Origin of the sequence: Bacillus sp. H1a (assembly GCF_000633475.1) — a bacterium.
Taxonomy (GTDB): Bacteria; Bacillota; Bacilli; order Bacillales; family Bacillaceae_G; genus Bacillus_A; species Bacillus_A paramycoides.
On record NZ_AYMH01000019.1, the window covers coordinates 1 to 57671 of the forward strand.

Consider the following 57671-nt stretch of genomic DNA (forward strand, 5'->3'; position numbering starts at 1 on the left):
GATGCTTTATGAGACTAAGCTAATACTTTATGAGAATGAACTGATACTTCGCTAAACTGAGCTGATTTTCGTTAAACTGTGGACAAAAATTAAAACCTTATGATAAAACAAAACTATAACTACATTGAATTGAACAAAAAACTAAACTTATGGTACAATAATTCCGTCAAAAAAATCAAAAACTCCTCTCGGTGTTGGTCGCACCAAAAGGATTGAATAAATCTAATCTACATACAATTTAGATACTTAAATCACAAGTTATTATTTAAAGTCAAGTTCTTGGGAGGAACTTGTCTTTTTTATTTTTATCAAATTTATACTCAGACACAACACTCACACCGAAAAACAAGGAGGTGAATTACATGAACGATAGCAAAGAATTTTGTCCTCATTGCAACGCTAATTTGCAAGGTGATCCGATTCCTAAAGAATCACAAAAATGGTATGGCTGCACTCATTTTACTCGAAAAATCGGGATTTCAAGTATCACACGCGATACAATCTTGAACTGGCAATGTCCTGATTGTAAAAAAGAGTGGGGAAATTAAGCTTCTCCACTCTCTTTTTTATCGAAATATGGCTTTACTACTTTCTCTATATAAGTTTCTATAGTTTCCAAACTAGCACTTATTTGTCGTTCTTCTTTTAGTTTTTCATATATTTTTTCTGGTGTTTGTCCACAAGAATAACGAGTCCATATTGCTCTTATGATAACTGGCGGTAAGGCTTCTTTGTTTTTAACTTTTCGTAGCATATTTGACCATTTATCTCGACTTCTACCCATTTTCCAATCATTTGTCACCTTTCAATTTTTCTTGAAACAACTTTTGAACAGCTAGCGATGCCGGGTCTATTTTCTGAACACCTTTTTGTTCTCTAATTTTAACTGATAATCTCTCTTTCAATTGCTCAACTCCCCCATAGTAACCATGATTTATTTTCAAGTATTCGTTTATTTTCATAGTATTGGGATATTTACGCTTTCCATCTTCAGCTATTCTTAAATTTTTCATACGATATTTATAAGCGATTTCTAACATTTCATCAGTTAATAGTGGTTTAGACCGTTTGTTTTGCCCTGTATTAATTTGTGAAGGCTTATCCAGTATTTCTGGGTATTTTTCTCTTAAACTATTCATCAGCGTTACGTGAGAGCCTTCATATGCATAATTTTCTTGCATGTAACGAAAAGTCCTCGAATAGTTATAGCGACCTGACTTTTCTTTGTAAGATTTAAGATGTTTATAGGCAATAGCTAATTCTTCACCGCTTAATACTTTTGGCCTTCCTTTTCCTTGTTGGTTTTCAAATTTTTCATAAGCTTTTAATCTTGTTTTTAGCATTTCAATTTCCGCTTGTTTGTTTAGTAATTTAGTATTTAATAATTGCGTTTGTCTTTTTTCTTTCTCATATGAATCCCAGTTCTTTTTTATTTTGTCATTTAAAGAGTCGAGCAAGGATCTAAAGGAATTAGCTTTCATTTCAACAAAGCCTTCCTTGCTATATTGTCGTACTGGAACAATTACTTTCTGTCCATCTACGTTATGCTCTAAAGGTTTTACACTACCTACATCATCAATAAAATTAAAATTAGGGCTTACTTTTAATTTTTCATCCGAACCGTTATAACTCATAAGTCGCACCTCTTTTGATTTTTAATTTAAAACAATTATATCATTTTTAAAAAATATAAAAGAAGGGAAACTTATAACTCATAGAGAATTTTATTTAAAAAACATAAAGGAGTTGGAGTTTATGGCGATAAAAGAACTTGTAAAACAGACTACTTTAACAGAGCGGATATCACGAATACTTAACGATTCAACAGAATTACAAAAGGAAATCCAACGTTTATCAAAACGGTTCGACAACAAAAATAGGGAGTGCGAGGTATTAAAGGAAAAGTGCGAGGAATTAAGCAAAAAATTGGCATTTTACGACAGAATACATTCACTCAAAACTAATAAATAGCAATTAAATCCGTGAACAATAAAAAATCCTTTTAGTGCGCTAACAACAAAAGAATTAAAATATAACAATGTGCTATTGTTTGAAGTCAAGTTCTAATTCTTGGGGACTTGGCTTTTTATTTTTGTCAAACTTATAGTTAGACACGATATTCACTGCTTTCTTGAAATCATATTTCTCGCATAAATCCAAGAAGTAGGAACGATTTTCGTATTTTAAAATCTTTTTCCAAATATCGTAATCTAATAAACCTAACAAATCAGCGTCTTCTAGCTTCTCTTTAGCAACTTGTTCATCTGTCTTATCTTCTAATATGAATCTCTTTTTCAAACCTTGTGACCATTGCAATTGCGCTTACCTTTGAAACACTCAGCACATTCTCGGAATAATTTTAAATACTTTTCATCATCTTCCTCAAGATATCTCCGTAAAAAATCAAAAGGCGTCATCGAATCATTTTTAGCTTTTTTAATATGCGCTTTACTCAGTTCCTGATCCAAACCCCAAGTACCATGTTTACTTAAATAATTTTGAGCTTCATCTCCATCTTGCAAATCCAAACCATATTTATAACTCGTACTTAATCCGAATTTTTCACAAGCCTTTTTCCACAAAAAAGTATTTTTTCTCTATAATTTTCAATTCAACATCATTTATATAGAACAACGCAATATGTACATGTGGGTGGAATCCATTCTTACTATATGTAACCTCAAAAACTTGAATTCTACCAATCAAATCTAACTCATCTCTAATATTGTTATAAGCTCGTCCACTCATAAATTTACGAGTGGCATTTCCTGATTTTTCCAACATTTCTTTTGATCTATCAGCTTTATTATGACCAAACGTAAGGGTTAATAAAGCGATATAACCACCTTCACTTAAAAGCATGCTGTAAATCCTTACGTCGTCTCTCACTAATTTTCGCTGCGCAAACCGGACAATTTCAAACACTTCCAAAAACCAATAGGCCATTATGAAATGCCCTTTTAGTTTTTTTATGTTCCCAAACCTGAACGTTGGTTTTATTATTCACTAATCTAAGACACTTAGAAACCCGTTCATTTGGTAATGCTTTTCTTGCAACAGAAGCGTTTTTTCTATGAGGCGTGCACCTTTTTTACGGGTGTGATGGGATTATCGATAGAAAAAAACTGTTTTTCCATCTTCTTTCACGAAAATTAACTCAAGCGCTTGCATACTTTATTCACTCCTTTTGATTTATAGATTAGAAAGATCTGACGTGCTTACAAGTTGTACAGCATGAAGTGGTGATCCTTGTAATGAAGCAAAAGCACGTGCTACAGCATGTACTTCCCTAAATCTGCATTTGTTTTAATATGTTTGAATTGCTTGTTCTTAGAAACTGTTTTTCCATTTTTGTCTAATCCGCCGTTTAATACGAGACGTAAAGTTAAATCCATTACGATTGTTTCAACTGCCATGTTGATCACGCCCTTTCACTCTATAAATAGGGAGTAAATGTCATGTTTTGGCGTGAAATTTTTTCTTTTTTTTGGTACTCTTAAAAGAGCAAGAGAGGAGCTTTCGGGAGAATGAATCGTAAATGGTTATTTTGGATTCCTGTATTATTATGGATGGGGCTTATTTTCCATTCCTCAGCACAGCCATATAAAAAACAGGATATGCGCTCAAATATTGAGCAATATGTAAATGTTGAGTTTGTAAAAGAGAATTTTTCATGGGTATCTATCGATTATGGCGGAGGTACACCTGTTAGTATCGCAAATAAGGGTGTAGGTGGTTTTATTGAGTTCTTCCTTCGTAAAGGTGCTCATTTTACGGTGTTCTTTATGCTTGGTTCATTGGCGTACTTTGCTTTTCATAGGTCGGGTTATTCGAGGAAACGGTGCTTTATATATGCCCTTCTTTTCGTTGCGGGCTATGCAACATTTGATGAAATTCATCAAGGGTTTACGGGGGGGCGTACACCAATGTGGCAAGATTCATCGCTTGATACGTGCGGCGGATTAACAGGAATTATAATAAGTAATTGGTTTTGGCATAGAAAAAGGAGCTAATCTTATTTCGAGATCTGCTCCTTTTTTATTTATCCAACAATTTTCGGACAGTAAGACTCCCGCCCAAAAATTCGGCGGGAGTCTTACTGTCTATAAAAGCTCGATTGGTGAGGGCTAATAATCAGCGGGGGATGGCCCCCTACTGATTAAAGTTTCACTTTATACACCAAGTAATTCTTTTAGTTCGTCTGTTGATAGTTCGGTCATCCAACTATCGCTTGTAATGACGGCGTTGTTTAATGATTGTTTTCGTTCCAACATTTCATCAATTTTCTCCTCAAGCGTTCCTGTTGTAATGAGTTTATGAACGTGAACGAAGCGTTTTTGACCAATGCGATATGCACGGTCTGTTGCTTGGTTTTCTACAGCTGGATTCCACCAACGGTCATAGTGAATGACATGGTTGGCAGCAGTTAAGTTCAATCCTGTTCCGCCGGCCTTTAACGATAAGATGAAGATGTCATACGTTCCGTTTTGGAACTGCTCGATCATCTTGTCACGTTCTTTCTTCGGTACACTCCCGTTTAAGAAGAGGACACGCTGACCGAAATTTTCTTCTAGCACACGTTTTAGCATGTTCCCCATGCCAATGTATTGAGTGAAGATTAGGCAACTTTCATTTTGGTCTTTTATATTTTCGATGAGCTCCATTAACGTTTTTGTTTTCATAGAGCGTTCGATGATATCTTGTGGTTCTTCTTCTTTCAAATAAAGGGCTGGGTGGTTACAAATTTGTTTTAGCTTGTTCAGCATAAGTAGTATAAATCCGCGTCTTTCAATTCCGCTTAATCCTTCTACATTTTGTAATGTATCTTGAACAAGTTGTTCATATAAGGAAGCCTGTTCACCAGTTAGTGGACAATAAGCTTTCTGTTCTTGTTTATCTGGCAAGTTTAATGCGACTGTTTGATCTTTCTTCGTACGACGCAGTAAAAATGGCGAGATAAATCGTTGTACTTGCTGGATTTTTCCTTCATCACGGTCCTTTTCAATCGGCGTGACGAAGCGGCGCTGGAATTGTCCTAAGCTTCCGAGATACCCATGATTGATAAAGTCGAAAATAGACCAAAGCTCAGCAAGTCGGTTTTCCATTGGTGTACCGGTTAAAGCAATTTTGTGATTTGCTTGTAGGTTTCTTACTGCTTTCGACTGTTTCGTATGCGGGTTTTTTATATTTTGAGCTTCATCTAAAATAACAGCATCCCAGCATAAGGTACTAAGTTCTTCTTCATCAAGCTGAGCTAATGCATAAGAAGTTAATACAACATCTGCTGATTGAAGGAAGTCTTTAAATGCTTCGCCTTTAGCTCGGTTACTTCCATAATGTAATTGAACACGTAAATTTGGTGCGAAACGCTCAAATTCTTTTTGCCAATTTCCAAGGACCGATGTTGGTGCCACAATTAATGCGGGCCCTGTTTGGAGATTGTTTTCTTTAGCGTATAGTAAGTAAGTTATCGTTTGAATACTTTTTCCAAGTCCCATATCATCAGCTAATAATGCTCCAAAGCCAAGTTCACGTAAGTATAGCAACCATTCAATACCGTGTTGTTGATATGGACGGAGTGTTGCTTGTAGCGAAGATGGTACGTCTACTTTTGGAATATCTCCAATGTGCAATAGTTTTTGGAACAGCTCTTCATAATATCCATCTAGCTCAATTTCAATATCGGTAAACGGACTATCGTCTTCTACAATTTCCGTTTCTGCGGTGCTAGATAAATGTTGTTGCAACACGTCTTTCATTTCTAGTCCATATTTATCTGCACGGTTCATTAGTTTTTTTACTTCTTCAATAAAGGCAGGATCTAGTCTCATCCATTGACCATTCAAATTGAAAAGACGTTTGTTCTGCTCAACAAGTTCAAAGAATTCACTTTCTGATAAATCAATTCCGTCCGTTGAAATGCGCCAGTCGAAATTAACGAGCGTATTCATGCCGAAGAAGGACTGTGTTTGCGCTGTACTTTGCTTCAGCTGTACACGTAACTTCGGTTTTGTTGCTTTTAAATTTTGCCACCATGATGGTAGTAAAATTGTAATACCTGCTGCAAGTAATTCATTACTTGCCTCTGTTAAGAAATTCCAGGCTTCAGTTTCAAAGAGTTCTTCTCGGAACTTGTCGTCCTCTTTTAACCACGGTACGAGTTTACTGAATCCTTCTTGCGTTTCAATAATCCGCTCTTCGTAATCGTGCCACCTTTTTGGCAAGGAATCGATACTTTCATATACATATATGCGATGCGCACCACGTTTTGGCGTAACGACTGTTTCGAGCTTCCACATTTCAAATTCTTCTTGTGGTTCTTGCAGTCGTAAGCCAATTGTAAATGGAAGGTCATCTTCAATGTAACCAATTTTTCGAAGCCAATCTTCTTCATGTAGTGCTGTTTCCAGTTGCCTTTTCGTAAAGTCATAATGTTCATATAGTCTCTTAGCATCTTCCCAGCCGTCATTTGAGCGAGTGTCTTGCAAGATACTTTCGTTCACCGCTGAAGTGAAAAGAGATGCTAATGTTTCGTCTTCGATTGGTATATTATGAACTTTCCAAGATGGCTGCTGAGACCAACGCTCCATGTCGGGTACGAAGCTTCCGCTTACGAAAGCGTCCCATAATTCATTTGCATCTTTCGTAAGTGCTGTAATAGGACCGTTCATTTGAATATTTGCAAATGAGTTCATCGGCTTATTTGCAATGTATTCAAATGCTTGCACATTCATTAGCATAATACCTTGTTTTCCGTCATACGTTGCTTCTTTTAGAAACGTGCCGTAAAAGGAAGTAGAGTGCCATGTGAATGCATTTTGTTTCCAAGTTGCTACGGATAAGGGAGTGCCGCTATCATCTTCTCCCCAAAGGAACCAACCTTGGCTAACGTGCTGGAGCCTGATTGTTACTTCAGTTTGTATGATCATCGATTAATTTTCCTTTCCGTAATTCTTCTTGTAGTGCACGCAGACGTGAATGTAAGTTGGCAATATGAATAATGAAAGTATCCCATTCATCAGTTCGTTTCAGTCGTTTATAAAGCATACGTAATTTCTTTAAGTAACGAACGGCGCGTTTATATGATTTACGATTTCGCTCTTCAATTGCTTCCGTTGCGGCAAGGTGATAAAGAGGAAGTGCTACTTCAGGCGCTTCTTTTTCAATATCTTTCAATGGTTCTTTCAAAAGTTCGATTGCTTCAAATCCATATAAGAGATGAAGCTCCGCCCATGCGCGGTACTGCTTCTTCGCAAGTACGTATTGTTCATAGTTCGTGAAGCTATATGGTAACAGTTCTTGTAAGATCATTTCAAATCCCGCTTGTTCATTCGTATGCGTTGCATATGTTTCATACATCATTACAAATAAACGAACGATATCTTTTATGAAAACGCTATCCGCTTGTTCTTGTATCGTTTGTTTTACTTGCTTATACGTAAAGGAAAGCCAGTTTTTAGCACGATCCCACTGCATCGCATTTAATAACTCTTCTAACCAATAAAAGTAAAGGCTCACAACAGAAGCAGGCTGTTTTTCAAGCAATTCCATGGCATCTTTGTCTTCGTTATTTAAAAAGAGCAGGTGAGAAGATGTTAATGCTTTGGAAAGTGGATTGATTTTCGTTTCGATTCGCTTTTCCTCTTCTTGTAGTTGCTCTTCTTCTCTTAAAAGTTCACCCCATATGTGACGATAAATGAAGAATCGTTCTTGTGTATAGGAATCCGTAGAGAAGAATACTTCATGTACGAGACGAGCTGTTTCTTGTAAAATCGGTTCGGATTTTGCGGGAATCGCTTCTGTTTTTAAGTCCCGTACGATGGCTTCAACTTTATCGACGAATAGACGAACAACGTTCACGGGTTGGTGATAAGAATATAGTTTGTTTACTTCAAATTCTTGAATTTCTTCTAATAATTTTTGAAAGCAATAAAGTGCCGCGTGTAGCTTAAATAATTCATGGATAGCAATGATACGCGGGGCTTTCCGTTCCAATTTTGTATAGAAGTCTGTAAAAAGACTCATAAGAAAATACATTTGTTTATAAGTGAGCCGAGCCTGTTCTTTTTTAAATGATTCATATTCATTTTCAAAGTACGATTGCCAACTTTTATAATCCTTTTCTTCAAAGGCAGATGATTGCAATACTTGCCTTGCAGTTCGAATAGGAGGAAGGGAAGGTTTCGTATTATTTTTGAATAAAGTTAATACATCTCCTACCTGCCCGAAACTTGAAGCCGCAGATAGCAATACAGCGAGCATATGCTCACATTGCGTTGGTGCGAAGCAATCGCAATAGCTTTCGGCAACATTACGAATCGGGATGTGAACGCTATATACACTGCCTTCAGCATCTACAGTTCCTGATAGCGTATAGCCATCAAAGTCAACGTTATAGACAACACCACTACGATACAGGTGCCGAGCTGTAGCGACATGTTCTTGATCAGCTACTTGCTCCGGATCAAGCCCTTGAACGAACTCATTCGCAATCATCATAATTTCATCTTTCGTAATTGAGTGTTGCAGCATAATTTTCCTCCGTACACAGATTTCTTTCCTTTACCATTATAAACAAAAAATGCTCAAAACAGAAAAAATGAAATTTGAATTATAAAGATGTGCTAACAATGTACATATGAAGGGCAATATCTGTAATAATGAAAGTATTGTTAATGTTAATGGAAATGTATTATAGCACTCTCTTGAAGCAAATATTAGGCTGAAATAAGAGGAAGTATATGTGGTTGGGTTCGTTCATATAAGAAAGACTATCTCATTTACTTGAGATAGTCTTTTCTACGATTAGGAGCGTGTTTGATTTAATATTGCTTGTACATATGGATCATTTAATATTTGTTCTATGAGCGGTAGCATTTCTCGCTCGAATGGAATGTCGATAGGAAATGGCTTTTGAGAGCCAGGTGTTATTCCATATTGTACGATTTTGTAATGTGCATTTTCTTCATGGTTGAGCACAATTAATTTATAGCGATTGTCATCGTTTGCGAGTGAAAAGTCAATTGCGATAGCATCATATGTTACATCATCTTTATATATGTATGGTTTCGGTGTACCGACCCAGTCTACTGCCGATTGTAAATTCATGGATATAACCTCCTTATATATATATTATAAAAAAATAAAAGCCAGCTCTCAATAAAGAGAACCGGCTGTAATTTAGCGGTCATTGGTTATTTTAAAATTTTCACTTTAACAGTTTTGCGTCCCCATTTTTGAGCAGCGCTATCTGATCCAAGTAGAATGTCGATACGGTTACCTTTAATTGCACCGCCAGTATCACCAGCGATAGCTTCTCCATATCCTTCTACCCATACTTTAGATCCTAATGGGATTACTTTCGGGTCAACAGCGATCATTTTCATGTTTGGGTTCGCTGTTAGGTCATGACCCATTGCAGTTAATACACGGCCGCCGTATGTGCCACCGTTTTCGCTCGGATGAGCTGTATATGCTGTAGCTACAACTGTTAACTCACGACCATCAGAAGGTTCGTGAGTTTCAGCAGCTTTCACAGCAGGCTTAGCAGCTGTTTTTACTGGTGCAGGCGCTTGAGCCTTAGCAGGTGCTTCAGCTTTAGCAGGAGCAGGCGTTTCTTGTTTCTCGATAACAGGTGCTGTACCTGTTAAGAAAGGAACATGAACATAAGCCGTTTTCCCGTTATATTCAAATTGTAACCACTCATTTTGTACTTGGTTCGTTGTTTCGATCATATCGTCTTTCTTAAGCGTTCCAAGAATTTCTGAGTTTGTGTTCGCTTCAGCACGTACGTTTAATACGTTAGCTGTTACGTAGTATGAGCTTTTTGTAAACTCTGTACTTACGAATGCGTCTTTACCATCTAATTTGATTTGTGACCATCCGTTTTCTGTATTTAGAACATCTAATTTATGACCATTTAGTAATTTACCGACAACTTTTGATTCAGTAGTAGGGTTTTCTCGTACGTTTAGTACGTCTGTTGTAACAACAGTTTCTGCGCTAGCAGATGATGTGAAAATCCCAAGACCAAAAACTGCTGCTGTTGCTATACCAATTAATTTTTTCATGATAGCCTCCATTGCGTTTGTTTTCGTGTCCTCATTATAGCAACAGATTTTTTCGGATTTGGGGAAAACACACAATTACAAACCATTCGTAATCAGTCGTTAACACTCTGTAATATGGCCAAAAATATAGGAAATCGTTTTTCATTCCATGCAATTAGTAGGTTTCTAATTATAGTCAAAATATTTAATACAACATGTTCTTTTCGATGTAGATAAAAACATTACAGAAGTGTTACGTAATGTTTACTAAACGATTACATTCCTTGAGTATTTTACCGTTTTATGGGTAATATAGTTATATAAACATAAACATTTCGTTTGTGAAGTTATAAACACGCGCTATATACTAGCAAAAAAACCACATAATTGTTACAAGAAAAAAGGGTTTTTAGGTAAGAATGTGTCCTTTTTTACAACTGTAACACATCCTTTTAGGGGAAATCTTTTCCCATCCGCATTTTTCTCACGCAATTTGACAGCAGTATTCCTATCCTTTAGCTCTTGCAGAGTGAAAAGGTTAGACGGAAGGTAAGGCTGTCCATAAGAATTCTAATTGGTGAAGGCGAAACAGAGAGAGCCGAAAGAAAATCACCGCAAAAATTATAGTTTTCTATCCGATTTAACGCATTGGAATTAACTGTTTTAGTAAAACATCTGAAGGGGGATTTGATGAGGAAACTGACAAAAACATTTATCGTATCATTAACACTCTGTATTGCATTTGCGATTTGGGGGATTATTCCCGCATCTATTATTGGAAAAGGTAGCTTAGGAAATGTAACAACTACAATTCAAACTGCATTAGTTAGTAAGTTTGGATGGTTTTATATTATTTCTGTTTCTGTATTTTTAGGAATTGCGATCTTTTTAATAGTTTCTAAGTACGGTTCGATTCGTTTAGGTAAAGATGATGATGAACCTGATTATAGTTATATGACATGGTTTGCTATGTTATTTAGTGCCGGAATGGGAATTGGTTTGGTTTTCTGGGGCGTTGCGGAACCGTTAAATCATTTATACACACCTCCTTTCGGAGAAGGTGCAACTGAAGAGAGTGCACGTCTTGCTCTCCGTTTCTCATTTTTCCATTGGGGACTACATCCGTGGGGATTATATGCACTTGTAGCATTATGTATTGCGTATTTTACATTTAGAAAAGGAAAGGCAAGTACAATTAGCGCGACAGTTGGTCCACTATTTAAGAGCGGTGAACATGGTCGTCTTGCTCATATGTTTGATGTTTTAGCTGTATTTGCGACAGTGTTTGGTGTGGCGACATCATTAGGACTTGGTGCAAAGCAAATTGCCGGTGGTGTTAGTTATTTAACATCTATTCCGAACTCATTAACGACACAGTTAGTTATTATTGCAATTGTAACAGTTCTTTTCATGTTATCTGCACAGACAGGACTTGATAAAGGTATTAAATATTTAAGTAATACGAACATTATTTTTGCGTTTGCACTTATGATAATTGTATTATTTTCAGGACCAACAAACTTTATTATGAATTACTTCACTTCAACAATTGGTTCATACATTCAAGAATTGCCAAGTATGAGTTTCCGCTTAAGTCCATTAAATGAAGGTGGAAACAAGTGGATTCAATCATGGACTATTTTCTACTGGGCATGGTGGATTGCTTGGTCACCATTCGTAGGTACTTTTATTGCCCGTGTATCACGTGGACGTACAATTCGTGAGTTCGTTATCGGTGTATTACTCGTACCGACATTAATTGGTGCGCTTTGGTTCTCTGTTTTCGGAGGAACAGGTATTCACATGGAGCTATTTGAGGGTACGAATATATATGGGCAAGTTAAAGAGATGGGGACAGAAGTAGGATTGTTTGCCATGTTTGACCATATGGGTAGCATGGGACCGGCTTTATCTGTTTTAGGTATTCTACTTATTGCAACATTCTTTATTACATCTGCAGACTCTGCGACGTTTGTTTTAGGAATGTTAACAACACACGGCAGCTTAAACCCACCAAATCGTATAAAAACGATTTGGGGTATTGTTCTAGCAGCGTTAGCTTCAATACTATTATACGTTGGTGGATTAGAAGCGCTGCAAACAGCTTCAATTATTGCAGCATTCCCGTTTGTGTTTGTTATATTCTTCATGATTGCAGCGTTGTTTAAAGAGTTGCAAAAAGAAGGACGTATGAAGCAGCTATAGATAATAGAAGGAAAAGGGCTGATTTTATATCAGCTCTTTTTTGTATGGAAGAGGTTTTGTATATAGTTAAGGGAAATAAAATGCGTTATTTTTTAAGTAGTATGCCTTTTATATAAAAGAAAAACGATTAATTTCGACAATTTTCGATATTTGGCAAATTCTATTCGTATTTTTGACAAAAAATTGTCGGAAATGTGTTGTCACTTTTATTTATATGTGCTATATTATTTCCTGTAAGCGATTTCAAATAGTTTTAAAGCGCATTCAAGGGGGACATCTAGAATAATGAAACGTTACGAAAGAAAGTGGAAGCATATTTGTTTGAAACGTGTGGCACATCGCAATGTCCAAGAAAGCACGGAACCTAAGACTGAAACGCGCAAAGAGCAGCAAGTGAAGCAATTGGTTCTACAAAAATAGCAATCACTTTTTCGTATATAAATGAAGGTCGATCGTTCGTTGGGGGATGGACGTGAAATAACTTTCAGCTAAGGGGTACTGTCTGATATATAGTATTACGGTAAGAAATAAGCACAGAGCATACGGCGCTCTGTGCTTATTTCTTATCCCGCTATTTGCAGGTAGTAAGAATCCTACCTCAAACTGTGGCTAATAATCAGTGAGAGCTGACCAAAACCCCCACTGATTAAAGTTTCACTTTATTTTTCTTTTTTGAATCGTACTGTTTTGTCCCAACCGATTACTTGTTTCTTGCTCTTTGCACGTAAATAAAGAATGAGGCTGCGAATAAATAAATACGTAAAGAGCTGTGCATACGTAAAGTACATAATGACGCTAATGAAAATGTTGGTCGGTGTAAAGGTTCGTTCGACGCTCTGGGCACTAAATAATTGCGAAATATATGTAATATATGCGACGTACCACATAAATAGTAATGGAATGCTATATTGAATTTGGAATATCCCAAGCAATCCAATTACAAACCAAACGTTTGAAATGATTAGAAATAGCCAAAATACGACATACACTAAAACTTGCTGTAAGGAATGGACGAGAAGTTTCCCTTTAAAGAAACTTAATGAAGAAAACATTTTTTCTAAAATGTATAAATTTCCTTGGAGCCAACGTGTACGCTGTTTAATAAGAATCTTTAAATGCTCAGGTTCTTGTTCCCATGTAATCGATTCCGGGACGATTGGTAAGAGATAGCCTTTTTGTGTAATTCGTAATGTTAACTCAGCGTCTTCGGCAATTGCATAAGGATCATAGCCGCCAAGTTCTTCTAATGCAGAACGACGAAGGAGCATGTTTGTTCCTGTCAATGAACCTGTTTGGAATAGTAACCAGCGCCCGGATTGCATAAGGAGCTGGAAAATCTGAAATTCTAATGAAATCATGCGTGTTAGCCAGTTTCTTTTCTCATTTACTGTACGAACATGTCCAACTGCTCCAACAGCATCTTCAAATGTTTCAGCATGTTCTACGAGCATTCGCAAAGCATATGGTTCAGGCTGATTATCCGCATCGTAAACGCAGAAATATTCACCATCCGAAATGCTAAGACCATAGTTTAATACACGCGACTTTCCTTTCGGTTCACCAGGCGGTACACGAATGTGACGAATATGGGCATAAGCTTTGTCGAAATCATCGCTAATTTCAGGTGTTTCATCTTGAGAGTTATCGTTTAATAAATAGACAGTTAGTTTGCCTGGATATTCAATCTTTGCCATCGCTTCTAAAGTATCTTTAATAACGACCCCTTCGTTATGGGCAGGTATTAAAATATCTACACTTGGATAATGTTCTAGCGTGCGATCTTTTCGTTTACTATTTCGATGAACTAAGCCTGCGAGTGTTAAGAGAGAGTAGTAAACGAGTAAGCTAGAGAATAGAAAGGCAGTAAAAATAAGTACATATTTAATTGAAAATATGATACTAATCCAAAATACGAGTAAGCAGAACACAAGGAATAAAAGGAGTATAACGAGTGTCATCATAATAATGTCGGTCCTTTTTGTCCAATTTGCTCTCGTGAAATTTGTATATCTTGGATTGCTTCAACTGCAAGCCATTGCCCCATTTTTGGTTGTAGGCGGTTCATTACAATATTAGCGCCTGCATCATTTGTGTTTTGCAGTAGAATAACCAGTGTATTGCTATCGTATTCAGCAACAAGGTCAAAGTTAGTTCTTACAGTATTAACTAATAATGAAGCCACACGATCCATGACACTTTCCTTTGTGTATTTACTAAAGGAAGTGAAATCAAAATAAATGAGAATACCTGTTTCATTACGACGATTCATTGCAGTTATTAATAATGCTTGGCGTCTTTCGAATTCTTGTCTTGTTAATAATTTTGATTCTCCAATGTATTGTTCTAAGATTCTCACTTGTTCCGTTAATTTTCTATTTTCTAGAATAATCTTTTTTAATAGGTGGGTTAAGATATAAGCGATGAAGAAGTTGGCAGCCACCAGGAAGTGGGTAATAATATATTCCCATTGATCCGATGTGCTCCATAAGTGAAGCCAAGCTTCATAAAATAAATAGAATACGGAAATGATGGTTCCGAGTATGAAGAAAACAAATGCTGTTTTATCAGGTAAGAATAGGAATAGTACATTTATGATGACATATATAATTGTAAAAATGAGCGCATGCTCATATTTTGTCACATGTACAGTAGTGAAATAAAATAAAATTTGTAAAATCCATATAGACAGGACTTTATAGGACGTATCTTTCACGAAGCTTTCCTCCTTAAAGATAATTCGTACAGGGTATTTGTAGTATGCGCAATTCTTAAGAAATGGGCCATGTAACTGAAATTCTTTTTGGAGTGAGTAATATTTATGTTGTGTATGTCACCATGTTTTTATTTTTAAATATAAAAACATGGAAAGTGTTCGATTTATATGAAAAAAGTCTCCTCTTTTTAAAGAGGAGACTTTACATAAATTTATAGGAACATCATACCTGCAACTGCTGCGTTTAAGAAGTTCGCCAGTGTACCAGCGATAACAGCCTTAATCCCTAATTGTGCAATTTGTTTACGGCGAGTAGGAGCTAAAGTTCCTGTTACACCCAATTGAATTGCGATAGAAGAGAAGTTTGCAAAACCACAGATTGCAAATGTTAAAATCATATTTGTTTTTGCAGAGAGCTCTGCCATGTGTGGTCCTAAGTTTGCATATGCAACGAATTCGTTGATTGCAAGCTTTTGACCGATAAAGCTTGCTGCTTGTACAGCTTCACCCGGAGAAACCCCGATTAAGATTGCGAATGGTGATAATAAGTAACCGAAGATTAAATCAAGGCTAAGTTTAATATCGAACCAAGAACCAATCCATCCTAATAAGCCATTTAATAAAGCGATTAGTGCGATGAAAGCCATTAACATTGCTGCTACGTTAATAACAAGTTGCATACCTTCAGATGCACCGCGTGCAGCTGCGTCAATAACGTTCGCATCTTCACGTTCTGTAGAAAGTTCAACGTTATTATCTACTTTTTCCGTCTCTGGCATAATTAGTTTTGCAATTAATAAACTTGATGGAGCTGCCATAATTGCTGCTGCTAATAAATGCTCTAACGGAATGCCCATCGCTGCATAGCCGACTAAAACTGATCCGGCAACAGCTGTCATACCGCTTACCATAATAGTGAAGAATTCACTGTTAGTTAAACGTGCTAAGTATGGTTTAATTAAAATTGGTGCTTCTGTTTGTCCTAAAAATACAGTTGTTACTGCATTTAAGCTCTCTGCTTTAGAAGTTCCAAGAAGTTTGCTTAATGCACCACCAATGATACTAACAAATTTTTGCATAATACCTAAGTAATATAAGATTGCTACTAGTGAACTAATAAATACAATTGGAAGTAGTGCTTGAATAACGAAGATAAATCCCCAAGGTCCTTTTGCGTTGACTAAATCCCCAGCAACGAACTTAATTCCCTCGTAAGAAAAATTGATTAATCCTTGAACGCCGTCAGCAGCGACTTTTAAGCCTGCTTTTCCAGCATCCCATCGTAATACAATAAATGAAAATGTCATTTGTAATGCTAGCGCGATTAAAATTGTGCGCCAATTAATAGCTTTGCGGTTGGAAGATAGTAAGAAAGCGATTGCTAAAACTCCAATCACGCCGCCAATTCCCCATAAAAGATTCATGCAGTGTATGCTCCTTCCTCATAGTAAAAAAGTGTATAAAACAGTTGTCTATACTTCTGCAAATATAACATCTTAAGTAACTTATCATAATGGACATCAGAGGTCAAACGTCTAACGAAAAGTTTAAATAAAGAGAAAATTCAACAAAAAAACACATATAAAATGAATAGACATGAAATAGGTTATGTTTTTTGTGGGGATTTATTCATTATGATAACGTTATGGACAATTTTTATAGAATGTAGTGTATGAAATGGGAGAATGAACGCATAATCTTTTCGTAGAGAAAATAAAGTAGAGGGGTTATTTCCACTGATTATTAGCCTTTCCCAATAGGGCTAACCACAAATAGCGGGATTCATATATCGAAAACTATAAAAAAGAGCCTTCTAGTAATCTAGAAGGCTTTGAAACTATTAATTAAGGTGCTTTCGTGTATCCTAAGAAATGGCTCTTCCAATAAGAGTTATCTAATGAAACGATTGCTACACCTTTATCTCCAGCTTGGATAAATGATCCGCCACCAAGGTAGATACCCATGTGAGAAGGACCTGCTTTATAAGTATTTTGGAAATAAATTAAGTCACCTGGTTGTGGATTTGAAGTTTTCGGTAAGCTACTCCAATATCCTGCAACGCTTTGACGGCTAATGTTATGACCAAATTTCTTAAATACGTGGTAGATGTAACCACTGCAGTCAACACCATTAGCAGAAGTGCCGCCCCAAACGTAGGGTACGCCTTGCATAGACTTCGCGTATGCAAGTATAGAAGAAGTATCCCCACTATTATTACTTGTATTGTTGTTATTTTGATTATTATTGTTGTTTTGGTTATCGTTAGGCTTATTCTCTACTGCGCCACCAACTGGTGTTTTCGATAAGAAACGAGTTCCGATGTAACCAGTTTGACCATTGTAGTTAATTTTACTCCAGCCATAGTTTTCAGAGATTATTTGAACCTTCTGTCCTTGTGGAAGTGCACCTATGATTCTATAATTCGTACCTTCGCCACTACGTACATTTAGTGCAGAAGCATTAACGTAGTAGTCACCAATTGCACCTTGTCCAGGTTGATCTGGTTGTTTCGGCTGTTCAGGAGTAACAGTGCCACCCTTAACGAATTTTACAAATTCGCTACTAACATAGCCTGTTTTTCCTTGATAGTTTACTTTAAACCAACCGTTTTCAGCTCCAATTACGTTTAATGTTGTACCGTTTAAAACGCCACCAATTACACTATGATATGTAGCAGGGCCTGTACGAACACGTAGAGACGTTGCGTTAACAACGTAAGTACCACCAGTTTGAACAGTTACATTATTATTTTGGTCTTGTTTGTTATCTTGTACGACGTTTTCGTTAGAGCCGCCTTTTGTTACGTAGTCTTTGCTTAAGTAAGCTGTTTGTCCTGCGTAATTGATTTTGAACCAATCTTGAACTTCGCCAACAACTTGTACTACTTGTCCTTTCTTAACAGAACCTACAGTTGGATGAGAAGTGCTAGGACCTGTACGAACGCGAAGAGAAGATACATTTACTGTATAGTTTCCACTTGCTGGTTGTACAGTTGTTTGATTGTTATTATTGTTGTTTGAAGAAACACCAGATACGAATTGGCCACTAACATAACCAATTTGTCCGTTATGTTTGATTTTCACCCAACCATTTTCTTCTCCGATAACGTTTAAAGTTTGTCCTTCATATACACGTCCTGAAACAGAACTAGAAGTGCTAGGACCTGTACGAACACGTAATACATCGGCAGTAACTTTATTGTTTCCACCTGTGCTTACATTGTTATTTGTTGCTCCGTTTTTTGATACAAATTCGCTACTAACATAACCCGTTTTTCCATTATGGTTAATTTTAAACCAACCATTTTCCTCTCCGATAACGTTTAACGACTGACCGTTATAAACGCGAGAGATGATGTCATGAGAAGTGCTTGATCCTGCACGAACGTGTAATATGTCAGCAGTTACCGTATAAGATGAACTTTTTTGTACGGAAGCTTGGACAGTTTGTGTAGCAGCTTTTTGTGTATTTTGTTCAGGGGCAGCTTGAACACTATCAAGTGTAGGTGCTGCGCCTCCTGCTACAGACACTGCCGCAAGACCGGCAAGGTATTTTTTCATAATTTGTCGATTCCTTTCTGTCTGTAATGTAGTGAAGAAATATTTACCAACTGTTAAAAATTCTAAAAGGCATGTCGATTACTGTCAAGACTTATGCGGGAATCTGAATATGACAAAAAGATTACAAGAAAAAATCAAGGCATAAATCTACACCTTGATTTCCATTTAAATGCATATATTTATTATGGAAAATGAGAAGATTATTCGTGTTTAAAAAGATGCACTATTAGATTTTAAAAGACTTTGAGAAAAGGACCTTTGCAGTAATTTTGTGATAGGGCCAACTTGACCGTCTTGAATCGCAGTTCCATCGAGATGAGTCATCGGTAAGATTTCAATAGTTGTTCCTGTAAAGAAGCATTCATCTGCTTGATAAACATCACGAATGCTGAAAAGTTCTTCTTGTACAGGTAGTTGAAGAGTGTTAGCTAAAGAAAGGACGTATTGACGAATAATACCGTTTAAAATAAGGTGGTTAGCCGGATGTGTATAGAGTGTCCCGTTTTTTATGAGAAAGAAGTTAGAGTGGCTACCTTCAGTTACAATACCATTTCTTACGAGAAGAGCTTCTTTACAACCTTTGCGTTCAGCCTTCGTATAAGCTAATACATTAGGTAATAAATTTAACGATTTAATATCACAGCGAAGCCAGCGAGTATCAGATTCAGATATAGCACGTACACCATATTCGATCCATAGGGCTGGTCTTTCTTTTTTTGAAATATAGGCATAGATTGTTGGAGAAGTGTCATATGAGAATGCATGGGCACGAGCTTGTACGCCACGAGATACTTGTAAATAAATCGTTCCATCATCGTGGAAATTATTACTTTCGATTAGCTTGTAGAGTAATATGATTAGCTCTGCTTTTGAGAAAGGGAGTGATAATTCTATTTCTTCCATGGAACGATATAACCTTGTTAAATGAGGGTCTAATAAGTGAAAGTTGCCATTATAAAGGCGAATAACTTCATAAACGCCATCGCCAAATTGTAATCCTCTTTCTTCAAGTTCTATGTACGATTTCTGTTTCGTTGTATCAATAACTGTATCATTCCATAGTACAAATTTTTCGTATGCCAATTTTCGTCCCATCCTTTCGTGAGTACATAAATAAAGTGAAACTTTAATGAGTGGGAGAGTTGTTCATCCCCCGCTGATTTTTAGCCAGCAAATAGCGGGATAAAAATCACTATAGTTACTTTTATGTTAGCGATTTTCTATGTATGGCGTATATGTACTTGTAAATATTAGGGAAGTAGAGGTGATTTATAGCATTTTGTATATACAAATTCGAAAATGAGAAATAAGAATCCTGCTTTTTGAAATAAAAAAAGCAACATTCGATGGAATGCTGCACAAGGAGGGTAGCTATCTTGCATAGGGACATCGTCTTTAAAGGTTTAGTTTATGTAAACAAAACACTTTGAAAGACAATAATAAGAAAGTTGAAAACAAATGATGCGCATATTTCTCTAAGGGATCTTGTTGAAGATGAGAGATAAGAAATATGTGGAACCTTGTTTACACATTTTATTATAAAGATGCTTCATTAATGTAGTGTAAATATTCGGTGAAGGTTATGTAATTTTAAAGTTAATGTATAGAAGAAGTTACAGAGAGAAATATAAAAAAGAGGCTGAGATTACTCAGCGCTCTTCTTTTCTTCTTTAATAGTCGTTTTTACTTCACCAGTTTTGATCTTATTGCTTTCAGAGAAGCGAAGTAAGTCGCCTTCAATGATTTTGTCTGACATGTTCAGCTCATTTTGTGCACGATCAATAAGTGGTTGAGCTTCTTCTTTTGGTAATTGTACAACTTCACCAGTTTGGCGATCGTAGAATGTACTGTTTGTGTACATATACTTATCTGTAATGAAACTACCGTCACGAAGAACAACAAATCCTTTATTATCTGGTGAGAATACGTCATGACCGAATCGAACGTCATTAGTAGAATCTACACCAAGTAAATTTAGAATAGTTGGTTTAATATCAATTTCACCAGTTGGTTTTGAAATTGTTTTACCTTCTTTTTGACCTGGAACGTGAATAAACATCGGTGTTTTTTGTAAGTTCATATGGTCAAATGTAGTAATTTCTTCTTTTCCTAAGAACTGTGCCATTGCACGGTTATGGTTTTCAGAAATACCATAGTGGTCACCGTAGAATACAATTACAGAGTTGTCATAAAGACCTTCTGCTTTTAGACGTTCAATAAAGTGTTTCATCGCTTCGTCTAAGTAGCGAGCTGTTACCATGTAACGGTCAAATACTCCATCACCAGAATTGTATTCGTCGATTAATTTCGTACTGTCATCATAAGTGAATGGGTAATGGTTTGTTAAGGTAAGGAAGCGAGTATAGAATGGTTGCTTCACTTTTTTTAACATATCGATAGACTGATCGAAGTATTCGATATCTTTTAGTCCCCAGTTTAATTTTGTTTCTGGCGTAATTTTGTAGTCAAGTTCGTTGTAGTAACGATCATAACCAAGTGCCGGATACATAATATTACGGTTCCAGAATGTTGCGTTGTTTGCGTGGAATACTGATGTGTAATACCCTTGCTGACGCAAAATTTCTGGAGTTGCTGTATATTCGTTATTACCGTGTGTGAAGAATACAGCACCGCGGTCTAGTGGATATAGTGAGGTATCTACTAAGAATTCAGCATCAGATGTTTTACCTTGTCCAGTTTGATGGAAGAAGTTATCGAAGTAATAACTTTCTTTCGCAAATTGGTTTAGGAATGGTGTAACTTCTTGTCCGTTAACTGTCGCACCAATTAAGAATGTTTGTAATGATTCAAGAGAGACAACAATTACGTTTTTCCCTTTTGCAACACCATACATATTTGGATCTGGTTTACTTTGTGTTGTTTTCACGTAGTTTTCTGTTTCTTGTAATTTACTACCATCAGCAAATGCTTTTTGTGAACTTGATTTTGCTTGTAAGCCAAGGTCATATACTTGGTGTACGTATAATCCTAAGTTTTTAACAAGCATAACGCGGTCGAATGAACGAGTTAATAGTTCTGGACGTTCAGTTTCTGCAAGTCCTAGGTTTGCGAAGAAAATAGCAACTGTTGACACGAAGTATAGGGAACGCATCGGACGTGCTACACGCTCTGTCGGTGCAAAATTTTTCTTCTTCTTTAACAGAATGAAGAATACGATAATATCCGCAAATGCAAGGATAATTTTGAAGTTAAATAGTTCTTTCACACTAGAACCTAAGCTTCCGAAATTAGATGTTTGTCCTAGTACCGGTAAAGTAACGAAATCATTGTAGAATCCGTAGAACATTACGTTACCAACAAGAATGATTGTTAAGACAAAATTAATTCCCAGTGCTATATAGTTACGTTTTTTCCCCTTTGCAAATAATGCAAGACCCACAAACAGTAATGATGCTGCTAGTGGACTAAGGAATAAAATGAATTCTTGCATGAAAGATTCAAGTTTTAAATCGAAGCTTGTGCGTGTAATGATGTAGGTTTTTAGCCATATGGCCAAAGCTACGAATAAAGTGAAACGCACATTTTGAAATTGTGATTTCATGGTTTCTTTCATTCATTTCCACCCTTTCTCTATCAGGCTTGGTCGATTTTGGAGCGAAAGATGTTAAAATAAAAAATACATAGTTTTCTTGGCCATAATTAGAGTTTCTATATTCACCCATATACGACTTTAACTATGCATACCCTTTTGGTTTCTTGTGTTGCTCATAAGCATAACGTCATTTCTGTATTATACAACAAAATTCATTTCTGAGAAACACTATAACATTTTACATTTTTTGTATGTAGTTTGTCACTGCCAGAGAAAACTTTAACATTCGCTTATATGCTCGTCAACTAGAAAATATAACAGAAATTGAAAGTTTTTTGTTGAGAAATATGGAATGAAGAGTTTTAGGTGGCTGACTAGAAAACTATTATATGAAGGAAAATACGGGAAAATTAACGAACACTTGTTCTTTCTGTGTTTGTTTGTTACAATAAAATTTCATTGATAGATTATGTGTAATTTTGATGAACTTTTACTGATAACAATAACATATTGTAGCTTATTTCTTTTGAAGAATAGGGAGGCTTTTGAATGAAACAAAAATTTTCAGCTGAAGCGTTTTGGAAGAAAATAAAACATGTTGCAAAGCAGGCAGGGCAGTCGGTAATTTATGCGAGTTTATTATTGTTTTACGTTTTGCAAAGACCTGATGTTCCAAAACGAGTGAAAATTATTGTAATTGGAGCACTTGCTTATTTCATTGCACCGATTGATGCAATCCCGGATTTCATTGCTGGAATTGGTTATACGGATGATTTGGGTGCGTTAACGGCCGCACTATTACAAGCATCGATATACGTAAATGAAGATGTGAAAGATAAGGCACGAGTGAAGTTGGCAGAATGGTTTAGTTCGGATATAGACACATCATTTATCGATCAAAAATTAGATCAATAGGTGAGAACTGTCATAGGATGACAGGGCGAACGTAAGCGAGGAAGTGCATTATGCCATCAGGAAGAACGCATACGAAAATAAACTTAATATCTCTTCCAGTTGTTTTGTTTATGCTCGTTTCGTATGGATTAACAAATTTTGATTTTTTATTAACTTTTGCAATTGGATTTTTAGTAGGCACTTTCTTTTTAACACCGGATTTAGATACGTATAGTAATGCGTATAATAAATGGGGATTACTCCGCATTTTTTGGTATCCATATAGGAGCGTAATGCCCCATCGTTCCTTTTTCACACATACGATTATACTTGGTGATATTATTCGTATTGCATACATGTTAATCGTGTTTTATCCGTTTTTATTCCTATTAAATATGATAGCATTGGACGGGAATTTAATAGAAATTGCGAAGGAACATGAGGTTGAAATTGTAACGTTTGTAATGGGAATTGTAGTGGCGAGTACGCTCCACATTATAGCGGATAAAGTGAATACGCGCCGAAAGAAAATGATGAGAAAAAAGAAGAAACGCAGAAGATAAAGGACACTTGCAAATTGCAAGTGTCCTTTTTTAATTAAACGTTTGTTTAAAATTAAGCTTTCAGCACTTTAATACCTTTTACGATGTTCCAAATGAAGTAGTATAAGCTAATGATTCCGCAAATACATAAGACAATGATTGCTCCGATTCCAAGTGTTACATCAGGTTGTTCAGATCCAATACCCATAATTCCTAGAATAATTAAACCGATAAATGTAGCGATACTTGGAATTATGTGTGTCCATAGAGCTCGTTTCGCATGTGGCTTTGTTTCAGAATCGCCTACAATCCAAACGATAATAGGGAATAAGATAGGCGCAAATAGTACACTAAAGTATGATAAAGCTGCTAGTATTTTGTTTCCGTTCATATATATCACCTCATAAATAATGTCCGTTGTTATATTTTTATTATGCAGGAAATTTGTCTAGCTTCCTATCGATGAACCTTACAAGAACGTGACGTTTTTGTAAGATTTTCACGCGAGATAATAAAATTTTCAAAAAAATCTTTTTTAATGGAAAATGATATGTTAAAGTAGAAATGAAACTTAGTGAAAACGTTTTCTTAAACGTTTTTTATTTTTAGGTTAAAAGGTATGATGACCTGATAGTCTATTGATAAGGTTATATTTTATTTAAAAGGGGATTATTGAGGGGGAGAGAACAATGAACACATGGACACAAGTTTATGACCCATTCGGTAACATTTGGATTTCCGCAGCGGTCGCACTTATTCCAATTATCTTTTTTTTCTTAGCTTTAGCAGTTTTACGCATGAAGGGGTATGTGGCAGGATTTATTACAGTTGTATTAACAATTTTGGTGGCGTTATTTGCGTATAAAATGCCGTTCACAAAGGCAATGACAGCAACCGGGTATGGTTTCTTATACGGATTATGGCCAATTGCTTGGATTATCATTATGTCGGTATTTTTATATAAAATTTCTGTGAAAACAGGTCAATTTGATATCATTCGTGCATCTGTATTATCAATTACAAATGACCATCGATTACTCGTTATTTTAATCGGATTTTCATTTGGAGCATTTTTAGAAGGGGCAGCAGGATTTGGTGCACCAGTAGCGATCACGGCAGCGCTTCTTGCAGGTCTTGGATTAAATCCTTTATATGCAGCAGGTCTTTGTTTAATCGCAAATACTGCACCAGTAGCGTTCGGAGCAATGGGGATTCCGATTACAGTTGCTGGACAAGTAACAGGCATTGATCCGCATAAAATCGGACAAATGGCTGGACATCAATTACCGTTCTTATCTTTATTTGTTCCATTCTTTATCGTATTTTTAATGGACGGTTTTAAAGGAGTAAGACAAACGTGGCCTGCTTTATTTGTAGCGGGTAGTTCATTTGCAATTACACAGTTTATTACAGCGACGTTTTTAGGGCCAGAACTTCCTGATATTACGTCAGCACTTGTAAGTTTAGTAAGTTTATCGCTATTCTTAAAAGTTTGGCAGCCGAAAGAAATTTATCAGTCTAAAGAAGCGAATAGCGAAGTAGCAGCAACGACGGTGACATCTATGCCGAAACTAACAGTAGGAAAAGTAGTAAAAGCATGGTCTCCGTTCATTATTTTAACTGTGATGGTAGTCATTTGGAGCCAAAGTTTCTTTAAAGCATTATTCGCTCCAGGCGGCGCTTTAGAAAGTCTTGTATTTAAGTTTGAAATTCCAGGCTTGCACAATTTAGTAATGAAAGCAGAGCCTATTGTAAATAAACCAACACCTTATGAAGCAATCTTGAAATTAGATATTTTATCAGCGACTGGAACAGCGATTTTAATTGCGTGTATCATTTCTATCTTTATTTTGAAAATGAGTGCAAAAGATGCAGTAGCAACATTTAAAGAAACATTAAACGAACTGAAAATGCCAATTCTATCTATTGGATTCGTATTAGGATTCGCATTTATCGCAAACTATTCTGGTTTATCTTCTACATTAGCGTTAGCGCTAGCAGGAACTGGCGGACTATTCCCGTTCTTCTCACCATTCCTAGGCTGGATTGGCGTATTCTTAACAGGATCAGATACGTCAGCGAACGCACTGTTCTCGAATTTACAAGCAATTACAGCGCAGCAAGTTGGCGTATCTGAAGTGCTTCTCGTTGCAGCAAATACAACAGGTGGTGTAACAGGTAAAATGATTTCTCCGCAATCGATTGCGATTGCTTGTGCGGCAGTTGGTCTTGCTGGAAAAGAATCAGATCTGTTCCGTTTCACGGTGAAACATAGTTTATTCTTCGTTATTATTGTTGGGATTATGACGTATGTGCAGGCTTATTATTTGACTTGGATGATTCCGTAAACAATAAAAGAATTAACCTTTGCATTTTTCAGATTATCGTGTATGATGGGAAAGTATTGAAAATTAAATCAGTGATAAACTAGGGGTGCCTAACGTATGCGTAGGCTGAGAGAGAAGCGTGTGAACTTCTTAACCCTTTGGACCTGATCTGGCTCGTACCAGCGTAGGGAAGTTAACGGCTTTACATAATTATGTCTTTATGAGCCAGGTCCTTATTTTTTTATGGACCTGGCTCTTTTTATTTTGGCATACGCTGGCCATATCTCGTCCTTGTCACGAACAGGGGGGCAATAAAGGTTATGAAACAGTCTGTTTCAGCTGAGCAAATTGAATTGAAATCGAGTTTACCAGGGAGTAAAAAAGTATATGTGGATGGACCACGTGAAGGTATGAAAGTACCGATGCGCGAGATTGAACAAAGCGACACGAACGGCATCCCAAATCCGCCAATCCGTGTGTATGATACGAGTGGCCCTTATACGGATCCTGAGTATAAAGTGGAGTTGGAAAAGGGGATTCCAACGCCGCGCCACTCTTGGATCATCACGCGTGGTGATGTGGAAGCTTATGAAGGGCGCGAAATTAAACCCGAGGATGACGGTGTAAAGGTGGCTTCAAAACATACACCTGTTTTCCCGCAAATGAATCGCAGGCCGCTTAAAGCGAAGCAAGGTGCAAATGTTACGCAAATGCATTATGCACGTAATGGCATTATTACATCTGAGATGGAATATGTTGCGATTCGTGAAGGGGTAGAGCCAGAGTTTGTTCGTAAGGAAATTGCGGAAGGACGCGCAATTTTGCCAGCTAACATTAACCATCCAGAAGCAGAACCGATGATAATTGGACGTAATTTCCACGTGAAGGTAAATGCAAATATCGGAAACTCAGCTGTCTCGTCTTCCATTGCAGAAGAAGTAGAGAAGATGACATGGGCAACGCGCTGGGGTGCGGATACGATTATGGATTTATCTACAGGTAAAAATATTCATACAACACGTGAGTGGATTATTCGTAATGCTCCGGTACCAGTTGGAACAGTGCCAATTTATCAAGCGCTTGAAAAAGTAAACGGGATTGCAGAAGATTTAACGTGGGAAGTGTATCGCGATACGTTAATCGAGCAAGCGGAGCAAGGCGTTGATTACTTTACGATTCACGCTGGTGTATTACTTCGTTACATTCCAATTACTGCAAAGCGTACGACAGGTATCGTTTCCCGTGGTGGTTCTATTATGGCGCAGTGGTGTTTATTCCATCATAAAGAAAACTTCCTATATACTCATTTTGAAGAAATTTGTGAAATTATGAAGCAGTACGATGTTTCGTTCTCTCTTGGAGATGGGTTACGTCCAGGTTCCATTGCAGATGCAAACGATGAAGCACAGTTTTCAGAGCTTGAGACACTTGGTGAATTAACGAAAATTGCTTGGAAACATGATGTGCAAGTTATGATCGAAGGACCTGGGCATGTACCGATGCATTTAATTAAAGAGAATATGGAGAAAGAACTTGATATTTGCCAGGGCGCGCCGTTCTACACACTTGGGCCGTTAACGACTGATATCGCACCAGGTTATGACCATATTACATCAGCAATTGGTGCAGCGATGATCGGCTGGTTTGGAACGGCGATGCTTTGCTATGTAACACCGAAAGAACATTTAGGTTTGCCGAACAAAGATGATGTTCGTGAAGGGGTTATTACGTACAAAATTGCTGCGCATGCGGCCGATCTTGCGAAAGGGCATAAAACGGCTCATCAGCGTGATGATGCACTTTCAAAAGCACGATTTGAATTCCGTTGGCGCGATCAATTTAATTTATCTTTAGATCCTGAACGTGCGATGGAGTATCATGATGAAACGTTGCCAGCAGAAGGGGCGAAAACAGCTCATTTCTGTTCGATGTGTGGACCGAAGTTTTGCAGTATGAGAATTTCACATGATATTCGTGAATATGCGAAAGAAAATGATTTAGAAACGACAGAAGCAATTGAAAAAGGAATGAAAGAGAAGGCAGAACAATTTAAAGAAACTGGTAGTCACTTATATCAATAATACGTTACACCTCTTTACTTGATTGATCACACTGTACCTAGCTTAAATATAGAAGAAGCCCCCTTTGCTAAGACGGTAGCAAAGGGGGCTTCTATTTTCCCTTGAGCAAACGTAGCTTGTCTCAAGTTTGTACTGGTAGTATATTCAGCAAAAAATAAGAAGAACTAGACGTATAATGGGATGATGTGAATATGTGTTTTTTTAGATATAAGGCAAGTATACATAGTAGTGAAATAACTATTAGGAGAGGTTTCTAATAAATGAGGGGCATTCTATGTTTGAATGCCCCTCATTTATTATTTTTCCTTCAAAAAAGTTCGATCCTTCAAGAATAAATTCCAGAAGAAAATAAATCCTGGTAGTAAAATTGCAATCCCGATTGCGTAAAGAATAAGCAATGCATAAAATGTTTCGGTCGTCGTAAAGCTTGTAAATACAGTTACATCTGGGTAAATGATATATGGTAAATGCGCGACGCCGTAAGCGTAGCTTGCAAATGCATACTGAGCGACAACAGCTAAAACTGCAATACGAGGGAAGCCTAGTGTGTTGTATTTCTTATTTGTCCACCAAAGGGAGGAATAGCCGATAACAAATAAAACGATAGAAACTGTAAACCATGGGAATTGTTTTATTAATCCCTGCATAAGCCAGTGTGTTTTAGGGTCCATTACAACGAGAGCAATAATAGCAGTAACAAGCGTTGCGGGACCAAGTATGATGGCATTTCTTCTATAAATTCGGTACGTATCTTCAGAACTTTGTTCTCTCGCAAAATCAGCAAGGAAGAGAGAAGAGAGAAATAGTTCTGATGTTAGTCCGAAGAGCATATAACAATATATAACGGGGCTAGAAAGAAGCTTTCCATAAAGGAGCACTTCTTTTCCTTCAGACATTGTAATATAGGCGCCCTCTGTGACGGGTAGAACGGTAATTAATAGAGCTGGAATTAGGAGTCCAGTAATCCCTGAAATAATACGAAGAAGATGTTGGTATTTCGGCAAAGAGTAAGCAAATACCATAAATGTACTTCGAATCGCAACGAGTACTAAAATTAACATAACTGGTACGAACATAACCGTTGCAAGGGTAAAGGCTGCTTTTGGAAAGAAACCGAGAAAAGCGACTACGACAAAGACGAGAAACGTATTTGTTACTTCCCAAGTTGGTGATAAGTACCGATTGGCAAGCTTTGCAGCGAGTGTCGGATGTTTAGCGTATACCATGCCCCAAAAACCAGCTCCAAAATCAATGGACCCTAATATACTATATACGAAAATAAGAGCCCATAAGATGATGATTGCAATGCTTTCCTCATGCACGAGAATCGCCTCCTTGTTGATGTAAATCATTCTTTAGCGGATGTCTCTTAAAGAATGTCCGTAGTACAAAGACTGTTAAGATAGCGAGTCCGATGTATAAAATGATGAATAGGACAAATAAAGGACCGACGAAATCGGCACGTGTAGCAGCATCTAACGTACGTTGCATGCCATAAATTGTCCATGGTTGGCGACCACTACAACTGAAAATCCATCCGAATTCAATACCGAGCATCATAACAGGTCCACATGCAGCAGTCGCCCAAAGAAGCCATTTCGGTAACTCCGCTCCTTTTTTTCGATAAACAAAGTACCAATACATGAGGGCAATAGCTGCGACAGCAAAGGTAAATGTAGCAGAGCCGACCATTAAATTAAAAAGCGTATGTGTATAAAATGGTGGCCACGTTTCTTGCGGGAATTCATTTAGCCCTTTTACGACGGTACTAGGATCGAGTCCTACTAATAAGCTGAGCATGTTTGGAATTTCGAGTGCATAGTTTAGTTCAAGGGTATTAGGATCAACAACCCCGCCAATTGATAAAGGAGCATGTGATGTCGTTTCAAATAAAGCTTCAGCAGATGCTAGTTTTTCGGGTGAATGTTTATGTAAGGCGATAGCAGACTCGTGCCCTGAAAGCCACATCGTAGCACCAGTAATGAAAGTAACGACAAGTCCTAAAAGTAATCCTTTTTTATGATAAGCAATTTCACGTGCGCTTATATCTCGTTTCAATAATTTAAATCCGGCGATAGAGGCGATAACTGCTGCTCCAGTTGCATATGCCGTAATAACAACGTGGAATGCACTTGTACCAAAGCTCGGATTAAAGAAAGCTTTCCACGGATCAACGTTAAAAACTGAGCCATCCGGACTCATTGAAAAGCCCGCTGGTGTATTCATCCATGTATTTGCTGATGTAATAAGCACGGCGGATGCAGTGGCACCAAGCATAACGAAAAAGAGCGAGACTAACCTCATAAAGGGAGGTAGTTTATCAGCTGCATATACGTAAATAGACATGAATAAAGCTTCCAAAAAGAAGGCGAAAATCTCAATTTGAAAGGGAACGGAAATAACTTGACCAACAATTTTGGCGAAGCCAGGCCAAAGAAGTGAAATTTGCACACCAACAATTGTTCCAGTAGGAATTGCTACACCGAGAAGGATGGCAAAAGCCTTTGTCCATCTTTTTGCCATAATGGCATAGTCAGAATCCTTCTTCCAGTGATACAATATTTCACTTATAAAAATCATTAAAGACAGTCCGACTCCAAGCGTTGCAAAGATAATGTGGAATGCTAGTGAAGAACCGAAAAAGGCCCTTGCTAATGTTACAGTATCCATATGTATACTCCTCTTCTCTTTTTGCCATTATTTTCTGATTGAATTGGAAGATTTATTCAAAAAACTACCAAAAATATGTGTGTATTTAAAAAAGTGAGTGTGGTAATATGATTTTGAAATATTCGAAAGAGAAAGAAATATAAAATCGGTAATATCTTGTTTGTTTTTTAGCAGGTAATATTTTATAATCTTTTATGCGAACATAAGTTCTTATTAGACGTGTTACGTTTATAGAATGAAGAAGTTTATGTGAAATGGAGAGGGTGTCTTATGTATCCTGAAGTCATTAAAAAGATGGCATTTTCAAAAGAGCATAGAGATTTATTATTAAAGTTGTATAATAAAGAAATTACGCGTCGTGAATACGATCGACTTGTGGAATCGCTATATAGACCTTCTAAAGAAGCTTGTGAAGGATAATGAAGGAGACAATCTAAAGGATTGTCTTTTTTATATTTGTGTATGTTCTAGTAAAATAAAGGTTAGTCTTACTAGGGAGGTGAAAAGTTTGCGAAAACGTGTATATATAGGGGTTGGAATTATTGCCTTACTTGCTTTAGGAGGAATTGTGTTTTGGGCGGCTTTACAAGGAAATCGTACGGAACGTTTTATTTTAAGGTATATGGTAAATGAAAATGGGACACTTGCAACGTACCGTTTAGCAGATACAAAGGCAGGAACAGGTGAGGCGAAAGGCCGCGAAGCTTTATCGGAATCGGCAGGATTATGGTTACAGTATACGCTGGATAAAGATGATCAAGCATTATTCGATGAACAAGTAAAGGTCATTCAAAATTATTTTGTACATAAGGATCATATCGTTTTATGGAAAATCTCTGAAAAAGGGGAAATGCAGTCAGCCACAAATGCACTTATAGATGACCTTCGTATTATTGAACAATTATATCGGGCTTATGAAATGTACAAGGAAGAGCGTTATAAACATTTGGCAGATCAATTGAGCGATGCTGTACTTCGGTATAATAAAAAAGATAATTATTACGTTGATTATTATGATGCAGATGCAGGTAGACAAAATAAATTTACAACAACATCTTACATAAATCCTCATGCATTCTCTTATATGAAAAAGTACGGAAAAATTTCTGCTGAACAGTATCAGGAAGTTGTTCAGTTTTTAGCTAATTATCCGAGAAACAGTTGGGCATTTCCGAAAGAGTATAAAGAAGATGGTACATTTACGTATGATAAAGAAGTGAATCTTATTGATCAATCGTACGTTGCTTACCATCGTAGTCTAGGTGGTCTTTCATCAGATGCGTATTTGGAATTTATAAAGAAGAAATTCCACGAGGACGGAAAGTTATACGGTCGCTATAACTTAGAAACGGGAAAACAAGCTGTGAATTATGAATCACCAGCCTCTTACGGATTAACTATTTTGTATGTACTACAAACAGGTGATACAAAGTTTGCTGAGGAATTGTATGAACGGATGACTACATTCCGAAATGATAATGTATTTAGTAGATATTACGGTGGATATGTAACAGGCGAAAATGCTAATACGCATATATTTGATAATGTATTGCCGCTGTTAGCTGAAATGGAATTAGAGAAGAGTAAAAAATAGAAGGTGCATTCAAAAATCATCGCGATGAACGCGTATCAGTTACTGTAGAAGAGTTAGTTCCGCAAGACCATTTTCTTCGTGCGATTGAAGCAACAATTCGGTTTGATTTCATTGAAGAAAAACTACGTCCTTATTACTGTGAAAATAATGGTCGTCCTTCTATTCATCCTATTGTTTTATTTAAGATGATGTTTATTGGATATTTTTATGGTATTCACTCGGAACGTCAGCTAGAAAAAGAAATTAAAACGAATATCTCCTACCGTTGGTTTTTAGGATTTTCTCTATCAAATATGATTCCGGATCATTCTACAATCAGTTGGAATCGCCGTACTCGTTTCATCCATACAAATATTTTTGAAGAAATCTTTGATGAAATTGTGAGTCAAGCGACGGAGCGCCGTATGGTGGGAGGATGTGCATTGATGACGGATTCTACACACATTAAAGCCAATGCCAATAAAAATAAATTTGTACATAAATATAAAAAAGAAAAGCCAAAGTTTTATATCGATAAACTAGAAGCTTCGGTTATCGAAGATCGTGAGGTACATGGAAAAAAGAATTAAAACCTAGAAAGGAAAGTGATACCCCTACTAAAAAAACTCGTATAAGTACAACTGATCCGGATAGTGGATTTTTAATGAGGGATGGAAAACCGAACGGTTTTCATTTCTTAGATCATCGTACGACTGATGCGAAGTACAATATTATTAAGAATATTAATAATAAAAATATTTTACATAGAGTAAGGGAATGCTCGTAAACTGATCTTTACTGCATTCCCTTATCCTATGCATTCTATAATTCCTATTCTATCTTTCCTACATTTCTCCTACAAAGAGTACCCCTAAAATCAATTAACTATTTTATATCGCTTTGGCAATGTCTATAAGTAATCTCATGAATAACGGAATCATTTGCACCACAATATAGCCAATCCCTGCTCTTGATATAAGGGAAAACCCACGCTTCTGGCTACCAACCATAATGAATAAACCACCGTATAACGCTACAACAGATGTAATAGGTTGACACGGTGATAACAAGAAAAATCCATTTTAATTTCTTTTATTATATATAAAAATCATAGTTAGTTAAATTGGTTTGATTTTATATGGAGCCAAAGCCTCTAAACGTTTATTTTATAACTACATAAATAATTCAGATATCCCTAAAATATGATATAATGATATAGTTATTAATAGCAATTAGGGGGATATAAAGCATGAACTATACACATATGCCAAAAGGAAGAGGAATGGTTAAGCGGACTCCATTCGCTTCGATACCGAAGAAATTCATCGGTATTGGTAAGATTATTAAAAAACAAACAAAAGTGGAGCGCCCTACATTAACCCAAGACGAACAAGAAATTATTGAAAACAAGCTATTATGTTCATTTCTTTCTGAAGAAGAGATATTGATTACTTATTATAAAGGTGGTTATTTGCTTACTAGATATATGACTGTAACTGACATAAATCCGATAAAGAATTTAATCACTTGTACTGATGCATCTTATAACAGAATTTTCCTTAAATTCATGGATATTATTGATGTGAAATAAGGATAATTCCTGAAAATAATACAAACCATTCCCATGCAAAGTAGCATTTGGCATTATCGATAATAAATTTTATGTTGAATTCAAACAAAAAATCCGCCCGATTAAGGGCGGTCTCTTATTTACTTCACTTTAATATATTAATATTCCCATTTACCTTCAGGTCTCGTGTCCATCCACCAAGTTATTTTATCTAATTCAGGATTTGGTAAGACTTCAGTTTGGATGTAACATAATCCTGTAAGCGGATTGTTGATAACAGTACCTTTTGCTCCTCGCTCATTCATCGCTTGCATTGCTTCGTTTAAATAATTTGTACCAAACTCATAAGACTTAACGTATTGGTAACCACTATTTGAAGTATCATTTACAATAGATTTTTCAGTTTCACCTGTAAACCACGCTAAAGACTTGACCACTACAAGATAATTTAAATCACATTTACCGATGCTAGGAACATTTCCCGTCTCCGTGTATTGCCAAATATCAAAAGGATATGCTGTTTTTTTTCCTCCATAACGAGGAATCCATACAAGATCACAATCGACACTCGCCATACCAAATGAAGCATACATATGATGACCAACATATAAGCCGATTTTCTTTGCACTTAATCGGCGTAATTCATCTATAAAAGCTTGTGTACCTGCTTTCATATCTCCCATCGTTTTCACTTCCACATCAGCTATCCAAACCGCTACACTTTTATCACCGCGATTCCAAAAATCTTGTGCTTCTTTCTTTGCATCGTTAATAAATACAAATCGACAGAAAGCATAATTACCGAAAGGGATACGTCGTGCTTTCGTTGATTGAATATAACCTTTATATAAAGGATCTACATAATTAGATCCATCTTGAACCCTAGCAATAACGAAATCTAACTGTTGTGCTGCTGCATCCCAATTGATATTACCATTCCATTTTGAAATATCTACAATGTGCCCCATTATTGAATATCTCCTTTGTTATCCTCTTGTTTTTGTTTACCACCAAAAATCCCAACAGCGTTTGTTAATGTGGAAGGCAAAGGAACCCCCATACGACCAGCATTTTCTAAAAGCAATAGTAATTCATTATCTATGCCTTTGAAACCTACTTTACTTTTTGACTCCCTGTTGAATCCTGCAGCGAATACTCCTTTTATATAGTCAATAGCTGCCATGATTATTAGAACCTTCAAAGTTGTATCCCACCCTCCCAAAAAGTAAATTTAAATATGAAAAGGAAACAAATGTATTTGCTTGTCCAATGGGGTGTATTTTAGAATATGCGACAACGGATCGCGAAGGATACCGTCAATACAAATCGAATCCAGAAGACTGCGTTGTGTGTCCACTGCGTAAAGATTGCTTTTCAGAGAAACAAAAAGTTGTCACTTATCATATATGGGAGAAATATAAAGATATCGCTAGAAAAAACAAACTAATAGCTACAGGGAAAAGACTGTATAAAGTACGCTGTTCGACTATAGAGCGAAGCTTTGCGGACGCCAAAGAAATCAATATGCTCGATTCCGTGGGCTGAAGTATGTCCAAATGCAGGCATATCTCACAGCAGCCTGTCAAAACATGAAAAAATACCCCTTCACCTGACCAAAAAGGGTCAGTTGAAGGGGTATTTTCCTAGTTTCTATTATTTTTTATTGTTTTCATTCAATAAAATTTAAAAAGATGTCAGAGTGTTGGAAACCCTAAAGGATTTCTCAACACTCTGAGAAGGTGCATCCTAGGGGATGCACCTTCTTATGCTTGTCGTTATTTGTTGATAATTTTGAAAAAAATGTTGATATATTTGAAGTTATGATCGCTATAATTTCACGTACTAACATGCTAAGAGAAATTCGTCCTAATATTGGAGAAGTATTCAATCACAAACTTACGAAATTGCTGGGCAGTGTTTGATAAGTAACGTTTCTTTGACCAACTTAAGCCGATTGTTCTTTCGCAATTGGGTTCAATAATACGTAGCTTATTTGATGCCAAAGTAGAGTTTTTTAATAAAGTTAAGCTTGGGACAAAGGCGATGCCAAGACCTTGTTTAATAAGGTCGCTAATAACGGTTGGTTCATCTACTTCAAAAGCGATATGCGGAGTGAAACCAGCTTTTTTACAAAACTCATCTGTTAAGTGTCGGAATCCGTAACCAGTGTTCATACTAATGAACGATTCGTCTTTTACTTCATGCAGATGAATGCTTTCCCGGTTTGATAATCGATGGCCTGAAGGGACGACTAAGAAAATTTCTTCTTTGATAAGTGTCTCCCAAACAATTTCTTCTCCTTCAATTGGTACAGAGGAAATGCAAAAATCAATCTCTCTATCATCTAGTTGTCGTTTCATAGAAGGAGTAGATGCGAGGAATTGTTGGAATCGTACGTTAGGATGTTCTAATAAAAAAGAACCGAGGAGTTCCGGTAATATTCTCGGAATAGAAACGGCTAGTGTAATAGATCCTTGTTGTAATTCAGCTAAATCTTTAATTTCTCGTTCTCCTTCATTTAATTCATGAAAAACACGTTCTACTCGTTTTAAAAATACTTTTCCGAATGAGTTTAATGTAATTTGTCGACCTTGGCGATCAAATAAAGGGACACCTAAGTCCTTTTCTAGTCTAGCAATTGTTTTGCTGAGAGAAGGTTGCGCGATATGTAATTCTTCGGCAGCTCTCGTCATATGTTCTAACCGTGCAACTACTTGAAAATATTTTAATTGAAGAAGTTCCATTTTGAATCTCCTTTCTATAGACCAAAAGGAATAAAGTGATAATTAAAGATGTATTATACAGTATGAAAAGTGACGTGTATAGTAAATCTGTTAAACAATTCGAAGAGTGTTAAATTAGAAGAAGGAGTATTTTTCATGAAGGGAATTCAACTTATATTTAAAGATTGGAAGGCGATGTGGAATCATAAACATGGACGTATCGCTTTAATTTTTTTACTAATTGTTCCTTTAATTTATGCGGGATTCTTTCTAGCTGGATATTGGGATCCATACGGACGATTAGATAAATTACCTGTTGCAGTTGTTAATTTAGATAAAGGTGCTGTGATGGATGAAAAAGCAATCCATGCTGGAGACGATTTTGTTAAAAATTTAAAAGAAAATAAGGAACTAGCTTTTCATTTCGTATCAGAAAAAAATGCCGATGAAGGGCTAAAAGAAGATAAATATTATATGGTTGTTACAATTCCAGAAGATTTCTCGAAAAAGGTAAGTACACTAATGGATGAGAAACCAGAGCCAGCACAGCTACAATATAAAGTAAATCCAGGTAAAAACTTTGTAGCAGCTCAAATTGGAACGACAGCTGTTGAAAATATGAAAACAAAAATCTCAAATAGCATTACAAAGTCTTATACAGAAGGTGTCTTTTCAAAGTTTCAAGATTTGGCGCAAGGTTTGAATGATGCAAGTAATGGTGCTGGAAAATTGCATGAGGGGACGACAGACGCGAAAAACGGAGTTAATGAGCTTTCTGGCGGTATTAACCGTTTAAGTGATGGCGCAAATCAGTTGAAAGAAGGTAGCGATAAGCTTGCAGCTAGCCAAGGAGCGTTAACCGGAGGAGCGAATGAACTGAGTCAGGGAGCAACATCTCTTCATAATGGAATGGAGTTGCTAACGGAAGGTGAGAAAGGGCTACAAGAAGGAGTTAGTAATTTAAGTGCTGGAACAAATGAATGGATAAGCGGAAATGAAAAGTTAGCGGAGGGACAGGCTAAGGCAGATGAAGCGGCAAATGCGGTCCAAAAGCAATTAGAAGAGTACGCGAAAAATCATCCAGAAGTACAGCAAGACCCTGCCTTCCAGCAAATTGTTGCTACCTCTAGCGGATTAGCTAAAGCAACAAATACATTAAATGCTAGTCAACAACAATTGACGCAAGGTGCGAGGAAGTTGGCTGACGGGCAGCATAAGATTGAAGAAGGTATGAATACATTCGGAGTTAAATTAAATGAAGCGACGAGTGGAACTAAAAAAGTAGCAGATGGCGCGGCAAATTTAGCTGATGGATTCACGAAGTGGGGAAATGGATTTAAATCATTACAAGAAGGTGTAAATCATCTTGCGAGTGGCGGAACGGAGCTAAATAATGGCGCTGGAAAGTTAACAGATGGACTTATTAAGCTCGACGATGGTGCGAAGGAACTTTCTACGAAATTGGGAGAAGGCGCAGAGAAGATAGCGGATGTTCGTAATGATGATGCGCGTAATGCGATGTTCTCAGAGCCAGTTCAATTAGTGAAGTCAACCGTTTCTGACGTACCTAACTACGGTTCAGGAATCGCGCCATATTTCTTATCACTGGCATTCTATGTCGGTGGAATTATGGCATCGAATATTTTACCTCTTGGACGTAGGCAAAATATGAAGGTAAGCGGGACGGTACATTTTATAAATAAATTAGGCTTAGTATATTTAATTGGATTAATTCAAGCATTCCTTGTAGATGCGGTTGTGCTTGGAATTATGAAATTAGAAGTCGCAAGTGTACCACTGTTCGTGTTATCAAGTATTATTATTTCCTTTACGTTCATGACATTTATTCTTATGTTAGTAACGGTATTCGGCATTGTTGGGAAATTTGCAGCGGTAACGCTTCTTGTTCTTCAATTAGCGACGAGTGGAGGTACTTTCCCAGGAGAGTTAAATATAGCAGTACTTAGCAAAATTGGGCAGTTTCTCCCAATGTCTCATTCTCTTAGAGGATTACAAGATGTTATCTCGTTAGGGGATTGGTCGCAATTACGAATGCAAATTTTAATTTTATTATGTTATCTTGTTGTCGCTGGTGGAATTTCCTGGATCACGAGTCATATACAGCATAAGGAAACGAATGCAGAGCAAGTTTCATAATATAAAGAAGCTATCCGTACAAAAGGTTTCATTACGACCTTTTCGGATAGCTTTTTCTTATTTCTTTTCCATAACTGCAAAGTAATTCTGTTCGCTGTCAGCAAAGTTGAATGCTCTACCTGTAGGTAAGTCCATAATTTTCCCAACTGTGACGTTTTTCTCAGAAAGATCTTTATAGAGTTGATCTAGGTTATTAGAGAAGAACATTAATGAAGGGGTGTTTAAGTTTAATTCAGGTTGCATCTTCGCGATTAACGCTTTATCGTGAAGGACAATGCTTGTTGCTGCTTCTTTTGTTGGAGCGATTTCAATCCAGCGAAACCCTTGTCCGTTATTTTCTTCAGCAATGATTTGGAATCCTACTGTTTCTGTCCAGAATTGTACTGCCTCATCTTGATTGTTTACATATAACATAATTTGTCCAACTTGATTGATCATAGCTGTCTCTCACTTTCTGTTCCCATATGAAATATTATTATATCAGAGATATTGTTTAAATACTTTTTCGTGATTCTTTCGGAGTGAAATAATAGCCCATTTCATCTTCGTTGTAGGCGAAGGTCCTGTAATCCACGTATGAAATGGGAGTATGCTACAAATGACCATAGCTGCAAGAGAGAGCGTGGCTGTTACTATAAATAGTAATAGGCTATATAATATTGTGTTTTCTTGCAGGGCGAATAAGGAAAGAAATTTTGTACATAGTTGCAAGAAGAAAAAATGGGCTAAATAAGCACCGTACGTGTAATTCCCGATAAATCGTAAAGCTTTATATAAGAAACCACGTCGCTGTACAATTGTAATAGATAGCACGTATAGTATGATAATTTCGCATACAATATATAGAAACATTGATGGTTTTAAATAGGTAGAAACAGTTAAATGAATAGAGTTTGCACCGTAAAAACTAAATAACTCATAATTGATAAATAAAAATAAAACGAAAAATAAGATTGTCACAAGAGGGATATGTTTCATTACAAATAAGCGCCAAGTTTTTAATGCTACAGCTGCTATTCCTCCCATAACGAAATAGAATGAATAGAAGAAGAAAGAACGATCTGTGTAATGTAAAATGGTCGAGTTAGTTAATTTCTCTCCATTGAAAATGTAGTGGGAAGAGTACCACATTAAAAGAAAATATAGACAAGCGAAAATGGTCATATATTTATATATGTCTTTTTTATTTTCTGTTCGCTTTTGAAACCAATAAAATAGTGTGCATAGTAAAGGGAACAATAAGTGAATTTGGAACATCATAATAACGTACCAAAGATGAGGCGCGGCCGTTCCGAGTAATAAACTTTTTATTCCACTTTGCATTGTAACGATTTCATTTGTTGTTAATAGGTAAAGAATAGACCAGAAGAAATAAGGAATAAGTAAATGTGAGGCTTTTTCATAAATATATTTTGTATAAACGAGTTGTTTCGTATATTGCCGAATTAAGTGAAATCCGACGATAAATATGAATGCAGGTGCTGAAAACTTTGCGAGATTAAATAACATACCCATAATGAGGGATTGCTCAAGTAAGATGTTCCCTTGATTTATTGTATATAATAAGGAACTTTGCAAAACGACAGCAAGAAATGCAATGCTTTGCAAAACTTTAAATTCTGGTGCGCTTTGTGTCATCATGTCCATCTCCTTTTCCATACATGATTATAGTACGGAGGAGGGATGAGAGATGTGGAATATTTGTGAAGATTGTAACAAAATTGTGGCGGGATGGAATTATATCGACGTTTCGACAAGGAATATCGAATTATCGACAAATCACAACAAAAAAGAGGATGCTCAAAACGAGCATCCTCTTTCGATATATTAAGCAATTTTATTTTTGATCCAGTTCTTACCTTCTACAAGGCGAGCTGTCATTACGGCACAAGCATTATCTCCTGTTACGTTTAACATCGTTGCAGGAGGATCGATGATTGTACTGATTGCTGCGATAATTGGCAACGCTTCTGGAGGGAAGCCGTATAGAGAAACGATTAACATTTCACCAATCATACCCCCGCCTGGAATTGCACCCATTACTGTTCCTACTAATAGAGAAACGACAAGTGCGATTGCTAATGTTTTCGGTCCTTCGAATTCCATGTTGAAAATACCGAATAAGAAAGCAATTTTTAATACGCCACCTAAAACAGATCCGTCTTTATGAAGTGTAGATCCAAGAAGGACAACTGTTTCACGAACATCAGAAGAGATACCCATTTTCTTCGTTGCTTCTAAGTTCGCTGGAATACTTGCAGCACTACTACAAGTTGCAAGTGATGTAACAGTAGGAGAAACCATGTTCTTCCAAAATGCTTGTACACCTTGTTTGCGACCTGCAAGGTACGCATAGAATGTAAAGAATACAAAGAAGTAAATAAGAGAAGCTGGATAGTATACCATTGCTGCTCGGAAGTAAGTTCCAAGAAGTTGTGGTCCGAATTCACCAACTAATGCTGCGAAATAAGCAGCTAGTCCGATTGGAGCGTAGTACATAATGAAAGATACAACTTTCATTGAAATTTCTGCACCAGCTTGTAGAAACGTAGCGAATGGTTTTCCTTTTTCGCCAACTGCTGAAGTTGCGATCCCCATTAGGATAGAGAAGAAAATAAGTGCTAACATGTTCTCGCGAGATAGTAACTTTGAAAAGTCTGATACTGTTAGGATACCGACAATTTGATCAGCGACGCTAACAGCTTTTTCAGCTTTATCAGGCTGTGTTAGTTCTAATACAACACCTTGTGCTGGCGGGAATACTTTCACGATGATAATCATAAAAATAGCAGCTAAAATACTTGTAAATAAGAAAGTTCCAGCCATACTAGACATAATTTTACCAAAACGTTTTAGTCCATCCATATTGGCAATAGATGACGCGATGCTAAAGAAAACTAGAGGTACAACAATCGTAAACATTAAGTTTAAGAAAATGTCACCAAGCGGCTTTAAAGCAACTGCATCGGCACCCATGAAATAACCAATGAAACCACCAATTAGGATGGAAGATAATAAAATAAGTGGAAAGCGATATGCCTTCATAAATATACCCTCCTATCGATTGTAAAAAAATCATACTGAATCATTATAGCGAGTTAGGGTTCTCTTTACTAGGAAAATACAGATAGATGGAATAGCGTGAAAACCGAGAAATTTTTGTTTTTAAGCTCGGCATACAGTAAGAAATCTAGACATATATATTTGTAACCTAGTGGTAGCAAAGGATAGGCTATAACTTAAGGTTAGAAATGCTAGGAGGGAAGTGGAATGAATATTTTGCTTTGTTGTGCAGCGGGAATGTCTTCCAGCTTGATTGTTACAAAAATGGAGAAGGCAGCACAAGCAAGGGGGATAGGGGTAAAGATTTGGGCTGTATCAGGTTCAGAAGTGCGAAGTCATATTGATGATGCAGATGTACTCTTACTTGGCCCACAAGTACGTTATTTATTACCGAAAATGAAAGAGTTATGTAAGGAAAAAGGAATACCTGTTGATGTCATTCAATCCGTCCATTACGGACTTTGTAATGGAGAAGCTATCTTGCAAGCAGCTTTGTCAATGAAACCATGAGGAGAGTGGGATAGATGATTGGATTTTTAGAGAAATATGTGATGCCAGTAGCAGGAAAGGTTGCCGAGCAGAGGCATTTGCAGGCGATTCGTGATGGAATTATTTTGACGATGCCTTTCTTGATTATTGGATCTTTTTTTCTTATTATTAGTGCTTTACCAATACCAGGGTATAATGATTTTATGGCAGGCTTGTTTGGGGAGAATTGGCAGAAAGCTTTGGGGTACCCAGTCAGTGCAACTTTTAATATAATGTCTTTAATAGCTGTTTTTGGAATCGCTTACAGGCTTGGTGAGTATTATAAAGTGGATGCTTTAGCATCTGGTGCATTGTCACTTGTATCATTTTTGCTTGCAACACCGTTCCAAGTTATGTATATGATACCAAATACAAAGGAAAGTGTACTTGTAGATGGAGTTATACCAGCTGCGCTAATGGGAAGCCAAGGTTTGTTTGTGGCGATGATTATTGCAATTATATCTACTGAAATTTATCGATTTATTGTTCAAAAAAAGATGATTATAAAAATGCCAGAGACAGTTCCGCCAGCAGTAACGCGTTCATTCGCTGCGCTTATTCCAGGTTTTATTGTTGTGACGGTTGTTTGGATAATTAGATTGATTTTTGAACATACGACTTTCGGTAGCATTCATAATGTTGTAGGGAAGCTTTTACAGGAACCTCTTAGCGTACTGGGAGCTAGCCTTTGGGGTGCAGTAATCGCAGTTATCGTTGTCCATGTACTTTGGGCGTGCGGAATTCATGGCGCTGCAATTGTTGGTGGTGTAATGAGTCCGATTTGGTTGTCATTAATGGATCAAAATCGAATTGCATTTCAGGCTGGGCAAGACGTACCGAATACGATTACTGCGCAGTTTTTTGATTTATGGATTTATATGGGCGGTTCTGGTGCAACACTTGCTTTAGTTGTAGGAATGTTATTATTTGCACGAAGTCAGCAATTAAAAAGTATAGGCCGATTGTCGATTGCACCAGGTATTTTTAATATTAATGAAATGGTGACTTTTGGTATGCCGATAGTAATGAATCCAATTTTACTTATTCCATTTATATTGGTGCCAGTCGTATTAACGATTGTTTCTTATTTTGCAATGGAATGGGGATGGGTTGCACGTCCGAGCGGAGCTGCTGTACCTTGGACTACACCTATTCTCTTTAGTGGATATTTAGGATCAGGTGGGAAAATTTCAGGAGTTGTTTTGCAGCTCGTTAACTTTGCACTTGCATTCTTTATTTATTTACCATTCTTAAAAATATGGGATAAACAAAAAGTAGCGGAAGAAAAGGGGGAGTAAATAACTGAAATGGATACGATAGAGATGAAAGTTTTTCATTTAATCTTGCATGGAGGAAATGCGAGAAGTTGTTCAATGGAAGCAATTGATTGCGCTAAGTGCGGTGAATTTAAGGAAGCAGAAGCTAAACTACAAGAAGCTTTAAATGAATTGCAAGAGGCGCACCGCTTACAAACGGAGCTTATACAGAAAGAAGCTGGCGGGGAAAAGACTGAGGTTACCCTGCTGATGGTACATGCGCAAGATCATTTAATGAACGCAATTACAGTGAAGGAATTAGCGAGTGAGTTTGTAGAATTATATAGGAAGATGTCAGTAGCTGAATGAACCTTGCTTATGCAAGGTTTTTTTATGTTTTTATGACGAAACGAAGACCACATTATATTGGAAGAGAAACATTACATCACTAAATAGTGGGTTAAAATAAAGAAATAATTTTCGCTGAAAAAATTTTTTTAGTGTTTTTTGTTTTAAACGTAACTAGACAACTAAACACTAATCTATTTCCATACAGTTATGTGTTTAAAGCGTGTTGTTTTATAACACACTGTGTGTTTTTTCGATAACACACTATTTGAAAACGGTAACACACAAAAAAACTGCTCGAAAAAAACGCTGATTTTGGGCGTTTTGAAAATTTGGCACGCTAATTGCATTAATAAATAGCGTAAAGAAAAATAAATAAACATAAATTTTTTATACTACACAAGGGGGATTCAGAAATGAATATTTTATTATGTTGCTCAGCAGGGATGTCTACAAGTTTACTAGTTACAAAAATGGAAACGGCTGCAAAGGCTCGCGGTCTAGAAGGCAAGATTTGGGCTGTATCTGGGGATGCAGTAAAAAACAATATCGATGAAGCAGATGTATTATTACTAGGACCACAAGTTCGTTACATGCTTTCTTCAATGAAAACGCTTGCTGATGATAAAAATGTTGGGATCGATGTTATTAACCCAATGCATTACGGCATGATGAATGGAGAAGCAGTTTTAGATCACGCATTAACACTTAAAAAATAATTAGGGGGGAAACGAAATGCAAAAGTTTATTGCATTTATGGAGAAACATATTGTTCCTGTTGCTGGTAAAATTGGATCGCAACGTCACTTAGCTGCAATCCGTGATGGATTTATTGCAGTTATGCCACTTATTTTAGTTGGTGCACTTGCATCACTAATTAATGGTTTTCCATCTGAAGCTTTCCAAGATTTCATGAAAGGTTTGTTTGGTGAAACATGGAAACAAGTTGGCGGTGGAATGTGGACCGGTTCTTTCGCAATTCTAGCACTAATCATAGCATTTACAACAAGTTATAACTTAGCAAAATCTTACGGCGTTGATGGTTTGTCAGCAGGTATTATTTCATTTGGTGCGTTAATTATTCTTACACCAACAACACCGAAAGAAGGCGGATTGAACTTAGCTTGGACAGGTGCACAAGGGTTATTCGTAGCAATTATCGTGGCAATTCTTGTTACTGAAGTATTCCGTTTCTTTGTACAAAGAGAAATTACTTTTAAAATGCCAGATGGAGTACCACCGGCAGTTTTAAGATCTTTCGCAGCTTTAGTGCCAGCATTTGTTATCTTAACAGCAGTTGCAGGTATTCAATTGGCAGTGAAATTAGCTGGTACAAGTGTTCATGAATTCATCTTTAATACGATTCAATTACCATTGCAAAGTTTAGCAGGGACATTACCAAGTGCAATTGTCATTGTATTCCTTGTTCATCTTCTTTGGTTCTTCGGTTTACATGGTCCAAATATCGTTGGTGGTATTATCGAGCCATTATACTTACCGGCATTAGAGAAAAATATTAAGTTATTCCAAGGTGGTACATCTGCATTTGATGTTCCGAACATTATTACAAAACCATTCTTTGATACTTTCGTGTATCTTGGTGGTTCTGGTGCAACATTAGCATTCTTAGTAGTTGTATTACTTGTAGCGAAAAGTGCACAATTACGCGGTGTATCTCGTTTATCAATTGGACCAGGTGCATTCAATATTAACGAACCAGTAATATTTGGTACACCAATTATTTTAAATCCAATTTTATTCCTTCCGTTTATCGTAACACCAATTGTATTAGTAATTACTTCTTACACAGCTATATCTATTGGATGGGTACCAAAAACAGTTGCGATGATTCCATGGGCAACACCACCAATTATTAGTGGTTATCTTGTAACAGGTGGACATCTTTCAGGTGCAATTCTACAGTTATTCAACTTTGTGATTGCGATGGTGATCTATTACCCATTCGTTGTATTATGTGACCGTTCTGTTGTTCGTACTGAAAAAGCAGCAGCACAAGGAAATGATAATTCTTTACCTATGTAACATAAAAATTGTTCTCACAGACAATATTGTCTGTGAGAACAATTACCTTTATATCATGTTCAAAAAGATAGAATACATCTACAAGAACACCAAACTATGATTAATAAAATAATAATTTAATAGACATGTTCAAACTGAAGGGGTATTTAAATCGGTTGAACCTTATAGAGAGGGCGGTAATTATGATGACTACAGCAGAACAAATTCCATTCCAATTGATTTTAAATAGTGGTAATGCAAGAAGCTATGCTATGGAGGCATTGCAATTTGCAAAACAGGGGAAAATGGCGGAAGCAGATGAGGCGATGGTAAAGGCGAAAGAAGCGATTAATGAAGCGCATCATTTCCAAACAGAGCTCATACAATCAGAAGCAAGAGGAGAAAAAACAGAAATTAGTGTTCTTCTAATTCATGCGCAAGATCATTTAATGAATTCTATTACAGTAAAAGAATTAGCAGCAGAATTTATCGACCTTTATAAAAAGCTAGAAGCGAAAGGGGAATAAAGCATGAATGGAATTAAAATTGCTACAATTGGCGGTGGATCTAGTTATACACCAGAGTTAATTGAAGGATTTATTAAACGTTATGATGAGCTTCCTGTTCGTGAAATTTGGTTAGTAGATATTGAAGCGGGAAAAGAGAAGTTAGAAATCGTTGGTAACTTAGCGAAACGTATGGTGAAAAAATCAGGTTTACCAATTGATATTCATTTAACACTTGATCGTCGTGAGGCATTAAAGGGTGCTGACTTCGTAACAACGCAGCTTCGCGTTGGGTTATTAGAAGCACGTGCAAAGGACGAAGCAATTCCATTAAAATATGATGTAATTGGTCAGGAAACGAATGGTCCTGGTGGTTTATTTAAAGGGCTGAGAACGATTCCTGTTATTTTAGATATTTGTAAGGACATGGAGGAACTATGTCCAAATGCATGGCTTATTAACTTCGCAAATCCAGCTGGTATGGTAACAGAAGCTGTACTTCGCTACACGAACATTCAAAGAGTAGTTGGTCTGTGTAACGTTCCAATCGGAATTCGTATGGGTCTTGCGAGATTGCTTGAAGTAGATGCAAGTCGCGTACACGTTGATTTCGCTGGTTTAAATCATATGGTATACGGATTAGACGTATACTTAGATGGTGTAAGCGTAATGGATCGTGTATTAGAGCTTGTAACAGATCCAGAAAAGCAAATTACGATGGAAAATATCGCTGCGCTTAACTGGGAGCCAGATTTCATTCGTGGTCTACGCGCTATTCCGTGTCCGTACCATCGTTACTACTATAAAACTCGTGAAATGTTAGAAGAAGAGAAAGAAGCTTCGATTGAAAAAGGTACACGTGCAGAAGTAGTAAAACAATTAGAAGATGATTTATTCGAGTTATATAAAGACCCGAATTTAGATATTAAACCACCACAATTAGAAAAACGTGGCGGAGCTTATTATAGTGATGCAGCATGTAGCTTAATTACTTCTATTTACAATAATAAAGGTGATATTCAACCTGTTAATACGAGAAACAACGGTGCAATTGCAAGCTTACCACATGATTCTGCTGTTGAAGTGAACTGTATTATTACGAAGGAAGGTCCAAAACCAATTGTGGTTGGAGACTTACCAGTACCAGTTCGCGGTTTAGTACAGCAAATTAAATCATTTGAGCGTACAACAATTGAAGCTGCTATTACAGGGGATTATCATAAGGCGCTGCTTGCTATGACAATTAATCCACTTGTACCATCAGATAAAGTTGCAAAACAAATTTTAGATGAAATGTTGGAAGCACATAAAGAACATCTTCCACAATTCTTTAAAAAGGTAGAGAAATAAAGTGAAACTTTAATCAGTGGGGCCTCATTCCCACTGATTGTTAGCCTTCACCAATCGGGCTTTTACGGGCAGTTAATCTCCCGCTTAACTTCTTTGCTTCAGCTGAATTTGGAGATGGGAGTCTTATTGCCCATTAAAGCGGGATAAGAAGCGGCGCTATTTAGCCCGCTTTTTTTAATTCTAGTAGGAGGTATTATGATGATTAAGCTAATTGTAAATGCAGATGATTTCGGTCTTACGGAAGGGACGAATTATGGAATTATTGCTGGACATATAAATGGACTTGTAAACTCAACGACGATGATGATGAATATGCCGGGGACAGAGCATGCTGTAAGTTTAGCGAAAGAGTATAAAACGTTAGGGGTAGGAGTGCATCTCGTATTAACGGCAGGAGAACCGCTTCTCAAGGACGTACCATCACTTGTAAGTAGCGATGGATTGTTTCATAAACAAAGCGTCGTATGGGGAGGGAATATAAATCCAGAAGAGGTAGAAAGAGAATGGACTGCTCAAATTGAGAAATTTTTATCGTACGGATTAGCACCAACCCATTTGGATAGTCATCATCATGTGCATGGGTTACCGATTTTACATGATGTTCTTGAGAGATTAGCAAGTAAATATAATGTTCCGATTCGTCGTTGTGAGAAAGAGCGAGCTGTGCACCCATTTTCCGATGTGTTTTACAGTGATTTTTACGCTGACGGTGTGAAGGAAGATTATTTTGTGAAGTTAAAAGAAAGAGTACAGGACGAACAAATGGTAGAAATTATGGTGCATCCAGCTTATATTGATCCAGAGCTTGTGAAACGTTCTTCTTACGTAATGGATCGTGTGAAAGAATTGCGTATTTTAACGGAGAGCGAGTTGCCTGAGGGAATGGAGCTTGTGAAGTTTTAATAGGAAAACGACGGCTAAATATGGCCGTCGTTTTTTAGATTTATAAAATGGACAGAACATATCCGCCGAATGCTCCGAGTATAACGATAATCCAAGGTGGTGCTTTCCAAAAAGCGAGTAAACAAAAAAGAAGAGAAGCAAAAACGAAATCTACGGAATTCATAATTGTACTCGTCCAAATTGGATCATAAAAGGCTGCTAGTAAAATGCCGACAACGGCTGCATTCACTCCAAGTAGTGCACCTTGTATGTAAGTTAACCTTCTTACACTGTCCCAAAATGGTAAAACGCCGATAATGAGCAGGAAGGCAGGAAGAAAGATAGCGATGGTTGCAATCGTAGCTCCCATTGTTCCATTTAGCACTGCTCCTATATAGGAGGCGAATGTAAATAGTGGTCCTGGCACTGCCTGTGTTAATCCGTATCCGGCTAGAAATTGTTCTTTAGTCATCATCCCGTTTTGTACAAACTCAGTTTCAAGAAGGGGAAGTACGACGTGCCCTCCTCCGAATACGAGTGCACCAGAGCGATAGAAGCTGTCAAATAAAGAGATAAAATAAGAGTACGGTCGTAACATTGGTAGTAGTATTAATAGTCCGAAGAATAAGATGAGACAAGAAATTGCTACCGTTTTGGAAATAGAAACTTGTATCTTATATGATTGAGCGTTCTGAGGGATTTTATATAAAATCCAGCCGACAAGCCCTGAAAGTACAATGAGAATGATTTGTGTCCAGCTACTTGGCCATAACAAGACAATCGCAGCAGTTACAATAGCGATTGTTGCACGGTTTCGATCTGGTGTTAACTTTTGCGCCATTCCCCAAATGGCATGAGCGACAATTGCGGCTGCTACGAGTTTTAGTCCGTGAATCCAGCCTGAACTTCCAAGTTCGAATTGATTAAGAAATGAAGCGAAAAAGATTAAAACGAGAACAGACGGGAGGGTGAATCCAATCCAGGAGGTTATTGCTCCTAATAGTCCACCGCGTAATAATCCAACCCCCATACCAACTTGGCTGCTAGCAGGACCCGGAAGGAATTGGCATAGTGCTACTAAGTCACCGTAACTTTTTTCATCCATCCATTTTCTTTTTTGTACATATTCGTGGTGGAAATAGCCGAGATGGGCGACAGGACCACCAAATGAAGTAAGTCCTAATTTAAATGAGACGAGAAAAATCTCTAATAATGTGTGAAAAGTGTATTTGTTATTTTCCAAAATAACCTCCTAGAATGTTTTTTCTATGTGCATTATACAAGAGGCAGTAAGGTGAAAGAAACGATTTTGATGTAAAGATTGTGTGAATCTTTTCTTCGGAATTAAAAAGTGAAAAAGTCATAAATGATTATGTGTAAACCATAAAGTAATAGAAGAAGTGCTGGGAAATTTATATAAGGAGAATGCCTGTATGACAACACACTTTTTTGCTAGGCTAACGGGGAAGAGGGAAGTACCTCCTGTAAATACAGAAGCTTATGGGGTAGCAGAGTTTATTTTTAGTAATGATTTAACGAAGTTGCATTACAGGGTAATATTAAAAAATATAGAAAAGGTCATGTCGTGTCAAATTCATTTAGGGAATTCCAATCAAATTGGTCCTGTTGTTCTCTATTTATACGGTCCGCTAGAACAAGGAATTAGTTTGAACGAGGGAAGTATTACTGGTGTAGTGAATGTGGAGGATTTCGAAGGGCCTTTACAAGGGAAATCATTTGTTCACTTTCTCCAAGAAATTATTCAAGCAAATGCATATGTAAATGTTCATACGAAATCACATAAAAAAGGAGAAATAAGAGGGCGAATTAGAAAAGTAAAGAAGTAGAGGAAAAGGCTGTCCATATTTTGGAACAGCCTTTTCTCCTTATATAAGGTGCTATTTTTTATCGATTATTGTCAGTAAATCGATAATATAATTGCACGTATTACGCACGAGATACAATATCGCCTAGTTTAATTTTTAACAGGCTGATTTTTAATAAAGAAGTCCATGACATAAAATACTTCATCATCGGGTATTTGTATTTCAAATGTATTTTCAATAGGTTGCAACGCTTTTTTCACTTTCATATACATCCAGTACTCATCTTGTCTTCGTTTGTCTTTTTCAGGATGAGGGAGAAGACTTTCTCCTTTTTGAAGACGATCAACCATACAGCTCATATGCAAAATAACACCCATTAAACTATCAGGGGTTAGCTGTAAGGAGATGAGTTCTTGAATTGTATTTAATGCGTAACGAATTGTTTTAATGAGCAACGCACCATCATTACGCTGCATTTGTTGCTCAAGAATATCAGCCATTTTTGCATATGTTTCCTCGTACGTGATCAATTCTTGAATTGGCTGAATAGCTGTGTAGTTCACAATGTCTTGGAAATGATACGTTAAGCACGGTACTTGTACATTAAAATTCGTTACGATGCAAATGATATTGCGCTCTTTCTTGATGTTTTCAATCATTTTCGTTAAATCTTTTTCGTGGACGATGCTAATCGGAATAATTTCAATTAAGTCTTTATCAAATCGTAAATAGTTCTCTAACATTTTTTGAATTGCTAAAGCACTTCCTTCACCAGTTAAACAAGCTGTTAAAATAACGGATTTCATTGGCGACAGCGGCTGTTTCTTTTCTTCCTGCACGTTTAAATAGAACGGTGTTAAGTTCTTCACTGTTTCATATAGTGCATCTAATGAATAACCGAGCTGAGCTTTTCGGGCAGCTTCTAGGGCGTGCGGTGTGCTCGTCATAGAAAGAACACGTACAGGAATTTTGAACTCGGTTTCTAATATATCACCGATATAAGCGAGCGATCCCATATCAACAAGTAAGAGAAGCCCGTTTACATGTTGAAGTGTTTTCATATACACTTTAACACGCTCTAAGAAATCTTTCGGTGATTCATGAAGCGGCATATCAATACCCGTTACTTCATCAATACCGAGAAGTTCGTTTGCAACGTTTGCCATTTCTGTTGCGATGCCATTACCGTGAGCTAATATTAATACTTTTACTTCTGTTTGTGAGGCAGGAATTGGATCAACAACGAAGAACATTGTTAAAAAGCCCGCTTCATCAATAGGCATTGTTATTTGTAATTCTTCCTCTAACAGCTGAATACATTGCATAGCTACGGAAAAAGCCTCTTTATATTTCGTACGAATTTGATTTAATTGTGGGTTGTGAATTTGTTTCCCACCTTGTAAACGTTGTAGAGTTGTCTGTACATGTAAACTTAAAGCGAGAAATACTTTTTCATCAAAAGTCTTAGATAAATGTTTTTCAGCTAGTTCCGCAATTTTTTCACATACGGTAACGATATTACGATCCACAATTTTAAAAACATTTTCATGACTTGTTTTTTTGGACATTTGGTTAAAATATTGGACGAAAAAGCTTTGAATATCATTTTCTATTAGTAATTCTAATTCTTCTTCTTCAATGCCGCGTGCTTGAAGTTCTTCGTATTTATGGTCGATATAATCGTAAATGGAAGAACGGCTTCCTTCAGGTTCTATTTTATGCTTACTCCAACCTTCATCACCTGTAAATACAAATGTTTCATTTGGTATTTGATATAGATGACGGCTCTTTCTTTCAATAAATAATCCTTCTTTCATATACCAAGGTAAATCTGTACTTGAAACACCGACAGAATCACGTTTCTTTGTTACGAAATCAGAATAAGCTTTCGCGCAGGCAATTTGTACATCTGTTTTCAATTGGCCAATGTTATTTGGACAATTGTAAAAAACGAAAGCCCGCATTGCATTTGGACTAACATGAATCTCTTTTCGGAGACGAATCGCTTCATTTGTGAAAAATAGCTGTAGTAAAGCAAAGCGTTCTTTATGCGTTCGCTCACGAAGTGGTGGAAGCGTAACGGTCATTGGAATACGTCTTGTAAATGTCTTTAATAAAAATGAGTTTGGTTCTTCTGTTGTTGCAGTAATGATTAATACTTGTGCTTTACGCTCGTTCTCTGTTTCTCCAAGGCGGCGGTATACTCCGCGGTCAATAAATGTGAAGAGCATTTCTTGTCCTTCTGGAGGCATGCGATGGACTTCATCTAAGAAGAGGATACCTTCATGTGCCTTTTCAATTAACCCTTTTTGATCACTGGCACCTGTGTAAGCTCCTTTTTTTATCCCAAATAACTGTCCAAGTAGTAGTTGTGGATTGTTTGCATAATCAGCACAGTTAAAGACGATAAAAGGTGCTCCTTTTGGGAGTTGCTCTACTTCAATTGCGTATTCGTGCATTAAAGAAGCGAACATAGATTTCCCGACACCTGTTTCTCCAAGTAGTAAAGTGTGCATACCGTTTGGAGGATAGAGAATAGAAGCTTTCGCTTTTTCAATTGCAATTTTTAGGCTTGTATTTTCAATTGCAAATGTATCTAGTGAAGTGCCATTTGTTGAATGCGTTTCCAATGAAGTATTCGTTTCTATATAAAAACGGACAGGGCGTGTACTCGTTTTTAATAAACGATCATCTTTCACAAGCTTGTTCAAATCGCTACTAACATTTGCACGGTCTAACTGTAGAAGTGTAGCGAGTTCTGATGCTGTTACACCTTCTGTATAATTCCCTTTTTGTATTGCGTTAAAAATGAGATCTATTCGTTTCATTTCTATTCACCTCGGAACTTCATCACTATTTAAAATTTTACACAAAAATGGGAAGTGTGGGAAGAGAAAAATAAAACAGCTTTAGTACATAGGCACTAAAGCTGTTACAATCTTGTGTCTTTCCAAAAATTCACTTCAAGATGGGAAGATGGATTGTATGGAAGTAGTTTATACCCTTGTGATTGCAAATAATCAATTACTGCTGGAAGTATTTGTACTGTGACACTAGAATCGTGCATTAAAATAACCTCCACTTGTTCATCGCTTTGATTTCGTACTCTTTCTAGTATTGCGGAAGGATTATCATAGCTTTTCCAGTCGTATGTATCAATTGTCCAATCCCACATTTTGTACTGGGCAGATACGAGTGCGTCGCGGTAATTCTTTTTTAAATAAGGCATACTACCGTATGGGACACGAACGAGATGTGTATTTAAATTCGTAACTTGCTGGACGATATTTTGAGCTTGCTCCATTTCTGCAATTAAAATAGAGGGATCGCCAGTATAAAGACGTTTTACATCATGTGACATACTATGAAGTCCGATATAATGTCCGTCTTGAATTAACCGATGCATTGTTTTTTGGTAATGTGGTACTTTCCCACCGATGACGAAGAAAGTTGCTTTGCCATTCTTCTCTTTTAAAATGTTTAAAATTTGTGTTGTATATTTGTTGGGTCCGTCATCAAATGTTAAGTACGCAATCTTTTGTATAGGAGAGTTGGTTTGAGTAGTTTGGTGATGTTCTGCTGGAATGGCCATAGTCGCTTCTGTATTAGATGATGCGTACATAGTAATAATTGAAAATAAAATTATACATTGAAATACTCGCTTGATCATAACATTCACCCTCAGTTTGACAATCAAGATGTAAAAAAGAAATTTTGATATTTTTCTCATTATCTTTGCTATACATATATCTTTCTCCAATAGAGGGACTCTCAAACAATCTATATTTTGGAAATAGGGAATAAGGAGTAAAAAACAAAAAAATAGCATCCTCTTCCAAGAAGGAGGATGCTATTTGAATATTTCATAATAGTAAAGGCTATACTACAATTAGTCTTCGCGTTTTTTTACTTTTTTATAGAAGGAAATAATTGGTTTGTAACGTTCGTGTACAAGACCGATTACTTCAGCAATGATTTCTGTAAAGAAGATTAAAACGAAAAGAAGAATAATGGATAACCATAATGTCGCACTAGTGAAAAGGATTGCATTTATACTAAAGAAAATACCAAATGCGTAAATAATTAGTACCGTTTTACGATGAGAGAATCCCATTGCAAGTAAGCGGTGATGTAAATGCGATTTATCTGGTGCTGAAATAGGTTTTTTATTGACGATACGGCGGATGATTGCAAATGTCGTATCAAATACAGGTACACCTAAAATGATAACTGGAACGATAAAACTGAATAGCGTTACGCTTTTGTATAATCCAAGTAACGATATAACAGAAATACAGTATCCTAAAAATAGTGCTCCTGTATCTCCCATGAAAATTTTTGCTGGATGGAAGTTATAGAATAAAAATCCAATTGTACTTGCTAATGTAATCAGCGCTAGAGGTAATATAATAGCCGCTCCAGTGCCCCACGGACTAGTGAAGGCCATATATGCTAGCGTTGCAAGTACGATAGATGAAATCCCAGCGGATAATCCATCTAATCCATCAATTAAGTTGATGGCATTTGTAATACCTACAATCCAAAATACTGTAATTGGATAAGCGAGCCATCCGAGTTCAGTATCTCCAAGGATTGGAATATATAATACTTGCACTAATAATCCACTTTTTACAATCATGATGGCAACTAGTAGTTGTCCACTGAATTTTACCTTCGCAGATAGTTCGTACATATCATCTAAAATCCCGATGATAACAATGATGATAGCACCTAAAGTTATCGATAGCATTCTTTGTTCGTATAATCCACCGACAACAAATCCTACGGCTACACCGATGAAAATTGCTAACCCGCCAAGACGAGGCATAATTTTTTGGTGTACTTTACGCGCGTTTGGCTTGTCTGTTGCTCCTATTTTAAATGCTAATTTAATAACTAAAGGAGTAACGACGAGTACAGTGATGAAAGATGCCAAAATGGCATAAATCACTTGTGAGTCCATTAATACCCCACCCTTTATAGTTTAACGTAATTTTTTTAGTGTATTTATCTGAAAATTATGATGTTTATTTACAGGCTCATAACATATGGTATCACAAAAAGATTAGAATTCAATCTTTTTTTCTTTTAGCGGTAAATGGAAGTGAATAAAATATATGACAATGGTATATAGAATATTGAGTCGCTTGAGAAGGTTTTTCATATTGTGACTTGTAATATGACATTGTAGTTGCTTCGTCTATAGAGAGTATTTTTACTTCAGTATTATTATAAGTGTTGCACGTAAAAATGAGTAAGTTCCGTGTTAAAATATGGAAATTTGTATTTGAGATAGATTGCATCATTTAACTTTACAAAATTTTTAAAAAATAAAAAAGATAATTCATATAATAAAGAAGTAAAAGAGTTTTCTCATTCTTATTGTGAGAGGGGGAAGCACAGGGAGAATTCTATGTATTCGTATATTTTCTTTTGTATATTCCTGTGCGAAAGGAAAATGAAAATTACGATAATAGGTACCGGATATGTTGGATTGATTACAGGGGTAGGATTGGCGAGATTAGGACATTCGGTTACGTGTTTTGATATAAATGACGAAAAAATTGAACGGATAAAACAAGGGAAGTTACCTATTTATGAATGTGGCTTACATGAATTAATAAATGAAGCATATGAGAATAACCATTTAACTTTTACAACAAGTAAATCGAAGGCTTTTAATAAGGCAGAATTTATATTTATTGCAGTTGGAACGCCATCTTTATTAGATGGCACAGCAGATTTAACGTATATTCGTAGTGCTTGTGATGATATTGGAACATATGTGAATAACGATATTATTGTTGTTACGAAAAGTACGGTTCCTGTAGGTACGAATGATGTAATGAAGGGATGGATCGAGGAGAAGTTACAAGGCAGACATGAATTACATATCGTATCGAATCCAGAGTTTTTACGAGAAGGTTCTGGTATTTATGATTTTTTTCATGGTGATCGTATTGTAATTGGAGCAAATAGTGAGGCAGTTGCACGAAAAGTAGAGAATTTATATAGTGAATTATGTTTGAAAACGTATATTACAGATATTCGAAGTGCAGAGATGATTAAATATGCATCTAACGCTTTTTTAGCTACGAAAATTAGTTTTATTAATGAAATTTCGAATATATGTGAGCAAGTGGGTGCAGATATATTAGAGGTAGCTACAGGAATGGGGATGGATAAGAGAATTGGTGCATCTTTTTTAAAAGCGGGTATCGGATACGGAGGATCTTGTTTTCCGAAAGATACGAAAGCACTCGTGCAAATTGCAGGGGATGTTTCTCATGATTTTCGTTTGTTGAAAGCGGTCATTGAAGTGAATAATAAACAACAGTTGTTATTGGTTGAAAAAGCGAAGAAAGTAATGGATATGAATAAGAAGCGGATTGCAGTTCTTGGCGCAGCGTTTAAGCCGAATACTGACGATATTAGGGAAGGACCTTCCTTTATTATAATACAAGAATTAATTAATATGGGTGCGGATGTGGTTCTATATGACCCGCAAGCAATTCAAAATGTAAAAGATTTATTTGGGAAGACTATACAATACGCTGGATGTATAGATGAATCGATTAGAGAAGCGAATGCAGTTTTTATCGTAACAGAATGGGAATCAATTCGAACTTATCCGTTAGAAAAGTATGTACAGCTTATGAGGGAACCTATTCTATTTGATGGGAGAAATTGTTATACTAATGAGGATGCCAAGAAGCATGGGATAGATTATTACTCAGTTGGGCGAAAAAACATTTGTAATAGTAATATTTTTATTATTCGTTAAAAAGTCTATTTCCCCATGCCTATTCTGATATGTCATAATAGAAGTTGTAACTAGTGAAAGAAAAGAGGCAATGAAATGACTGAACGTTTAAAAGTAATGACAATTTTCGGGACACGTCCAGAAGCAATTAAAATGGCACCTCTTGTATTAGAGTTGCAAAAGCACCCAGAAAAGATTGAATCGATTGTGACTGTAACGGCACAACACCGTCAAATGTTAGATCAAGTATTAAGTATCTTTGGGATTACGCCAGATTTCGATTTAAATATTATGAAAGATCGCCAAACTTTAATTGATATTACAACACGTGGTTTAGAAGGTTTGGATAAAGTAATGAAAGAAGCGAAGCCAGATATCGTCCTTGTACATGGTGATACAACGACGACATTTATCGCAAGTTTAGCTGCTTTCTATAATCAAATTCCAGTAGGACATGTTGAAGCAGGACTTCGTACATGGGATAAATATTCTCCATATCCAGAAGAGATG

General features: G+C 36.7%; 53 protein-coding genes, 3 pseudogenes and 1 riboswitch (1 of these 57 running past the window's edge). Of the genes and pseudogenes, 26 read left to right on the top strand and 30 right to left on the bottom strand.

The annotated features are described in order from the left end of the window. Positions 1-362: 362 nt before the first annotated feature. Positions 363-548, top strand: coding sequence for a hypothetical protein (locus tag U860_RS0108215; protein WP_025148139.1), 186 nt, complete (start codon positions 363-365; stop codon positions 546-548). On the opposite strand, the gene U860_RS0108220 is transcribed toward U860_RS0108215, so the two are convergent. The 6 genes and pseudogenes from U860_RS0108220 to U860_RS31290 form a co-directional block, all read right to left on the bottom strand. Next, the gene (locus U860_RS0108220) at positions 545-802 is read right to left on the bottom strand and encodes a hypothetical protein (protein WP_025148140.1); all 258 of its coding nucleotides are present in this window, start codon (positions 800-802) and stop codon (positions 545-547) included. The two genes, U860_RS0108215 and U860_RS0108220, sit on opposite strands and share 4 nt — an antisense overlap. Then, positions 792-1634 carry a hypothetical protein gene (locus tag U860_RS0108225; protein ID WP_025148141.1) on the bottom strand — a complete coding sequence of 281 codons (843 nt, stop codon included), beginning with the start codon at positions 1632-1634 and terminating at the stop codon, positions 792-794. Before U860_RS0108225 ends, U860_RS0108220 begins: the two co-directional genes overlap by 11 nt. A gap of 409 nt (positions 1635-2043) precedes the next feature. After that, a complete protein-coding gene (locus U860_RS0108235; RefSeq protein WP_025148143.1) occupies positions 2044-2316 on the bottom strand; it encodes a hypothetical protein in 273 nt (90 codons plus the stop codon). Further along, positions 2295-2528, bottom strand: a complete 234-nt coding sequence (locus U860_RS0108240; RefSeq protein ID WP_162790995.1) for a hypothetical protein — start codon at positions 2526-2528, stop codon at positions 2295-2297. Before U860_RS0108240 ends, U860_RS0108235 begins: the two co-directional genes overlap by 22 nt. A 34-nt stretch (positions 2529-2562) precedes the next feature. Then, positions 2563-2946: a rolling circle replication protein Rep63 gene (locus U860_RS0108245; protein WP_025148145.1), complete on the bottom strand. Its 384-nt coding sequence runs from the start codon at positions 2944-2946 to the stop codon at positions 2563-2565. Positions 2947-3192: 246 nt separating this feature from the next. After that, positions 3193-3416, bottom strand: a pseudogene (locus U860_RS31290) (DUF1659 domain-containing protein). Positions 3417-3527: 111 nt separating this feature from the next. Here U860_RS31290 and U860_RS0108255 point away from each other — a divergent pair. Then, complete coding sequence (locus tag U860_RS0108255; RefSeq protein WP_025148146.1) at positions 3528-4013, top strand: VanZ family protein; 486 nt, start codon at positions 3528-3530, stop codon at positions 4011-4013. 159 nt (positions 4014-4172) lie between these two features. On the opposite strand, the gene U860_RS0108260 is transcribed toward U860_RS0108255, so the two are convergent. The 4 genes from U860_RS0108260 to U860_RS0108275 all read right to left on the bottom strand — a co-directional run bounded on the left by U860_RS0108260 (position 4173) and on the right by U860_RS0108275 (position 10070). Beyond that, a complete protein-coding gene (locus U860_RS0108260; RefSeq protein WP_025148147.1) occupies positions 4173-6929 on the bottom strand; it encodes a DEAD/DEAH box helicase in 2757 nt (918 codons plus the stop codon). After that, positions 6913-8532, bottom strand: a complete 1620-nt coding sequence (locus U860_RS0108265; RefSeq protein WP_025148148.1) for a hypothetical protein — start codon at positions 8530-8532, stop codon at positions 6913-6915. The genes U860_RS0108260 and U860_RS0108265 overlap by 17 nt, the downstream gene beginning before the upstream one ends. A 273-nt stretch (positions 8533-8805) precedes the next feature. Next, the gene (locus tag U860_RS0108270; protein ID WP_025148149.1) at positions 8806-9108 is read right to left on the bottom strand and encodes a DUF3910 family protein; all 303 of its coding nucleotides are present in this window, start codon (positions 9106-9108) and stop codon (positions 8806-8808) included. A gap of 86 nt (positions 9109-9194) precedes the next feature. Further along, complete coding sequence (locus tag U860_RS0108275) at positions 9195-10070, bottom strand: cell wall-binding protein EntA (protein ID WP_025148150.1); 876 nt, start codon at positions 10068-10070, stop codon at positions 9195-9197. A gap of 669 nt (positions 10071-10739) precedes the next feature. On the opposite strand from U860_RS0108275, the gene U860_RS0108280 reads away from it, so the two are divergent. Together U860_RS0108280 and U860_RS36805 are read left to right on the top strand one after the other, a co-directional pair. Continuing rightward, positions 10740-12254: a BCCT family transporter gene (locus U860_RS0108280; RefSeq protein WP_025148151.1), complete on the top strand. Its 1515-nt coding sequence runs from the start codon at positions 10740-10742 to the stop codon at positions 12252-12254. A 285-nt stretch (positions 12255-12539) separates the two neighbouring features. Next, positions 12540-12674 carry a hypothetical protein gene (locus U860_RS36805; protein WP_033795389.1) on the top strand — a complete coding sequence of 45 codons (135 nt, stop codon included), beginning with the start codon at positions 12540-12542 and terminating at the stop codon, positions 12672-12674. Positions 12675-12913: 239 nt separating this feature from the next. Here U860_RS36805 and U860_RS0108290 read toward each other — a convergent pair whose 3' ends face one another. From U860_RS0108290 to U860_RS0108315, 6 genes are all read right to left on the bottom strand, one after another. Further along, a complete protein-coding gene (locus U860_RS0108290; RefSeq protein WP_025148152.1) occupies positions 12914-14215 on the bottom strand; it encodes a glycosyltransferase in 1302 nt (433 codons plus the stop codon). Continuing rightward, complete coding sequence (locus tag U860_RS0108295; RefSeq protein WP_025148153.1) at positions 14212-14967, bottom strand: diguanylate cyclase; 756 nt, start codon at positions 14965-14967, stop codon at positions 14212-14214. The genes U860_RS0108290 and U860_RS0108295 overlap by 4 nt, the downstream gene beginning before the upstream one ends. Positions 14968-15179: 212 nt before the next feature. Continuing rightward, complete coding sequence (locus tag U860_RS0108300) at positions 15180-16391, bottom strand: NupC/NupG family nucleoside CNT transporter (RefSeq protein ID WP_025148154.1); 1212 nt, start codon at positions 16389-16391, stop codon at positions 15180-15182. Between the two features lie 420 nt (positions 16392-16811). Next, positions 16812-18527, bottom strand: a complete 1716-nt coding sequence (locus U860_RS0108305; protein ID WP_025148155.1) for an SH3 domain-containing protein — start codon at positions 18525-18527, stop codon at positions 16812-16814. A 210-nt stretch (positions 18528-18737) separates the two neighbouring features. Continuing rightward, a complete protein-coding gene (locus U860_RS0108310) occupies positions 18738-19622 on the bottom strand; it encodes a D-amino-acid transaminase (protein WP_081806653.1) in 885 nt (294 codons plus the stop codon). 550 nt (positions 19623-20172) lie between these two features. After that, positions 20173-22101 (bottom strand): LTA synthase family protein, encoded by a 1929-nt coding sequence (locus U860_RS0108315; protein ID WP_025148157.1) that lies wholly within the window; start codon positions 22099-22101, stop codon positions 20173-20175. 528 nt (positions 22102-22629) lie between these two features. Between U860_RS0108315 and U860_RS0108320 the strand changes: the two genes are divergently transcribed. Continuing rightward, positions 22630-22995, top strand: coding sequence for a YkvA family protein (locus U860_RS0108320; protein ID WP_002174247.1), 366 nt, complete (start codon positions 22630-22632; stop codon positions 22993-22995). Positions 22996-23045: 50 nt separating this feature from the next. Then, positions 23046-23537 (top strand): metal-binding protein, encoded by a 492-nt coding sequence (locus tag U860_RS0108325; RefSeq protein ID WP_025148158.1) that lies wholly within the window; start codon positions 23046-23048, stop codon positions 23535-23537. Between the two features lie 52 nt (positions 23538-23589). Here the strand turns inward: U860_RS0108325 and U860_RS0108330 are convergent, their stop codons facing one another. Then, the gene (locus U860_RS0108330; protein WP_025148159.1) at positions 23590-23907 is read right to left on the bottom strand and encodes a DUF4870 domain-containing protein; all 318 of its coding nucleotides are present in this window, start codon (positions 23905-23907) and stop codon (positions 23590-23592) included. Positions 23908-24205: 298 nt separating this feature from the next. On the opposite strand from U860_RS0108330, the gene lldP reads away from it, so the two are divergent. Next, entirely contained in the window at positions 24206-25864 is a 1659-nt protein-coding gene (lldP, locus tag U860_RS0108335) for an L-lactate permease (RefSeq protein WP_025148160.1), read from the top strand. Between the two features lie 71 nt (positions 25865-25935). Next, positions 25936-26051, top strand: a riboswitch (TPP riboswitch). A 112-nt stretch (positions 26052-26163) separates the two neighbouring features. After that, positions 26164-27924 carry a phosphomethylpyrimidine synthase ThiC gene (gene thiC, locus U860_RS0108340; protein ID WP_025148161.1) on the top strand — a complete coding sequence of 587 codons (1761 nt, stop codon included), beginning with the start codon at positions 26164-26166 and terminating at the stop codon, positions 27922-27924. 296 nt (positions 27925-28220) lie between these two features. On the opposite strand, the gene U860_RS0108345 is transcribed toward thiC, so the two are convergent. Further along, positions 28221-29246 carry a cytochrome d ubiquinol oxidase subunit II gene (locus U860_RS0108345; protein ID WP_025148162.1) on the bottom strand — a complete coding sequence of 342 codons (1026 nt, stop codon included), beginning with the start codon at positions 29244-29246 and terminating at the stop codon, positions 28221-28223. Next, the gene (gene cydA, locus U860_RS0108350) at positions 29239-30594 is read right to left on the bottom strand and encodes a cytochrome ubiquinol oxidase subunit I (protein WP_025148163.1); all 1356 of its coding nucleotides are present in this window, start codon (positions 30592-30594) and stop codon (positions 29239-29241) included. Before cydA ends, U860_RS0108345 begins: the two co-directional genes overlap by 8 nt. Positions 30595-30864: 270 nt before the next feature. On the opposite strand from cydA, the gene U860_RS35800 reads away from it, so the two are divergent. From U860_RS35800 to U860_RS32985, 3 genes and pseudogenes are all read left to right on the top strand, one after another. Further along, positions 30865-31014 carry a hypothetical protein gene (locus tag U860_RS35800; RefSeq protein ID WP_002174240.1) on the top strand — a complete coding sequence of 50 codons (150 nt, stop codon included), beginning with the start codon at positions 30865-30867 and terminating at the stop codon, positions 31012-31014. A gap of 88 nt (positions 31015-31102) precedes the next feature. Next, positions 31103-32188, top strand: coding sequence for a hypothetical protein (locus tag U860_RS0108360; protein WP_025148164.1), 1086 nt, complete (start codon positions 31103-31105; stop codon positions 32186-32188). Further along, positions 32185-32903, top strand: a pseudogene (locus U860_RS32985) (transposase); the annotation flags it as partial. The gene U860_RS0108360 and the pseudogene U860_RS32985, both read left to right, overlap by 4 nt. A gap of 154 nt (positions 32904-33057) precedes the next feature. Here the strand turns inward: U860_RS32985 and U860_RS31310 are convergent. Beyond that, on the bottom strand, positions 33058-33237 hold the full coding sequence (locus U860_RS31310) for a hypothetical protein (protein ID WP_025148166.1): 180 nt from the start codon (positions 33235-33237) through the stop codon (positions 33058-33060). Positions 33238-33416: 179 nt separating this feature from the next. Between U860_RS31310 and U860_RS0108375 the strand changes: the two genes are divergently transcribed. Continuing rightward, complete coding sequence (locus U860_RS0108375) at positions 33417-33758, top strand: YolD-like family protein (RefSeq protein ID WP_025148167.1); 342 nt, start codon at positions 33417-33419, stop codon at positions 33756-33758. A gap of 137 nt (positions 33759-33895) precedes the next feature. Here U860_RS0108375 and U860_RS0108380 read toward each other — a convergent pair whose 3' ends face one another. Then, positions 33896-34705, bottom strand: a complete 810-nt coding sequence (locus U860_RS0108380) for a GH25 family lysozyme (RefSeq protein WP_029952908.1) — start codon at positions 34703-34705, stop codon at positions 33896-33898. Then, complete coding sequence (locus U860_RS0108385; protein ID WP_050447156.1) at positions 34705-34968, bottom strand: phage holin family protein; 264 nt, start codon at positions 34966-34968, stop codon at positions 34705-34707. The genes U860_RS0108380 and U860_RS0108385 overlap by 1 nt, the downstream gene beginning before the upstream one ends. Between U860_RS0108385 and U860_RS31315 the strand changes: the two are divergent. Further along, positions 34953-35424 (top strand): annotated as a pseudogene (locus U860_RS31315) (transposase); the annotation flags it as partial. The gene U860_RS0108385 and the pseudogene U860_RS31315 sit on opposite strands and share 16 nt — an antisense overlap. Positions 35425-35587: 163 nt before the next feature. Here the strand turns inward: U860_RS31315 and U860_RS0108395 are convergent. After that, positions 35588-36481 (bottom strand): LysR family transcriptional regulator, encoded by an 894-nt coding sequence (locus U860_RS0108395; RefSeq protein ID WP_025148169.1) that lies wholly within the window; start codon positions 36479-36481, stop codon positions 35588-35590. A gap of 135 nt (positions 36482-36616) precedes the next feature. Here U860_RS0108395 and U860_RS0108400 point away from each other — a divergent pair, with 135 nt between their 5' ends. After that, complete coding sequence (locus U860_RS0108400; RefSeq protein ID WP_025148170.1) at positions 36617-38617, top strand: YhgE/Pip domain-containing protein; 2001 nt, start codon at positions 36617-36619, stop codon at positions 38615-38617. A 57-nt stretch (positions 38618-38674) separates the two neighbouring features. Here U860_RS0108400 and U860_RS0108405 read toward each other — a convergent pair whose 3' ends face one another. Both U860_RS0108405 and U860_RS0108410 read right to left on the bottom strand, forming a co-directional pair. After that, a complete protein-coding gene (locus tag U860_RS0108405) occupies positions 38675-39055 on the bottom strand; it encodes a VOC family protein (RefSeq protein WP_025148171.1) in 381 nt (126 codons plus the stop codon). A 42-nt stretch (positions 39056-39097) separates the two neighbouring features. Continuing rightward, a complete protein-coding gene (locus tag U860_RS0108410; protein WP_025148172.1) occupies positions 39098-40255 on the bottom strand; it encodes an acyltransferase in 1158 nt (385 codons plus the stop codon). 52 nt (positions 40256-40307) lie between these two features. Here U860_RS0108410 and U860_RS35605 point away from each other — a divergent pair, with 52 nt between their 5' ends. Continuing rightward, a complete protein-coding gene (locus U860_RS35605) occupies positions 40308-40448 on the top strand; it encodes a hypothetical protein (RefSeq protein ID WP_162790996.1) in 141 nt (46 codons plus the stop codon). Here the strand turns inward: U860_RS35605 and U860_RS0108420 are convergent. Beyond that, positions 40445-41662, bottom strand: a complete 1218-nt coding sequence (locus U860_RS0108420) for a dicarboxylate/amino acid:cation symporter (protein WP_025148173.1) — start codon at positions 41660-41662, stop codon at positions 40445-40447. The two genes, U860_RS35605 and U860_RS0108420, sit on opposite strands and share 4 nt — an antisense overlap. A 225-nt stretch (positions 41663-41887) precedes the next feature. Here U860_RS0108420 and U860_RS0108425 point away from each other — a divergent pair, with 225 nt between their 5' ends. The 8 genes from U860_RS0108425 to chbG all read left to right on the top strand — a co-directional run bounded on the left by U860_RS0108425 (position 41888) and on the right by chbG (position 48593). Then, a complete protein-coding gene (locus U860_RS0108425; RefSeq protein WP_025148174.1) occupies positions 41888-42190 on the top strand; it encodes a PTS sugar transporter subunit IIB in 303 nt (100 codons plus the stop codon). A 14-nt stretch (positions 42191-42204) separates the two neighbouring features. Next, the gene (gene celB / locus U860_RS0108430) at positions 42205-43506 is read left to right on the top strand and encodes a PTS cellobiose transporter subunit IIC (RefSeq protein WP_002174232.1); all 1302 of its coding nucleotides are present in this window, start codon (positions 42205-42207) and stop codon (positions 43504-43506) included. Positions 43507-43515: 9 nt separating this feature from the next. Next, a complete protein-coding gene (locus tag U860_RS0108435) occupies positions 43516-43833 on the top strand; it encodes a PTS lactose/cellobiose transporter subunit IIA (RefSeq protein WP_025148175.1) in 318 nt (105 codons plus the stop codon). 395 nt (positions 43834-44228) lie between these two features. After that, complete coding sequence (locus U860_RS0108440; protein WP_025148176.1) at positions 44229-44531, top strand: PTS sugar transporter subunit IIB; 303 nt, start codon at positions 44229-44231, stop codon at positions 44529-44531. A 16-nt stretch (positions 44532-44547) separates the two neighbouring features. Continuing rightward, complete coding sequence (gene celB, locus U860_RS0108445) at positions 44548-45855, top strand: PTS cellobiose transporter subunit IIC (RefSeq protein ID WP_025148177.1); 1308 nt, start codon at positions 44548-44550, stop codon at positions 45853-45855. Positions 45856-46037: 182 nt separating this feature from the next. After that, a complete protein-coding gene (locus U860_RS0108450) occupies positions 46038-46361 on the top strand; it encodes a PTS lactose/cellobiose transporter subunit IIA (protein ID WP_025148178.1) in 324 nt (107 codons plus the stop codon). 3 nt (positions 46362-46364) lie between these two features. After that, the gene (gene celF / locus U860_RS0108455; RefSeq protein ID WP_025148179.1) at positions 46365-47690 is read left to right on the top strand and encodes a 6-phospho-beta-glucosidase; all 1326 of its coding nucleotides are present in this window, start codon (positions 46365-46367) and stop codon (positions 47688-47690) included. A 198-nt stretch (positions 47691-47888) separates the two neighbouring features. Next, positions 47889-48593, top strand: coding sequence for a chitin disaccharide deacetylase (chbG, locus tag U860_RS0108460; protein WP_025148180.1), 705 nt, complete (start codon positions 47889-47891; stop codon positions 48591-48593). A gap of 40 nt (positions 48594-48633) precedes the next feature. On the opposite strand, the gene U860_RS0108465 is transcribed toward chbG, so the two are convergent. Further along, entirely contained in the window at positions 48634-49815 is a 1182-nt protein-coding gene (locus U860_RS0108465; protein ID WP_025148181.1) for a chromate transporter, read from the bottom strand. 190 nt (positions 49816-50005) lie between these two features. Here U860_RS0108465 and exsM point away from each other — a divergent pair, with 190 nt between their 5' ends. Then, positions 50006-50419 (top strand): exosporium regulatory protein ExsM, encoded by a 414-nt coding sequence (exsM, locus tag U860_RS0108470; RefSeq protein ID WP_025148182.1) that lies wholly within the window; start codon positions 50006-50008, stop codon positions 50417-50419. Positions 50420-50547: 128 nt separating this feature from the next. Here exsM and U860_RS0108475 read toward each other — a convergent pair whose 3' ends face one another. From U860_RS0108475 to U860_RS0108485, 3 genes are all read right to left on the bottom strand, one after another. Continuing rightward, positions 50548-53226 carry a sigma-54-dependent transcriptional regulator gene (locus tag U860_RS0108475; protein WP_025148183.1) on the bottom strand — a complete coding sequence of 893 codons (2679 nt, stop codon included), beginning with the start codon at positions 53224-53226 and terminating at the stop codon, positions 50548-50550. Between the two features lie 104 nt (positions 53227-53330). Next, a complete protein-coding gene (locus U860_RS0108480; RefSeq protein WP_025148184.1) occupies positions 53331-54068 on the bottom strand; it encodes a polysaccharide deacetylase family protein in 738 nt (245 codons plus the stop codon). 219 nt (positions 54069-54287) lie between these two features. Then, positions 54288-55361: an MraY family glycosyltransferase gene (locus U860_RS0108485; RefSeq protein WP_025148185.1), complete on the bottom strand. Its 1074-nt coding sequence runs from the start codon at positions 55359-55361 to the stop codon at positions 54288-54290. Between the two features lie 450 nt (positions 55362-55811). Here U860_RS0108485 and U860_RS0108490 point away from each other — a divergent pair, with 450 nt between their 5' ends. Next, positions 55812-57182, top strand: a complete 1371-nt coding sequence (locus tag U860_RS0108490; protein ID WP_025148186.1) for a UDP-glucose/GDP-mannose dehydrogenase family protein — start codon at positions 55812-55814, stop codon at positions 57180-57182. Positions 57183-57257: 75 nt separating this feature from the next. After that, positions 57258-57671 carry the 5' end (the start) of a UDP-N-acetylglucosamine 2-epimerase (non-hydrolyzing) gene (gene wecB / locus U860_RS0108495; protein WP_002174219.1) on the top strand. It continues 702 nt past the right edge of the window, so only the first 414 of its 1116 coding nucleotides appear in the window; the start codon lies at positions 57258-57260; its stop codon lies off the right edge, out of view.

Coding starts and splice junctions, on each gene's coding strand:
- U860_RS0108215 (WP_025148139.1), top strand. CDS start 363: ATGAACGATAGCAAAGAATTTTGTCCTCATTGCAACGCTAATTTGCAA.
- U860_RS0108225 (WP_025148141.1), bottom strand. CDS start 1,634: ATGAGTTATAACGGTTCGGATGAAAAATTAAAAGTAAGCCCTAATTTT.
- U860_RS0108245 (WP_025148145.1), bottom strand. CDS start 2,946: ATGGCCTATTGGTTTTTGGAAGTGTTTGAAATTGTCCGGTTTGCGCAG.
- U860_RS0108255 (WP_025148146.1), top strand. CDS start 3,528: ATGAATCGTAAATGGTTATTTTGGATTCCTGTATTATTATGGATGGGG.
- U860_RS0108260 (WP_025148147.1), bottom strand. CDS start 6,929: ATGATCATACAAACTGAAGTAACAATCAGGCTCCAGCACGTTAGCCAA.
- U860_RS0108265 (WP_025148148.1), bottom strand. CDS start 8,532: ATGCTGCAACACTCAATTACGAAAGATGAAATTATGATGATTGCGAAT.
- U860_RS0108270 (WP_025148149.1), bottom strand. CDS start 9,108: ATGAATTTACAATCGGCAGTAGACTGGGTCGGTACACCGAAACCATAC.
- U860_RS0108275 (WP_025148150.1), bottom strand. CDS start 10,070: ATGAAAAAATTAATTGGTATAGCAACAGCAGCAGTTTTTGGTCTTGGG.
- U860_RS0108280 (WP_025148151.1), top strand. CDS start 10,740: ATGAGGAAACTGACAAAAACATTTATCGTATCATTAACACTCTGTATT.
- U860_RS36805 (WP_033795389.1), top strand. CDS start 12,540: ATGAAACGTTACGAAAGAAAGTGGAAGCATATTTGTTTGAAACGTGTG.
- U860_RS0108290 (WP_025148152.1), bottom strand. CDS start 14,215: ATGATGACACTCGTTATACTCCTTTTATTCCTTGTGTTCTGCTTACTC.
- U860_RS0108300 (WP_025148154.1), bottom strand. CDS start 16,391: ATGAATCTTTTATGGGGAATTGGCGGCGTGATTGGAGTTTTAGCAATC.
- U860_RS0108305 (WP_025148155.1), bottom strand. CDS start 18,527: ATGAAAAAATACCTTGCCGGTCTTGCGGCAGTGTCTGTAGCAGGAGGC.
- U860_RS0108310 (WP_081806653.1), bottom strand. CDS start 19,622: ATGGGACGAAAATTGGCATACGAAAAATTTGTACTATGGAATGATACA.
- U860_RS0108315 (WP_025148157.1), bottom strand. CDS start 22,101: ATGAAAGAAACCATGAAATCACAATTTCAAAATGTGCGTTTCACTTTA.
- U860_RS0108320 (WP_002174247.1), top strand. CDS start 22,630: ATGAAACAAAAATTTTCAGCTGAAGCGTTTTGGAAGAAAATAAAACAT.
- U860_RS0108325 (WP_025148158.1), top strand. CDS start 23,046: ATGCCATCAGGAAGAACGCATACGAAAATAAACTTAATATCTCTTCCA.
- U860_RS0108330 (WP_025148159.1), bottom strand. CDS start 23,907: ATGAACGGAAACAAAATACTAGCAGCTTTATCATACTTTAGTGTACTA.
- lldP (WP_025148160.1), top strand. CDS start 24,206: ATGAACACATGGACACAAGTTTATGACCCATTCGGTAACATTTGGATT.
- thiC (WP_025148161.1), top strand. CDS start 26,164: ATGAAACAGTCTGTTTCAGCTGAGCAAATTGAATTGAAATCGAGTTTA.
- cydA (WP_025148163.1), bottom strand. CDS start 30,594: ATGGATACTGTAACATTAGCAAGGGCCTTTTTCGGTTCTTCACTAGCA.
- U860_RS35800 (WP_002174240.1), top strand. CDS start 30,865: ATGTATCCTGAAGTCATTAAAAAGATGGCATTTTCAAAAGAGCATAGA.
- U860_RS0108375 (WP_025148167.1), top strand. CDS start 33,417: ATGAACTATACACATATGCCAAAAGGAAGAGGAATGGTTAAGCGGACT.
- U860_RS0108380 (WP_029952908.1), bottom strand. CDS start 34,705: ATGGGGCACATTGTAGATATTTCAAAATGGAATGGTAATATCAATTGG.
- U860_RS0108395 (WP_025148169.1), bottom strand. CDS start 36,481: ATGGAACTTCTTCAATTAAAATATTTTCAAGTAGTTGCACGGTTAGAA.
- U860_RS0108400 (WP_025148170.1), top strand. CDS start 36,617: ATGAAGGGAATTCAACTTATATTTAAAGATTGGAAGGCGATGTGGAAT.
- U860_RS0108405 (WP_025148171.1), bottom strand. CDS start 39,055: ATGATCAATCAAGTTGGACAAATTATGTTATATGTAAACAATCAAGAT.
- U860_RS0108410 (WP_025148172.1), bottom strand. CDS start 40,255: ATGACACAAAGCGCACCAGAATTTAAAGTTTTGCAAAGCATTGCATTT.
- U860_RS35605 (WP_162790996.1), top strand. CDS start 40,308: ATGTGGAATATTTGTGAAGATTGTAACAAAATTGTGGCGGGATGGAAT.
- U860_RS0108420 (WP_025148173.1), bottom strand. CDS start 41,662: ATGAAGGCATATCGCTTTCCACTTATTTTATTATCTTCCATCCTAATT.
- U860_RS0108425 (WP_025148174.1), top strand. CDS start 41,888: ATGAATATTTTGCTTTGTTGTGCAGCGGGAATGTCTTCCAGCTTGATT.
- celB (WP_002174232.1), top strand. CDS start 42,205: ATGATTGGATTTTTAGAGAAATATGTGATGCCAGTAGCAGGAAAGGTT.
- U860_RS0108435 (WP_025148175.1), top strand. CDS start 43,516: ATGGATACGATAGAGATGAAAGTTTTTCATTTAATCTTGCATGGAGGA.
- U860_RS0108440 (WP_025148176.1), top strand. CDS start 44,229: ATGAATATTTTATTATGTTGCTCAGCAGGGATGTCTACAAGTTTACTA.
- celB (WP_025148177.1), top strand. CDS start 44,548: ATGCAAAAGTTTATTGCATTTATGGAGAAACATATTGTTCCTGTTGCT.
- U860_RS0108450 (WP_025148178.1), top strand. CDS start 46,038: ATGATGACTACAGCAGAACAAATTCCATTCCAATTGATTTTAAATAGT.
- celF (WP_025148179.1), top strand. CDS start 46,365: ATGAATGGAATTAAAATTGCTACAATTGGCGGTGGATCTAGTTATACA.
- chbG (WP_025148180.1), top strand. CDS start 47,889: ATGATTAAGCTAATTGTAAATGCAGATGATTTCGGTCTTACGGAAGGG.
- exsM (WP_025148182.1), top strand. CDS start 50,006: ATGACAACACACTTTTTTGCTAGGCTAACGGGGAAGAGGGAAGTACCT.
- U860_RS0108475 (WP_025148183.1), bottom strand. CDS start 53,226: ATGAAACGAATAGATCTCATTTTTAACGCAATACAAAAAGGGAATTAT.
- U860_RS0108480 (WP_025148184.1), bottom strand. CDS start 54,068: ATGATCAAGCGAGTATTTCAATGTATAATTTTATTTTCAATTATTACT.
- U860_RS0108485 (WP_025148185.1), bottom strand. CDS start 55,361: ATGGACTCACAAGTGATTTATGCCATTTTGGCATCTTTCATCACTGTA.
- U860_RS0108490 (WP_025148186.1), top strand. CDS start 55,812: ATGTATTCGTATATTTTCTTTTGTATATTCCTGTGCGAAAGGAAAATG.